Annotated in this window: 54 protein-coding genes (1 of these 54 only partly in view); 30 read left to right on the top strand and 24 right to left on the bottom strand. The window is 73.4% G+C overall.

Annotated features, from left to right (window positions below; all coding sequences use genetic code 11):
* Positions 1–375 carry the 5' portion of an ATP-binding protein gene (locus tag ACF1A5_RS28640; RefSeq protein WP_392195767.1) on the bottom strand. The gene continues 75 nt to the left of window position 1, outside the view, so only the first 375 of its 450 coding nucleotides appear in the window; the start codon lies at positions 373–375; the stop codon falls past the left edge of the window.
* A 272-nt stretch (positions 376–647) separates the two neighbouring features.
* Here ACF1A5_RS28640 and ACF1A5_RS28635 point away from each other — a divergent pair, with 272 nt between their 5' ends.
* Positions 648–869: a 3-deoxy-D-manno-octulosonic acid transferase gene (locus ACF1A5_RS28635; RefSeq protein WP_392195766.1), complete on the top strand. Its 222-nt coding sequence runs from the start codon at positions 648–650 to the stop codon at positions 867–869.
* Positions 870–1,205: 336 nt separating this feature from the next.
* A complete protein-coding gene (locus ACF1A5_RS28630) occupies positions 1,206–1,661 on the top strand; it encodes a cyclic nucleotide-binding domain-containing protein (RefSeq protein ID WP_392195765.1) in 456 nt (151 codons plus the stop codon).
* A gap of 30 nt (positions 1,662–1,691) precedes the next feature.
* Here ACF1A5_RS28630 and ACF1A5_RS28625 read toward each other — a convergent pair whose 3' ends face one another.
* Together ACF1A5_RS28625 and ACF1A5_RS28620 are read right to left on the bottom strand one after the other, a co-directional pair.
* Positions 1,692–3,002 (bottom strand): MFS transporter, encoded by a 1,311-nt coding sequence (locus ACF1A5_RS28625; RefSeq protein WP_392195764.1) that lies wholly within the window; start codon positions 3,000–3,002, stop codon positions 1,692–1,694.
* A gap of 90 nt (positions 3,003–3,092) precedes the next feature.
* Entirely contained in the window at positions 3,093–3,809 is a 717-nt protein-coding gene (locus ACF1A5_RS28620; RefSeq protein WP_392195763.1) for a TetR/AcrR family transcriptional regulator, read from the bottom strand.
* A 167-nt stretch (positions 3,810–3,976) separates the two neighbouring features.
* Here ACF1A5_RS28620 and ACF1A5_RS28615 point away from each other — a divergent pair, with 167 nt between their 5' ends.
* Together ACF1A5_RS28615 and ACF1A5_RS28610 are read left to right on the top strand one after the other, a co-directional pair.
* Positions 3,977–5,194: a saccharopine dehydrogenase family protein gene (locus ACF1A5_RS28615; protein ID WP_392195762.1), complete on the top strand. Its 1,218-nt coding sequence runs from the start codon at positions 3,977–3,979 to the stop codon at positions 5,192–5,194.
* 125 nt (positions 5,195–5,319) lie between these two features.
* Positions 5,320–5,571, top strand: a complete 252-nt coding sequence (locus tag ACF1A5_RS28610; RefSeq protein WP_392195761.1) for a WhiB family transcriptional regulator — start codon at positions 5,320–5,322, stop codon at positions 5,569–5,571.
* Between the two features lie 183 nt (positions 5,572–5,754).
* Here ACF1A5_RS28610 and ACF1A5_RS28605 read toward each other — a convergent pair whose 3' ends face one another.
* Positions 5,755–7,179, bottom strand: a complete 1,425-nt coding sequence (locus tag ACF1A5_RS28605; protein ID WP_392195760.1) for a M1 family metallopeptidase — start codon at positions 7,177–7,179, stop codon at positions 5,755–5,757.
* Positions 7,180–7,357: 178 nt separating this feature from the next.
* On the opposite strand from ACF1A5_RS28605, the gene ACF1A5_RS28600 reads away from it, so the two are divergent.
* Positions 7,358–7,708 carry a DUF488 domain-containing protein gene (locus ACF1A5_RS28600; RefSeq protein WP_392195759.1) on the top strand — a complete coding sequence of 117 codons (351 nt, stop codon included), beginning with the start codon at positions 7,358–7,360 and terminating at the stop codon, positions 7,706–7,708.
* A gap of 142 nt (positions 7,709–7,850) precedes the next feature.
* Here the strand turns inward: ACF1A5_RS28600 and ACF1A5_RS28595 are convergent, their stop codons facing one another.
* Positions 7,851–9,524, bottom strand: coding sequence for an FAD-binding dehydrogenase (locus ACF1A5_RS28595; protein ID WP_392195758.1), 1,674 nt, complete (start codon positions 9,522–9,524; stop codon positions 7,851–7,853).
* A 24-nt stretch (positions 9,525–9,548) separates the two neighbouring features.
* Entirely contained in the window at positions 9,549–10,172 is a 624-nt protein-coding gene (locus ACF1A5_RS28590; protein ID WP_392195757.1) for a TetR/AcrR family transcriptional regulator, read from the bottom strand.
* 154 nt (positions 10,173–10,326) lie between these two features.
* Between ACF1A5_RS28590 and ACF1A5_RS28585 the strand changes: the two genes are divergently transcribed.
* The 3 genes from ACF1A5_RS28585 to ACF1A5_RS28575 all read left to right on the top strand — a co-directional run bounded on the left by ACF1A5_RS28585 (position 10,327) and on the right by ACF1A5_RS28575 (position 13,053).
* Entirely contained in the window at positions 10,327–10,959 is a 633-nt protein-coding gene (locus tag ACF1A5_RS28585; protein ID WP_392195756.1) for an alpha-ketoglutarate-dependent dioxygenase AlkB, read from the top strand.
* Between the two features lie 93 nt (positions 10,960–11,052).
* Positions 11,053–11,808 (top strand): MBL fold metallo-hydrolase, encoded by a 756-nt coding sequence (locus tag ACF1A5_RS28580; RefSeq protein WP_392195755.1) that lies wholly within the window; start codon positions 11,053–11,055, stop codon positions 11,806–11,808.
* A 9-nt stretch (positions 11,809–11,817) separates the two neighbouring features.
* Positions 11,818–13,053 (top strand): DUF4032 domain-containing protein, encoded by a 1,236-nt coding sequence (locus tag ACF1A5_RS28575; protein WP_392195754.1) that lies wholly within the window; start codon positions 11,818–11,820, stop codon positions 13,051–13,053.
* Between the two features lies 1 nt (position 13,054).
* Here ACF1A5_RS28575 and ACF1A5_RS28570 read toward each other — a convergent pair whose 3' ends face one another.
* Positions 13,055–13,927 (bottom strand): universal stress protein, encoded by an 873-nt coding sequence (locus tag ACF1A5_RS28570; RefSeq protein ID WP_392195753.1) that lies wholly within the window; start codon positions 13,925–13,927, stop codon positions 13,055–13,057.
* A 454-nt stretch (positions 13,928–14,381) separates the two neighbouring features.
* The gene (locus tag ACF1A5_RS28565; RefSeq protein ID WP_392195752.1) at positions 14,382–16,175 is read right to left on the bottom strand and encodes a M4 family metallopeptidase; all 1,794 of its coding nucleotides are present in this window, start codon (positions 16,173–16,175) and stop codon (positions 14,382–14,384) included.
* Positions 16,176–16,583: 408 nt separating this feature from the next.
* Between ACF1A5_RS28565 and ACF1A5_RS28560 the strand changes: the two genes are divergently transcribed.
* From ACF1A5_RS28560 to ACF1A5_RS28525, 8 genes are all read left to right on the top strand, one after another.
* Entirely contained in the window at positions 16,584–16,811 is a 228-nt protein-coding gene (locus tag ACF1A5_RS28560; RefSeq protein ID WP_392195751.1) for a hypothetical protein, read from the top strand.
* A 77-nt stretch (positions 16,812–16,888) separates the two neighbouring features.
* Complete coding sequence (locus ACF1A5_RS28555; RefSeq protein WP_392195750.1) at positions 16,889–17,566, top strand: AIM24 family protein; 678 nt, start codon at positions 16,889–16,891, stop codon at positions 17,564–17,566.
* Between the two features lie 169 nt (positions 17,567–17,735).
* Complete coding sequence (locus tag ACF1A5_RS28550) at positions 17,736–18,938, top strand: tetratricopeptide repeat protein (RefSeq protein WP_392195749.1); 1,203 nt, start codon at positions 17,736–17,738, stop codon at positions 18,936–18,938.
* Positions 18,935–19,975, top strand: a complete 1,041-nt coding sequence (locus tag ACF1A5_RS28545) for a polyprenyl synthetase family protein (protein ID WP_392195748.1) — start codon at positions 18,935–18,937, stop codon at positions 19,973–19,975. Before ACF1A5_RS28550 ends, ACF1A5_RS28545 begins: the two co-directional genes overlap by 4 nt.
* A gap of 82 nt (positions 19,976–20,057) precedes the next feature.
* Complete coding sequence (locus tag ACF1A5_RS28540; RefSeq protein ID WP_392195747.1) at positions 20,058–21,017, top strand: threonine/serine dehydratase; 960 nt, start codon at positions 20,058–20,060, stop codon at positions 21,015–21,017.
* A 387-nt stretch (positions 21,018–21,404) separates the two neighbouring features.
* Positions 21,405–23,042, top strand: coding sequence for a serine/threonine protein kinase (locus ACF1A5_RS28535; RefSeq protein WP_392195746.1), 1,638 nt, complete (start codon positions 21,405–21,407; stop codon positions 23,040–23,042).
* A 40-nt stretch (positions 23,043–23,082) separates the two neighbouring features.
* A complete protein-coding gene (locus ACF1A5_RS28530; protein WP_392195745.1) occupies positions 23,083–24,054 on the top strand; it encodes an LLM class F420-dependent oxidoreductase in 972 nt (323 codons plus the stop codon).
* A gap of 97 nt (positions 24,055–24,151) precedes the next feature.
* Positions 24,152–24,577 carry an SsgA family sporulation/cell division regulator gene (locus ACF1A5_RS28525; protein ID WP_392195744.1) on the top strand — a complete coding sequence of 142 codons (426 nt, stop codon included), beginning with the start codon at positions 24,152–24,154 and terminating at the stop codon, positions 24,575–24,577.
* Positions 24,578–24,666: 89 nt separating this feature from the next.
* Here ACF1A5_RS28525 and ACF1A5_RS28520 read toward each other — a convergent pair whose 3' ends face one another.
* A complete protein-coding gene (locus ACF1A5_RS28520) occupies positions 24,667–25,155 on the bottom strand; it encodes a DUF6328 family protein (RefSeq protein ID WP_392195743.1) in 489 nt (162 codons plus the stop codon).
* 151 nt (positions 25,156–25,306) lie between these two features.
* Between ACF1A5_RS28520 and ACF1A5_RS28515 the strand changes: the two genes are divergently transcribed.
* A complete protein-coding gene (locus ACF1A5_RS28515; RefSeq protein ID WP_392195742.1) occupies positions 25,307–25,675 on the top strand; it encodes a hypothetical protein in 369 nt (122 codons plus the stop codon).
* Positions 25,676–25,708: 33 nt separating this feature from the next.
* Here ACF1A5_RS28515 and ACF1A5_RS28510 read toward each other — a convergent pair whose 3' ends face one another.
* Genes ACF1A5_RS28510 through ACF1A5_RS28500 form a run of 3 tightly spaced genes read right to left on the bottom strand, consistent with a single transcriptional unit; the run spans position 25,709 to position 28,801 of the window.
* The gene (locus ACF1A5_RS28510) at positions 25,709–26,686 is read right to left on the bottom strand and encodes an aldo/keto reductase (protein WP_392195741.1); all 978 of its coding nucleotides are present in this window, start codon (positions 26,684–26,686) and stop codon (positions 25,709–25,711) included.
* A gap of 13 nt (positions 26,687–26,699) precedes the next feature.
* Complete coding sequence (locus ACF1A5_RS28505) at positions 26,700–27,302, bottom strand: TetR family transcriptional regulator (protein WP_392195740.1); 603 nt, start codon at positions 27,300–27,302, stop codon at positions 26,700–26,702.
* Between the two features lie 5 nt (positions 27,303–27,307).
* A complete protein-coding gene (locus ACF1A5_RS28500) occupies positions 27,308–28,801 on the bottom strand; it encodes an MDR family MFS transporter (RefSeq protein ID WP_392195739.1) in 1,494 nt (497 codons plus the stop codon).
* Between the two features lie 524 nt (positions 28,802–29,325).
* On the opposite strand from ACF1A5_RS28500, the gene ACF1A5_RS28495 reads away from it, so the two are divergent.
* The 3 genes from ACF1A5_RS28495 to ACF1A5_RS28485 all read left to right on the top strand — a co-directional run bounded on the left by ACF1A5_RS28495 (position 29,326) and on the right by ACF1A5_RS28485 (position 31,155).
* Positions 29,326–29,769, top strand: coding sequence for a tyrosinase cofactor (locus ACF1A5_RS28495; protein WP_392195738.1), 444 nt, complete (start codon positions 29,326–29,328; stop codon positions 29,767–29,769).
* 32 nt (positions 29,770–29,801) lie between these two features.
* Positions 29,802–30,626: a tyrosinase family protein gene (locus ACF1A5_RS28490; protein WP_392195737.1), complete on the top strand. Its 825-nt coding sequence runs from the start codon at positions 29,802–29,804 to the stop codon at positions 30,624–30,626.
* A 76-nt stretch (positions 30,627–30,702) separates the two neighbouring features.
* The gene (locus ACF1A5_RS28485; RefSeq protein WP_392195736.1) at positions 30,703–31,155 is read left to right on the top strand and encodes an SRPBCC family protein; all 453 of its coding nucleotides are present in this window, start codon (positions 30,703–30,705) and stop codon (positions 31,153–31,155) included.
* 25 nt (positions 31,156–31,180) lie between these two features.
* Here the strand turns inward: ACF1A5_RS28485 and ACF1A5_RS28480 are convergent, their stop codons facing one another.
* Both ACF1A5_RS28480 and ACF1A5_RS28475 read right to left on the bottom strand, forming a co-directional pair.
* Complete coding sequence (locus ACF1A5_RS28480) at positions 31,181–31,888, bottom strand: ribonuclease H (protein ID WP_392195735.1); 708 nt, start codon at positions 31,886–31,888, stop codon at positions 31,181–31,183.
* Between the two features lie 31 nt (positions 31,889–31,919).
* The gene (locus tag ACF1A5_RS28475; protein ID WP_392195734.1) at positions 31,920–32,717 is read right to left on the bottom strand and encodes a VOC family protein; all 798 of its coding nucleotides are present in this window, start codon (positions 32,715–32,717) and stop codon (positions 31,920–31,922) included.
* Between the two features lie 291 nt (positions 32,718–33,008).
* Here ACF1A5_RS28475 and ACF1A5_RS28470 point away from each other — a divergent pair, with 291 nt between their 5' ends.
* Positions 33,009–34,016, top strand: a complete 1,008-nt coding sequence (locus ACF1A5_RS28470; RefSeq protein ID WP_392195791.1) for a zinc-binding alcohol dehydrogenase family protein — start codon at positions 33,009–33,011, stop codon at positions 34,014–34,016.
* Between the two features lie 115 nt (positions 34,017–34,131).
* On the opposite strand, the gene ACF1A5_RS28465 is transcribed toward ACF1A5_RS28470, so the two are convergent.
* Positions 34,132–34,587 carry a hypothetical protein gene (locus tag ACF1A5_RS28465; RefSeq protein ID WP_392195733.1) on the bottom strand — a complete coding sequence of 152 codons (456 nt, stop codon included), beginning with the start codon at positions 34,585–34,587 and terminating at the stop codon, positions 34,132–34,134.
* A gap of 355 nt (positions 34,588–34,942) precedes the next feature.
* Entirely contained in the window at positions 34,943–35,500 is a 558-nt protein-coding gene (locus tag ACF1A5_RS28460; RefSeq protein WP_392195732.1) for a hypothetical protein, read from the bottom strand.
* 754 nt (positions 35,501–36,254) lie between these two features.
* On the opposite strand from ACF1A5_RS28460, the gene ACF1A5_RS28455 reads away from it, so the two are divergent.
* The 3 genes from ACF1A5_RS28455 to ACF1A5_RS28445 all read left to right on the top strand — a co-directional run bounded on the left by ACF1A5_RS28455 (position 36,255) and on the right by ACF1A5_RS28445 (position 41,485).
* The gene (locus ACF1A5_RS28455; protein WP_392195731.1) at positions 36,255–40,334 is read left to right on the top strand and encodes an SGNH/GDSL hydrolase family protein; all 4,080 of its coding nucleotides are present in this window, start codon (positions 36,255–36,257) and stop codon (positions 40,332–40,334) included.
* 65 nt (positions 40,335–40,399) lie between these two features.
* Positions 40,400–40,921 (top strand): hypothetical protein, encoded by a 522-nt coding sequence (locus tag ACF1A5_RS28450; RefSeq protein ID WP_392195730.1) that lies wholly within the window; start codon positions 40,400–40,402, stop codon positions 40,919–40,921.
* 72 nt (positions 40,922–40,993) lie between these two features.
* The gene (locus tag ACF1A5_RS28445) at positions 40,994–41,485 is read left to right on the top strand and encodes a DUF6234 family protein (protein WP_392195729.1); all 492 of its coding nucleotides are present in this window, start codon (positions 40,994–40,996) and stop codon (positions 41,483–41,485) included.
* A 41-nt stretch (positions 41,486–41,526) separates the two neighbouring features.
* Here the strand turns inward: ACF1A5_RS28445 and ACF1A5_RS28440 are convergent, their stop codons facing one another.
* Positions 41,527–42,009, bottom strand: coding sequence for a VOC family protein (locus tag ACF1A5_RS28440; protein ID WP_392195728.1), 483 nt, complete (start codon positions 42,007–42,009; stop codon positions 41,527–41,529).
* Between the two features lie 123 nt (positions 42,010–42,132).
* Here ACF1A5_RS28440 and ACF1A5_RS28435 point away from each other — a divergent pair, with 123 nt between their 5' ends.
* The 3 genes from ACF1A5_RS28435 to ACF1A5_RS28425 all read left to right on the top strand — a co-directional run bounded on the left by ACF1A5_RS28435 (position 42,133) and on the right by ACF1A5_RS28425 (position 44,727).
* Positions 42,133–43,335 (top strand): epoxide hydrolase family protein, encoded by a 1,203-nt coding sequence (locus ACF1A5_RS28435; protein WP_392195727.1) that lies wholly within the window; start codon positions 42,133–42,135, stop codon positions 43,333–43,335.
* 149 nt (positions 43,336–43,484) lie between these two features.
* The gene (locus tag ACF1A5_RS28430; protein WP_392195726.1) at positions 43,485–44,123 is read left to right on the top strand and encodes a ClpP family protease; all 639 of its coding nucleotides are present in this window, start codon (positions 43,485–43,487) and stop codon (positions 44,121–44,123) included.
* A gap of 1 nt (position 44,124) precedes the next feature.
* Entirely contained in the window at positions 44,125–44,727 is a 603-nt protein-coding gene (locus ACF1A5_RS28425; protein WP_392195725.1) for a ClpP family protease, read from the top strand.
* A 30-nt stretch (positions 44,728–44,757) separates the two neighbouring features.
* Here ACF1A5_RS28425 and ACF1A5_RS28420 read toward each other — a convergent pair whose 3' ends face one another.
* A complete protein-coding gene (locus tag ACF1A5_RS28420) occupies positions 44,758–45,153 on the bottom strand; it encodes a helix-turn-helix domain-containing protein (protein WP_392195724.1) in 396 nt (131 codons plus the stop codon).
* Between the two features lie 246 nt (positions 45,154–45,399).
* On the opposite strand from ACF1A5_RS28420, the gene ACF1A5_RS28415 reads away from it, so the two are divergent.
* Complete coding sequence (locus ACF1A5_RS28415; RefSeq protein WP_392195723.1) at positions 45,400–46,281, top strand: RNA polymerase sigma factor SigF; 882 nt, start codon at positions 45,400–45,402, stop codon at positions 46,279–46,281.
* A 101-nt stretch (positions 46,282–46,382) separates the two neighbouring features.
* Here the strand turns inward: ACF1A5_RS28415 and ACF1A5_RS28410 are convergent, their stop codons facing one another.
* Together ACF1A5_RS28410 and ACF1A5_RS28405 are read right to left on the bottom strand one after the other, a co-directional pair.
* Positions 46,383–46,835, bottom strand: coding sequence for an ATP-binding protein (locus ACF1A5_RS28410; RefSeq protein ID WP_392195722.1), 453 nt, complete (start codon positions 46,833–46,835; stop codon positions 46,383–46,385).
* 238 nt (positions 46,836–47,073) lie between these two features.
* Positions 47,074–48,327 (bottom strand): DUF6777 domain-containing protein, encoded by a 1,254-nt coding sequence (locus tag ACF1A5_RS28405; protein ID WP_392195721.1) that lies wholly within the window; start codon positions 48,325–48,327, stop codon positions 47,074–47,076.
* A gap of 158 nt (positions 48,328–48,485) precedes the next feature.
* On the opposite strand from ACF1A5_RS28405, the gene ACF1A5_RS28400 reads away from it, so the two are divergent.
* Positions 48,486–49,808 (top strand): streptophobe family protein, encoded by a 1,323-nt coding sequence (locus ACF1A5_RS28400; RefSeq protein ID WP_392195720.1) that lies wholly within the window; start codon positions 48,486–48,488, stop codon positions 49,806–49,808.
* On the opposite strand, the gene ACF1A5_RS28395 is transcribed toward ACF1A5_RS28400, so the two are convergent.
* From ACF1A5_RS28395 to ACF1A5_RS28380, 4 genes are all read right to left on the bottom strand, one after another.
* Positions 49,805–50,794 carry a serine/threonine-protein kinase gene (locus ACF1A5_RS28395; protein WP_392195719.1) on the bottom strand — a complete coding sequence of 330 codons (990 nt, stop codon included), beginning with the start codon at positions 50,792–50,794 and terminating at the stop codon, positions 49,805–49,807. The genes ACF1A5_RS28400 and ACF1A5_RS28395 overlap by 4 nt on opposite strands.
* On the bottom strand, positions 50,794–51,336 hold the full coding sequence (locus ACF1A5_RS28390) for a hypothetical protein (protein WP_392195718.1): 543 nt from the start codon (positions 51,334–51,336) through the stop codon (positions 50,794–50,796). Before ACF1A5_RS28390 ends, ACF1A5_RS28395 begins: the two co-directional genes overlap by 1 nt.
* A gap of 10 nt (positions 51,337–51,346) precedes the next feature.
* On the bottom strand, positions 51,347–53,659 hold the full coding sequence (locus tag ACF1A5_RS28385) for an FHA domain-containing protein (RefSeq protein ID WP_392195717.1): 2,313 nt from the start codon (positions 53,657–53,659) through the stop codon (positions 51,347–51,349).
* Between the two features lie 70 nt (positions 53,660–53,729).
* On the bottom strand, positions 53,730–54,140 hold the full coding sequence (locus tag ACF1A5_RS28380; protein ID WP_392195716.1) for a hypothetical protein: 411 nt from the start codon (positions 54,138–54,140) through the stop codon (positions 53,730–53,732).
* Positions 54,141–54,451: 311 nt separating this feature from the next.
* Between ACF1A5_RS28380 and ACF1A5_RS28375 the strand changes: the two genes are divergently transcribed.
* Entirely contained in the window at positions 54,452–54,835 is a 384-nt protein-coding gene (locus tag ACF1A5_RS28375) for a nuclear transport factor 2 family protein (protein ID WP_392195715.1), read from the top strand.
* The last annotated feature ends 188 nt before the right edge of the window (positions 54,836–55,023 follow it).

Raw genomic sequence — 55,023 nt, 5'->3', positions numbered from 1 at the left:
CCGGCACACGATCGGCCAGCCGCGGCCGTTCAGCCGGTGCCGCCCCCGCGGGTCCACGGGTGGCCGGGTCACCGGAAGGCGGCCGCTGCGGTCGCTCACGCAGACGCGCACCCCGCACCCGTCGACATCGACGCGGAAGTCGGTCACGCCGCCGCCGTGCAGGATCGCGTTGGTGGTGAGCTCAGAGGCGACGAGCTGGGCGTCCGCGAGCGCGTGCGCGTCGCACGGGGCGTGGCCGGTCCGGCAGCAGGCGGCGACGGCGCGTTCCACCTCCCGTCGCGCTTCGGCCGGTTTGCACGGCCCGGGGCCGTGCGGCACGGGCGGCCCCGCGCCCGGAAAGTCGCCGGTGGGTGGGGTCCTGTGCTCCTCGCACATGTCCTCGCTCCCTGACTGGTGAAAGGTAGAAGCCGGACCTGGCCGGAAGGAAGCGGTGCGCGCCCGGGCGCGTGCGGCCTCGAAGGGCCCCCACGCGCGGCGCGGACACCGCGGGTCTCCCTTTCCGGCTCACCTCTCCACGCCCGGCCAAACCTGGGTCCGCCCGGTCCGCGGGACCTCCCGCCGGTTCACGGGACGCCCTGCCGTGGCGGTGGCACGTCATGCCCGTCCGGGAGTCGTCGGGACAGCCTGCGCGGGGTAGGTGCCAGGACATGACCGAAGTCGTGGACTCAGACGAGCTGTTGCGGCGGATCCAGCGCGCCAGGGGCTGTGCGCGGGACGAGGAGCGGAGATGGCGCGCCCGCCAGGTCGATCTCGGGCCGACGGACCCGGAGGCGGCGCAGGAGGCGGCGGTCCGCGTCCTGGCCTACGAGACCGTCCTGCGGGTGCTGGACGAGATCCTCACCCCGGGCCGGCACGACGCGGAGGGCTGAGGGCACCGCCACCCCCAACGAGAGGTTGAAAGTGAAACCGGTCACCTGACCCGCTGCCGGTTACACGAAACCGAGCAAGATGGTTTACGGTTCATACATACGCGGCGACGGGGTCGACCCACCGTCCTCCGTACGCCGCCGCGAACGGCCCTGGCTGGTCTCCCCCGTCCAGCCAGGGCTTTTTCATGCCCTGGCGCGGGTCCCCCGCCCCTGGGCGAGCAGCCCCGGCCCGCGCCGGACCGTCCTCGCCTCCGCCGAGGTGCCCGGGGCGTCGGCAGCGGCTGAAATGGGCGTAGGGAAATGCGCGGAACCATCGCCGGCGAGGAGCCCAGCGTCATGACCAAAGCGATAAAGCTGCTGACCGCCCTCCCCCACGCGCAACGCGAGCGCCTGATGGAGCTGGCGAAGGAGGTCTCCTTCCCCGAGGACACCAGGATCTTCGAGGCGGGCGGCACCGCCGACCGGTTCTGGGTCGTCCGCTCCGGCGCGGTCCACCTGGACCAGCAGGTGACGCCGCTGCGCCGGGTGACGGTCGCGAGCCTCGGCGCGGGCGATCTGCTCGGCTGGTCCTGGCTGTTCCCGCCGTACCAGTGGGACTTCGGCGCCGAGGCCTTCAGCAAGGTGCGCGCCTACGAGTTCGAGGCGCCGCCCGTTCTCGCGCTGTGCGTGGAGGATCCGCTCCTCGGGCTGTCGCTGGTGCGGACCGTCTGCGAAATCCTCGCCCACCGGCTGGAGTTGACCCGGGGCAAACTGCTGGAGCAGTACTCGATCCCCCGGCGCGGCGCGCTGTAGTGCCCGGCCCCGGCGGTCGGGCCGGGCGCGTCAGACGCGGTAGCGGCGCAGGGCTGGCACGGCGGCGGCCAGGCCCAGCATGAGGGCGACGACCAGCAGCCCGCCGCCCGTCACGGCGGCGCGGGGCCCGAAGGCCGATCCGGCGGTGCCGTGCAGCACGTCCGCCAGGCGCGGGCCGCCCGCGACGACGACGGTGAAGACGCCCTGCATCCGGCCGCGCATCTCGTCGGTGGCGGCGGACAGCAGGATCGCGCCGCGGAAGACCATGGAGACCATGTCGGCGACTCCTGCGGCGGCGAGGAAGGCCACGGCGATCCACAGATCACCGCTCAGACCGGCCCCGGCGACGGCCGCTCCCCACGCGGTGACCGCACCGACGACCATCCAGCCGTGCCGGCGCGCCCGGGAGAAGGTGCCCGAGAACAGCCCGCCGGCCACGGCGCCGACGGGGACGGCCGCGAACAGCAGACCGAGCGCCAGGCCCTCGCCGTAGGGGGCGTAGGTCTCGGCGGCGAGCTGCGGGAACAGGGCGCGGGGCATGCCGAAGACCATGGCGATGACGTCCGCGAGGAAGGACAGCAGCAGGACCTTGTGCCGCGCGATGTAGCGGAACCCGGCGGCGATCTCCCGCAGCCCGGCACGACGGGCCCCGCTGCCCGCCGCCGGTGGCAGCGGCGGCAGCCGCAGCACCGCCCAGACCGCGACGCACAGGGCGACGGCGTCGGCGAGGTAGAGCTCGGGCAGCCCGACGACGGGTATGAGCGCGCCGGCGAGCAGCGGCCCTGCCACCAGTCCGGTCTGCGCGACGGTCGAGCCGAGGGCGCCGGCGGCGGGCAGTTCGTGCGCCGGGACCAGCCGGGCGATCGAGGCGTTGCGGGCCGGTGAGTTCAGGCCGAAGAACGCCTGCTGCACGGCGAGCAGCGCCATCAGCGCGCCCACCGAGTCGAATCGGGTCACGGCCTGCAGCCAGAACAGCAGAGAGGTGACGGCGATGCCGCTGTTGGTGACCAGCAGCAACTTGCGGCGGTCCACGGTGTCGGCGACCGCACCGCCCCACAGCGCGAACACGACCATCGGCAGCAGTCCGGCGAGGCTCGCGTACCCCACCCACGCCGACGAGCCGGTGATGTCGTAAATCTGCTTGGGCACGGCCACCGCGGTGAGCTGGCTGCCCACGGCGGTGACGACGGTCGAGGACCACAGTCTGCGGTAGGCGGGGCGGCGCAGCGGGCGCGTGTCCATGGCCCAGCGGCGCCGGTCGCGCCGGACGGGTCCGTCCGGGGCAGGGGCGGCCGCGGCCGGGGCGGCGGTGCTGCTGTCGGGGCTCTCGCTCGTGTCCACCGGGCTTCCTGATTGCTCGTTACATCTTGTTGTCCGCCCTCACTATCGCAGCACCGGCCGGGCTCCGGGCACGGCGCTGCGTGGCCGCACTCAGGCCGGGGCCTCGCGCAGCGCCTCCAGGCGGGCGGCCGCGCTGTCCAGAAGCATCTCCAGGGCCGTCGGGTAGGCGCTGGTGACCATGCGGGTGGCGAGGAGGGGGGCGGCCTCGGCGATGCGCGGGTGGGTGGCGGCGGGCAGCCGGGCGTAGGTGGAGCGCCACATCGCGTCGTCGGCGCGCAGCGCGGCGCTCGGCAGCGCCAGGGAGGCGGCGTCCAGGGCGGCGAAGGCCAGGGTCTGGTCGATGAAGGCGTGGTAGATGCGCACGGTGTCCGGCAGCGGGAAGCCGGCGCCGCGCAGCACCTCCAGGACGGCCTCGTCGGCGGCGAGTTCGTTTGCCCGGCCGGTGACCCGGTTGGTGGTGACCAGGGCGGCCTGCGGGTGGGCGACGTACACCGCGTGGATGCGCAGCCCGACGGCGCGCAGGTCCGCCCGCCACTCCCCCGTCGGTGCCCAGTCCCGCAGGGCCTGTCCGACGAGGGCGTCGCCGATGGCGAGGGTCAGGTCGTCCATGCCGCGGAAGTACCGGTAGAGGGTGCTCGGGTCGCAGTCGAGCGCCAGGCCCAGCCGGCGGGCGGTGAGGCCGGCGCTGCCGTGCTCGCGCAGCAGCCGCAGCGCGGTCTCGACGATCAGCCGCTCGGACAGCACGGTGCCGCCGCGGGTGGGCCTGCGCCGCCGCCGCTTCTCCTCGGGCACCACGGTCTTCGGCATCGTCCGCCTCCTCGGTTCCGGGGCTCCTCGGGCTCCCCGCTTATGCCAACGCCATTGACCTTACGCGACCGGGCCGCGTTGTATCGGCGGCCGAGGGCGCGCCTCGACCTTCCCGGCCGGGGACCGAACGGTGGTCCCCGGCCCGAGACCGAAAGGAAGTTCCCGTCATGCGTGTACTGCTCGTCGGAGCCGGTGGCGTGGGCACCGCGATCACCCGGATCGCGGCCCGGCGTGCCTTCTTCGAGACGATGGTCGTCGCCGACCACGACCCGGCGCGGGCCGAGGCCGCCGTGGCGGCCCTCGGGGACGACGGCCGGTTCGCCGCGGAACGCGTCGACGCGGGCGACGAGGCGGCGGTGGCCGGCCTGCTGGCCCGGCACCGGTGCGACGTACTGCTGAACGCGACCGACCCGCGTTTCGTCATGCCGCTGTTCCGGGCCGCCCGGGCGGCCGGCGCCGGCTATCTCGACATGGCGATGTCCCTGTCCCGGCCGCACCCGGAGCGGCCGTACGAGGAGTGCGGGGTCAGACTCGGCGACGAGCAGTTCGCCGCGGCGGCCGACTGGGAGAAGGCGGGCGCGCTGGCGCTGGTGGGCATGGGGGTGGAACCGGGCCTGTCGGACGTGTTCGCTCGGTACGCGGCCGACGAACTCTTCGACGAGATCGAGGAGATCGGCGTCCGGGACGGCGCGAACCTCACCGTCGACGGACACGACTTCGCCCCGTCCTTCAGCATCTGGACCACCATCGAGGAGTGCCTGAACCCGCCGGTGGTCTACGAGGCCGGGCGCGGCTGGTTCACCACCGAGCCGTTCAGCGAGCCGGAGGTGTTCGACTTCCCCGAGGGCATCGGGGAAGTGGAGTGCGTGAACGTGGAGCACGAGGAGGTGCTGCTCGTGCCGCGCTGGGTCGACGCGCGAAGGGTCACCTTCAAGTACGGCCTCGGCCGGGACTTCGTGGACACCCTGAAGACCCTGCACCGGCTGGGCCTGGACCGCACCGAGCCGGTCACCGTGCCGGGCCCCGGCGGGCCGGTCGCCGTGTCGCCCCGGGACGTGGTCGCCGCCTGCCTGCCCGACCCGGCCACGCTGGGCGACAGGATGCACGGCAAGACCTGCGCGGGCACCTGGGTGCGCGGCACCCGGGACGGCGCGCCGCGCGAGGTGTACCTGTACCACGTGGTCGACAACCAGTGGTCGATGGCGGAGTACGGCTGCCAGGCGGTGGTGTGGCAGACGGCGGTGAACCCCGTCGTGGCCCTCGAACTCCTGGCGGGCGGCGCCTGGTCGGGTACCGGCGTGCTGGGCCCCGAGGCGTTCCCCGCGCTCCCCTTCCTCAACCTGCTGACGGAGTACGGCTCTCCGTGGGGTCTGCGCGAGCAGTGAGCGTGTGGGGATTGTGCGAAGGTCTCGTCGTCACGTACCTGCACTGTTTCACCACGCGTCGTCCGGACACCCGAGGACGAGTACACCCTTGGCACGGACGACTTTCGATCGCAGGTGACGTTTCTATGGACAACTGGCGAGACCACGCCGCGTGCCGCCAGGAGGACCCCGACCTCTTCTTCCCGATCGGCACCACCGGACCGGCGCTGCTGCAGGCGGAGCAGGCAAAGTCGGTCTGCCGGCGCTGCCCCGTGCAGGAGCAGTGTCTGCAGTGGGCGATGGACACCGGGCAGACCATGGGCGTGTGGGGCGGTACGACCGAGAACGAGCGCCGCGCCCTCAAGCGGCGCACCGCCGCCCGGCGGCGTACCGCGTAACGACCCTCCGGCCCGTCTCCCACCCCCGCGACACCGGGGGGCGGGAGACGGGCCGCCGCACCTGCGGCGGATGCGCGGACCGGGTGGATCGGCGGCTCAGCGCCGTGAACCCGACGGACCGGGCACCGCGGGGCCGGCGGGCCGATCGGCGGCTCGACGGCTCGGCGCCGGCGGATCGGCCGCTCAGTCGCCGCGGGGCTTGCCCGGTTGGTACAGCCAGGTGTGGAGCAGTCCGGCCACCTTCCTGCCGGACACCCGCTCGGCCAGCGCGGTGAACTGGGCGGTGGTGCCGTGCCCGTGACGATGCTCGGCGGCCCAGGCGCGCAGGATGCGGAAGAACGCCGGGTCGCCGACGGCCCGGCGCAGTTCGTGCAGGGCCATGGCGCCGCGGGCGTAGACGGGGGTGCCGAAGAGGTGCGCGGGGCCGCCGGGGTCGCCGGGCGGGTGGGCCCACAGCCCGTCGCTCGCCGGGCGGGCGTACAGCGCGTCAAAGGTCCGCTGGGCGCTGTCGCCGCCGTGCTGCTCGCTGTAGAGCCACTCGGCGTAGGTCGCGAAGCCCTCGTTGAGCCAGATGTCCTTCCAGCGGGTGAGGGAGACGGAGTCGCCGAACCACTGGTGGGCGTTCTCGTGGACCAGGGTGGTCAGGTCGGGCGCGCGGTCGTAGACCGGCCGGCTCTGCGTCTCCAGGGCGTATCCGACACCCGGCGCGTGGTCCACGATCGAGCCGGCCGCGCGGAAGGGGTACGGCCCGAACAGCCGGCTCTCCCAGGCGAGGACGGACGGCAGTTTCTTCAGGACGGGTGCGGCGGCGGCCGCCTCGCGCGGGTCGACGGCGTTGTAGACCTCGATGCCGTCGCGGGTGGTGTACCGCTCGACGTCGAACGTACCGATGGTGGCGGTGGCCAGGTACGCGGCCATCGGCTCGCTCTGCCGCCAGCGGAAGGTGGTGCGGCCGTGGGCGGTGTGCCGGCCTCGGTAGACGCCGTTGGCGACCGCCGTGTGTCCTTCGGGCACGGTGAGGGAGAAGTCGTACGACGACTTGTCCTTGGGGTGGCCGTTGGCCGGGAACCAGGTCATGGCGCCCTGCGGCTCACCGGCGACGAAGGCCCCGTCGTCGGTGGGGATCCAGCCGTCCCGGGAGCCGTCGGGATCGGTCACCGGCCCGGGCGCACCGCCGTAGTCGACGGTGATGCGGAAAGTACGGCCGCTGCGCAAGGCGGTGCGCGGGGTGATGACGAGTTCCTGACCGTCGCGGCGGTAGGCCGCCTTGACGTGGTCGACGGTGACGCCGGTGACCTTCAGGCCCTCGAGGTCGAGGTCGAACCGGGTCAGCCGCTGGGTGGCGCGGGCGGTGAGCACGGCCCGGCCGTCGAGGTGCCGGGCGTGCGGGTCGTACCGCAGGGCCAGGTCGTAGTGGGCGACGTGGTAGCCGCCGTTGCCCTCGAGCGGGAAGTAGGGGTCGCCGGCGCCCGCAGAGCCGATCGTGCCGGCCGCGGCGGGGCCGGCGGCGGCCAGCAGCGCCGCGACGGCGACGGGAACGGTCGTGACCACGGCTTCGCGCCGGAGGACGGCGATCCGTCCGGCGGTCCGCTTCCGGGGTGGCGTCACAGGGTCTCCTTGGGGGGTGGCCGGTGATCAAACCCCCTCAGAGTAGGGGCCGTGCGCCGCGTACGCGCCCTCGTTCAGGTCAAGTCACGGACGCGGTCCGCCGGATGGAGCCGGTTGGCGGGGCCACCGACGTATGCTCCGCCCCACGATCCGTCATCACGACGAGGAGGACCCGCCCGTGAGCGTCCGTGTGCGCCGCATCTACGAACCGCCCGAGCCCGACGACGGCGTGCGCGTCCTGGTCGACCGGCTCTGGCCGCGCGGCGTCTCCAAGGCGGACGCGCGCGTCGACGAGTGGCCGAAGGGTCTGACGCCGTCCACCGAGTTGCGCCGCTGGTACCACGAGGGCGAGGCCTCGCACGAGGAGTTCCGGCGCCGGTACGAGGCCGAGCTCGACCGACCCGAGGCCGCAGAACTCCTCGACCATGTACGGGCGTTGACGCGGAAGGGGACGGTGACGCTGCTGACCGCGTCGAAAACTCCCGAGGAGAGCCACGCGTCGGTTCTGGCCGCGCTGCTCGGCGACTGAACCCGCCCGGGAGCTCGTGCGGCACTCCGGAGCGCGTGCGGCACTTCGCCCGCCAGCGCGTGCGGGACGCGTGCCCGGGAGCTCCGCCTGTGCGGGCCCGTCCCCCGGCGGGGCCCTCTCCGGACGCAGCCGTCCCGTGCGCTCAGGCGGTCTGCCGTGCCGCGGCCCGACCCGCCGCGCGGCCCGAGAAGAGGCAGCCGCCGAGGAAGGTGCCCTCCAGCGCGTTGTAGCCGTGTACGCCGCCGCCTCCGAAGCCGGCCACCTCACCGGCCGCGTACAGGCCGTCGACCGGGTGGCCGTCGGTGCCGAGGGCGCGGGAGTCGAGGTCGGTCTGGATGCCGCCGAGGGTCTTGCGGGTGAGGACGTGCAGCCGGACGGCGATCAGCGGCCCAGCCGCCGGGTCGAGGACGCGGTGCGGGGCGGCCACCCGGCCGAGCCGGTCGCCGATGTAGCGGCGGGCGTTGCGGATGCCCTGGATCTGGGCGTCCTTGCTGTAGGGGTTCGCCAACTGCAGGTCGCGGGCCTCCACCTGGCGCCGCACCTCGGCCGCGTCGAGCAGCGGCTTGCCGGTGAGCCCGTTCATCTTCTCCACGAGCTGCTCCAGTGTGTCGGCGACCACGAAGTCCGCGCCGTGCCGCAGGAAGTCCCGCACGGGTCCGGGCGCGCCCTTGCCGAGCAGCCGGTCGCGCAGCACCGCCCGGCGGTCCTTGGCGGTGATGTCGGGGTTCTGCTCGGAGCCCGAGAGCGCGAACTCCTTCTCGACGATCTTCCGGGTGAGGACGAACCAGGAGTGGTCGTGGGCCGCGATGTCCTCGGTGGTGCGCAGATGCCGCAGGGTGCTCAGCGTGTCGTATCCGGGCAGGCACGGGTCGGGCAGCCGGCGGCCGAGGGCGTCGAGCCAGACCGAGGAGGGGCCGGGCAGGATGCGGATGCCGTGGCCGGGCCAGATCGGGTTCCAGTTCTGCAGGCCCTCGGTGTAGTGCCACATGCGGTCGCGGTTGACCAGGCGGACCCCGGCGGCGGCGCTGATGTCGAGCATCCGGCCGTCGACGTAGGCGGGGACGCCGGTGACCATCTCCGACGGCGGGGTACCGAGCCGCTCGGGCCAGTGGCGGCGGACGATGTCGTGGTTGGCGCCTATGCCCCCGGTGGTGACGATCACGGCCTGGGCGGTGAGCTCGAACTCGCCCACGGCGTCCCGATTGGAGGCCACCCCGCGGGGCGAGTCGTCCGCGGCGAGGACGGTCCCGCGCACGCCGCGCGCGGCGCCCTCCTCGACGACCAGCTCGTCGACCCGGTGCCGGTGGTGGAAGGTCAACAGCCCGTCCCGGGCGGCCTGCCGGGCGTGGTCGGCGAACGGCTCCACGACGCCGGTGCCGGTGCCCCAGGCGATGTGGAAGCGCGGTACGGAGTTGCCGTGGCCGTCGGCCCGCAGGTCGCCGCGCTCGGCCCAGCCCACGGTGGGCAGCAGCGTGATGCCGTGCCCCTCCAGCCAGGACCGCTTCTCCCCCGCCGCGAACTCGACGTAGGCGCGGGCCCAGCGCACCGCCCAGGAGTCCTCGTCGTCCAGACGGTCGAACTGCGCGCTCCCCCGCCAGTCGTTCCAGGCCAGGTCGAAGGAGTCCTTGACGCCGAGGCGGCGCTGTTGCGGGGAGTCGACGAGGAACAGCCCGCCGAAGGACCAGTACGCCTGCCCGCCGAGGTTGGCGGCGTTCTCCTGGTCGACGAGGGCGACCCTGCGGCCCCGGCTGGTCAGCTCGTGCGCCGCGACCAGGCCCGCGAGGCCTGCTCCGACGACGATGACGTCCGCGTCCATGGCGACCGTTCCTTCCTCAGTTCCTCATCCGGGGGTGCCGCTGCCGTCGGTGAGCAGGGCGGTGAGCAGCTGCTTGAGCCAGGCGCGGGCGCGCGCGACGTCCTTGTCCAGCAGCAGCTGGGTGGTGACTCCGTCGTACGCGGCGACCACCGCGTGGGCGGCACCGTCGGCGTCACCGAGCACGGCGGGCAGGGCGGTGTGGCCCCGGGCCCGGGTCAGACGCTCCGCGACGGCCCGGCGCAGCCGCGCCCGGTGCTCCAGCAGGGCCCGGGCCACGGCCGGGTGGCGGGCCGCGTGCACCAGGAAGTCGGTCTTGACCAGGAGCCAGTCGAGGTCGAGCAGCAGCACCTCGGTGACCCGGTCGACGGCGGCGGGCACGTCGAGGTCCGGACCGCCGAGCGCGAGCGCCCCCGCCACCTGGTCGGCGATCAGGTCGGCGCGCTCCCGGTACAGGGCGAAGAACAGCTCGTCCAGGCTGGCGAAGTTGGAGTAGAAGGCGCCCCTGCTGTAGCCGGCCGCCTCGCAGACCTCCTCGATCGACACCCGGCCGAAGCCCTTGGCGGCGAACACCTCGAAGGCGGCCTCGAGAAGCTTGGCCCGCGTGCGCACACGGCGCCTGGTGACGCGCCCGGCCGTTCCTTCCAGCACGTCGCCCGCCCCCTTCCGCGTCGCTTCCGTGTCCCGTCCGCGTTCGATACGCGAATGTATCCGATACATCTCTGTATCAAAAGAGTTCGGCGCCGCCCACCGGTGCCGACCCTAGGAAGGGAACACACTTTCGATTGAGGAGTACGCTGGAGCCATGACCGCGCACCACCTCCAGGCCTCCCTCTTCGCCCAGGCCGACGAGCTCCGCCTCGGCCCGCTGACCGGGCTGCGCCGCACCCCGCTCGGTGCGGGCGCCTGGATCGACGTGCTGCCCGGATGGCTCGCCGGGGCCGACGACCTCTTCGAGCAGCTCGCCACCGAGGTGCCGTGGCGCGCGGAGCGCCGGACCATGTACGACCAGGTCGTCGACGTACCGCGGCTGCTCGCCTTCTACGGCACCGGCGACCCGCTGCCGCACCCGGTGCTCGCCGAGGCCCGCGCGGCCCTGTCCGCGCACTACGGCGGCGAGCTGGGCGAGCCCTTCACCACGGCCGGGCTGTGCTACTACCGGGACGGCCGGGACAGCGTCGCCTGGCACGGCGACCGGATCGGGCGGGGCGCGCGGGAGGACACGATGGTGGCGATCCTCTCGGTGGGCGCCCCCCGGGACCTGCTGCTGCGCCCGGCGAAAGGCGGCGGCGGGACCGTCCGGCGCCCGCTGGGGCACGGCGACCTGATCGTCATGGGCGGCTCCTGCCAGCGCACCTGGGAGCACTGCGTGCCCAAGACCACCCGGGCCGCGGGGGGACGGATCAGTGTCCAGTTCCGTCCGTCGGGCGTGCGCTGAGGACGCGCCGTTCGGCCTCCCCGCCTCCCCGGCGCCGGCACGATCTGGTGGGATGTCCCCGTCGGGCGGCCACCACGGGATGCGGGGAGATCGATGCGGGCGGATGTGCGGCATGTCGCGGACGGCACCTACCTGGTGCACGGCAGCAACACCAACTGGGTCATCCTCACCGACGGGGACGCGGCCACGCTGATCGACACCGGCTATCCCGGGGACCGGCGGCAGCTGCTCGACTCGCTGACGGCGGTGGGCAGTTCGCCGGACGCGGTGCAGGCCGTGCTGATCACCCACGCCCACAACGACCATCTGGGCTCGGCCGAGTACCTGCGGGGCACCCACGGCACGCCGGTGCACCTGCACGAGGCCGAAGTGCCGCACGCGCGGCGGGAGTTCCTGCACCAGGTCTCCGTCGGCCGGGTGCTGAGCAACGGCTGGCGCCCCGGGGTGCTGCCGTGGGCGGTGCACTCCCTGCGCGTCGGCGGCACGGCCCACGTCCCGGTGGCCGCACCCGAGGCGTTCCCGGCGGCGGGCCCGCTCGACCTGCCGGGGCGGCCCGTCCCCGTGCACACGCCCGGACACACGCGGGGCCACGTGGTCTTCCATCTGCCGGACGCAGGGGTGGTGGTCTCCGGCGACGCCCTGGTGAGCGGCCATCCCACCTCGCGGATCGCCGGACCGCAGCTGCTGCCCGACATGTTCCACCACGAACGCGCCCGCGCGCTGGCCTCGCTGGACATACTCGAGGACCTCGACGGCGACGTGCTGCTGCCCGGCCACGGACCGGTGCACCGCGGCCCGGTCAGGCAGGCCGTCCGGCGGGCCCGGGAGCGGGCCCTGCCGAGCCGTTAGGGTCGTGCCATGGCCCTGCAGATCAACGCCACCAACCCGGAGCACCCGGCCCTCCTGCTCGAACTGCCGTGGGACGTGCCACTGGAGGAGTGGCCGCAGGAGTACCTCGTACCGCTCCCCCGCGGCATCTCCCGGCACGTGGTGCGCTACGCCCGCGCCGGCGACGAGGTGATCGCCGTCAAGGAGCTCGCCGAACGTCCCGCGCTGCGCGAGTACGGGCTGCTGCGCGACCTGGACCGGCTCGGCATCCCCGCCGTGGACGCGCTGGGCGTCGTCACCGGCCGCACCGACGGCGCGGGCGGCCCGCTGGAGCCGGTGCTGATCACCCGGCACCTGGGCGGCTCGATGCCGTACCGCTCGATGTTCGAGACCACGCTGCGCCCGGCGACCATGCACCGGCTGATGGACGCGCTGGCGGTGCTGCTGGTGCGGCTGCACCTGGTCGGGTTCGCCTGGGGCGACTGCTCGCTGTCCAACACCCTCTTCCGCCGCGACGCCGGCGCGTACGCCGCCTATCTGGTGGACGCGGAGACCGGCGAGCTCCACCCCCGGCTCAGCGTCGGGCAGCGCGAGTACGACCTCGACCTGGCCCGCGTCAACATCAGCGGCGAGCTGCTCGACCTGGAGGCGTCCGGAGCGCTGCACCCCTCCGTGGACCCGGTGGAGTTCGGAACCGAGATCTGCGCCCGCTACGGGCGCCTGTGGGAGGAACTCACCCGCACCTCCGTCTACCCGGCGGGCAAGTACCACTACATCGAGCGCCGGATACGGCGGCTCAACGACCTCGGCTTCGACGTCGCCGAGATGCAGATCCAGTCGTCCTCCAACGGCGACACGGTCACCTTCGTGCCCAAGGTCGTCGACGCCGGTCACCACCAGCGGCAACTGCTGCGGCTGACCGGCCTGGACACCGAGGAGAACCAGGCCCGGCGGCTGCTGAGCGACCTGGAGAGCTGGATGGCCACCCAGGAGGACCACGCGCCGGGCGACGGGACGGCCGCCCGCCCGGAGGTCCTCGCGCACCGCTGGGTGCGCGAGGTGTTCCGCCCCACCGTGCGGGCCGTGCCGCCGGAGCTGCGCGGCGGCATGGACGCTGCCGAGCTGTACCACCAGCTGCTGGAGCACCGCTGGTACCTGTCCGAGCGGGCGCAGCACGACATAGGCCTCGACACCGCGGTCGAGGACTACGTCACCACGGTCCTGCCGAAGGCGCGCGCGACGCTGGAACCGACGACACCGCGCTGAGTCACGGGTGCGGGACGACCGCCACCGGGCACGCTGCGTGGTGCAGCATCGCGTGCGCCACGGAGCCGATCGGCGCTCCCATCGCGGTGCGGTGGGAGCGCCGGCCCACGACCATCAGCTGCGCCCGCTCCGCCGCCGACAGCAGCACCTGGGCCGCGCTGCCCATCTCGACGTACTCGACGACGGGGACGTCGGGGAAGCGTTCCCGCCACGGCCGCACCGCCGCGGCCAGCCCCTTCTTCTCGTACGGCTCCAGTCCCCCGGCCTCGTCGAGGAGCTGGAGGGAGCCGGGGCTGTAGGCGAACACCGGCGGCAGGGTCCAGGCCCGGACGACCCGGACGGTCGCGCCCCGGGCGGCCGCCGTCTCGAAGGCGAACCGCAGCGCGGGGGCGCTGTCCTCCGGCTCGCCGTGCTGGCCCACGACGATCTCCCGGCCGGCGGCCTCCGCGGAGGGGGCGTCGCCCGCGCGCACCAGGACCACGGGCCGCTCCGCCGCGGCGATCACCCGCTGCCCCACGGAGCCGACCAGGAAGCCGACGAAGGCGCCGTGCCCCCGGGACCCGAGCACCAGCATCTCGGCCCCGGCGGCGGCGCCGACCAGCGCGTCGACGGCGCCGTCCTGGAGGACGGCGGTGGTCACGGTCAGCCCCGGCCGGTGGTCGGTGACGGTCCGGGCCGCCTCGTCGACCGCCTCCCGCACCCGCGCCAGCTGGGTGTCATGGTCACCCGCCTCGAACGCCTCGTGCGGCTCGAACCGCCAGGCCCCCACCACCCGCAGCGGCAGCCCGCGGCGCTCGGCCTCCCGGCCGGCCCACGCCAGCGCGGCGAGGCTCTCCTCCGATCCGTCCACCCCTGCCGTGATCGGACGCGTCATCCGGTGTGCCTCCCTGAGTCGCGGTCGAGTCCTGCGGGGTCCAGTCTTCCCCACTCCACCCGCCACGATCTCTCCCCACTCCGCCCGACGGGACTTTCCCCACCACGCCCGACCGGGCTTGCCCGGACCCGGCCTGGCGGGTCCCGGCGAACTGGGCGGACATCCTGCGCCGAACCACGGCCGCCGGCACGGCCCGAGCCGTACCGGCGGCCGGGCCCCGCGACGGCGGACGCGGGAGGCCGGAGCCGCGTGTCATGAGAGGGCCCGCCGCACCCCAGGCGGTCGCCGTCGTCCGCCGGGCGGGCTGATCGCACCGGCGCCGACGGTCTCCCGGTGACGGCGGGGGCCGGACCCAGCCCGGCGGCGCCGCGCCGGCGGTCCGGCCGTGCGGGAGGCGGAAGCGCGGATGCCCCGCTCGGGGCGGGGCATCCGGGTCACCCTCCGCGGGGAGCCGTCAGTGACGGTCCGCCGGGGTGTTGGCGGCGGTGACGTTGACCGCGGCCCAGGCCCGGTCCACCGTCTTGTACTCCGTGCTGCTCGCGCCGTAGAGGTCCTTGGCCGCCTTCAGCGTCGCGACGCGCGCGTCGTGGAAGTCGGTCGTCGAGACCATGTAGCGGGTCAGCGCGCGGTAGAAGATCGCCGTGGACTTGGTCCGGCCGATGCCCTTCACCGTCAGCCCGTGGTAGGTGGGCGAGTTGTAGGTGAAGCCGCCGATCGTCTTGCGGCCGCTGCCCTCGGCGAGCAGGTAGAACGCGTGCGAGGAGACGCCGGATCCGGCGTGCACCTCGGTGTCGTACACCGCGGGCGACCAGTAGTCGATCGTGCCCTCGAGCTTGTCGAGGGAGGGGTGGTCCAGGCGGCGCAGGAACTTCTGGGCCAGACCGAGCTTCTCGCCGAGGAGGTAGTTCGGCGGGTTCTTCGGGCTGTTGGTGAAGAACTCGACGTCGGAGCCGAAGATGTCGGCCAGGGACTCGTTCAGCGAACCGGGCTCGCCGTACTGGTTGCCGTCGGCGTCGACGCGCGTGGGCTCCAGCCGGGCGGTGGCGTCCACCACGCCGTGGGTGAGCTCGTGGCCGGTGACGTCGAGGACGACGAGCGGCTTCTTGAACATCCGGCCGTCGCCGTCGCCGTACAGCATGCAGTCGCACGTCGGGTCCCAGAACGCGTTCGCGATCCGGTTGCCGAAGTGGACCATGGCCTTGGCACCCTTGCCGTTGTTCGCGATGCCCTTGCGGCCGAAGGTCTTCTTGTAGAAGTCCAGCGTCTTGGTGACGCCGTACTGCGCGTCGACGGCCGCGCTGGTGCGGCTGGAGGTGGAGCCGTTGCCCCACTTGTTGGTGGTGCTGGTGAACTTGGTGCCCCGCGAGAAGTTCTCCAGCTGCCGGTTCTTGGCGTCCCGCGTCTCCGTGCCGTAGCGGCTCGGGTCCCGCAGCAGGAAGCTGGTGCGGGCGGTCCGGGTGGTCGTCAGCGAGACCTTGCCCAAAAAGAGGGAGGAGCCGGTGCCCGTGGCGGGCGCCGGGTAGCGGGAGGCCGCGGTGGCGGGGACGGCGCCGAGGGCGGACAGCGGGGCGTCGCCGGTGGCCGGGTTCAGCGTCTCGCCCCGCTCGCGCAGAGTGTCGAGCAGCTTCGGCGACAGGAACTCGTCGCTGTCAGGGGTGTTGCTGCGCACCGAGCCGGTGACGGCGTCGACGACGACCGTCCGGGAGCCGTTGCCCTCGGTGGTGGCGCTGCCGGTCACCCGCACCTGGTAGGCCAGGGCGGACGCGCCGTCGCGGGCGTCCACCACGAGTTCGGCGTCGCCCGCGTCGCCCCGGGCGACGGAGGCGGCCTTGGCCGCCGCCTGCCGCGGCGTCAGCCGGGCCTCGGTGGTGGCGGGTTCGACGGTGTGGCCGGCCGCCCGGGTGACTCCGGTGTATGCCAGCTTCGCGTCGAGGTGGACGACGAGGTCGCCGCCGAGCACGGGCATGTCCTGGTGGGTCCGGACGAACCGGACATGGCGCGCCCCTTCGGGGTCGAGCATCACGTCCTGGGCCCGCAGCCCGTCCCCCCGGGTGACGCCGGTCGCCGAGGCGTGGGCGAAGGCGGCGGCACGGGCGGCCTCCACCACGGAAGCGGCGGAGGTGCCGGCGGACGACACGGCGTGGTCCGTCCCCGTGGTGGGAGTGGCGAGCGCCGTGCCGGCCAGGCCCGTGACGGCCGTCGTCACCGCGACGGCGACCGCCACGCTGCGTATGTGGGGTCTGCGCACTCTTGAGGGTCCTTCGTTCGGGAGAGCGGCCGGGATCACCGGGCGCCCTGGGACATGGCGCATCGGCGCCACGGGGGCTGGTCGGGCCCCGGGGCGAAACCCTGATGGATCAGTCATGTCCATGTAAAGCGCGAATGAAGTATTCCGTGCGCTTCATGGCAATCCTTTGCCAATCCGTCCCACTCAGTGATCAGTGAGCGACCAACTGTGTGTCGTCTGGGGAGATGTGACGGGGTGCGAGAGGGTTGCCCGGCCCGAATGTGATCGATCTCGCACGGGCGCCGCGCGGACGGAGACCGGAGCGGCTGCTGCCCGCCGCGCAACTCGCCCAGACGGAGAAGTGGCCGCCGGCCGGCACCGGTCAGGCGTACGGGCTCGGGCAGCGCCGGTGCGACCTGTCCCTGCGGGGTGTCGGTCTACGGGCCCACCGGCGCCGTGCAGGGCTTCTACACCTGCGCGTTCACCACCGAGGACGGCCGCCGCGGCCTGACCGCCCTCACCAACACCTCCAACAACGGCACGGTGCACCGGACCATGCTGCGCACCCGGGAGTCGGCGCTCTGCGGCAAGCCGGCCACGTCGCGCCGGACGGCCACCCCGCCCGACCCCGCCGTGACGAACGACCTCGCCCGGTGATCCAGGGACTCTCTTCCGGATCTTGCCGGGGACACGGGCCCTGGTCGGAACGCACCGCTCCGGGCCACGATGCCCGGATGAAGGGTGACCTCTTTTCCAGTGAGCACATGGTGCGGCCCACGTCCGCACCCGGGATGACCGTCGAGAACGCGAAGTGCGTCAGGTACACCGTGGACGGCGAGATGCTGGCCCGGCAGGGCTCGATGGTGGCCCACCGCGGCGACCTGCGGTTCGAGCGCAAGGGCCAGGGCGTGGGCGGCATGATCAAGCGGGCCGTCACCGGGGAGGGGCTGCCGTTGATGGCCGTGCGCGGACGGGGCGAGGCCTGGTTCGCGCACGAGGCGCAGAACTGCTTCGTCGTCGAGCTGGGCGGGGGCGACGAGTTCACCGTCAACGGGCGCAACGTCCTGTGCTTCGACGCCTCGTTGTCGTACCAGATCAGAACGGTGAAGGGCTCGGGCATCGCCGGCGGCGGGCTGTTCAACAGCGTCTTCACCGGGCAGGGCGCGCTGGGGCTGGTGTGCGAGGGCAACCCGCTGGTCATTCCGGTGACGCCGGAGCAGCCGGTGTACGTGGACACGGACGCGGTGGTGGGCTGGACCGCCCACCTCCGTACGTCGCTGCACCGGTCGCAGTCCCTCGGTTCGATGCTGCGCGGCGGGTCCGGCGAGGCCGTGCAACTGATGCTGCAGGGCGAGGGGCATGTCGTCGTACGGCCCAGTGAGGTGACGCCGCAGAAGACGCAACAGCACTGAGCGAGCCGGACCCCGTGAGGTGATCTGCGCCCCACAGGCAACCCCGTCGCGCGCACCGGCGTCTTGACCTGCGACAGACCAGCCCCGGCCCCGCGCTCGGTCGCGACCGGGGCCGGTTTCCGACGCACTATACACCACATGTATACACACCGTGTATAGAAGGGTACGCATGTACGGCAAGGCATTCGCCCCGGAGTACCAGGGCGCCCTCACCTCCCTGTCCGTGAACTCCTCGCTCACCGACGTCCTGGCCGCCGGAAGAGAGCGGCTGGCGGCCGCCGAACGGGCCGGGCAGCGGATCGAGGCGGCCCGTTCCGGCCTCGCGGTCGCCGAGGCGCACCGGCGGCTCGGCCAGGTGGGCGAGGCGGACCGCGCCTGGAAGGCGAGTTACCGGGCCGCCAGGGAGGCCGGTGACACGGGCGCGATGGCCTGGGCGCTGTGGAGCGGCGGCACCCTGGCCCGGCAGCGCGGCGCCTTCGCGCTGGCGTGGCGGCTGCTCGGGTACGCGGCCGAACTCGGCGAACGCGGTGGGGACGTGGTGGTCCGCGGCTACTCGCTGGCCGGCCTCGCCGAGACCGGCCGCATCCAGGGAGACTACGAGGCCGTGGGCCGGCTGCACGAGCGGTTGCTGGCCGAGGCCCGCAGGCGCGGCGAGGCCCGGCACACGGTGTGGGCGCTGGAGGGCATCGCGCAGATGCACCGCAACACCGGCTCCTACGACACCGCGTACGCCCTGTTCGAGGAGGCCGCCGGCATAGCCGCGCGCGCCGACGACCGCCGGGGGCACGCCTGGGCGCTGCGTGGCCTCGCCGACCTGCGGTCCGTGCGCGACGGGGACGTGGCGGGGGCGCTCGCGCTGCTGTCGGAGGCGGAGGAGTCGTGCCGGGCGATGAACCTGGCCGGCGCGCTGGCCTACAACCACAAGATGCGGGGCAACGTGCTCTACCGCGCCGGCCGGTACACCGAGGCGCGGGACGTCTACCGGCAGGCGCTCGCGGAGTTCCGCGCCATCGGCGAGCCGCGCGGCGAGGCACTGTCCCGCCTCGGCCTCGCCAAGTCCCTCGCCCGGCTGGGCCGCGACCGCGCCGGGACCGCGGCCGAACTCGCCGACCTGGCGCGCACGATGGACCGCATCGGGCTCCGGCACGCGCGGGAGATGGTGACCCGGGCCCAGGAGGAGTTCGTGGGCGCGGACGCGGCGGCCGCCGCCGCGGTGCCCGCCGGGGCCGCCTCCCCCGCCGACACGACTCCGCCCGCCCGTTCCGCTGCCCCCGCCGGCACCGCCTTGCCCACCGGCACCGCTCCCGCCCTGGGATCCCCTGCCTCCGGCGAGGGCCCCGCCTCCTCCGTCTCCCCCGAGGTCGTGCGATGACCGCCGGCTCCCCCGTCGCGCCCGTGACGGTGGACTTGCCCGAAGTCCTGGACCGGTGCCGGGCGTTGGTGCGGCCCGCCATGGAGGTGGCTGTCGGCGGGCTGCATCCGTGGGTGGGTGAGATGGCCGGCTACGCGCTCGGCTGGTACGAGGTCGGCGGGGCCCCCGCGGCGGCCGCCCCCGGCGGCAAGGGCGTGCGGCAGGCGCTGGCGGTGCTGGGGGCCGAGGCGGCCGGGGCTCCGGGCCGGACCGGGGTGCCCGCGGCGGTCGCGGTCGAACTGGTGCACACCTTCTCGCTGCTGCACGACGACATCATGGACGGCGACGCCACCCGGCGCCGCCGACCGGCCGTGTGGAAGGCCTACGGCACCGGCCCGGCCGTCCTCGCCGGCGACGCCCTGTTCGCACTGGCCGTAGAGACGCTCGCCGCGGCCCCGCACGGTCCCGCGGCCCTGCGCCTGCTGTCGGCGGCACTGGCCGATCTGCTGCGCGGGCAGGCCGACGACCTGCAGTTCGCCACCCGTCCCTGGACGGGCCCGGACCGCGTGCGCCCGGAGGCGTACCGGACGATGGCGGAGCACAAGACGGGCGCGCTGCTGGGCTGCGCGGCCGCGCTGGGCGCCCTGCTCGGCGGGGCGCCGCGGGCGACGGTGGACGCGCTGGACCGGGCCGGCCGGCACCTCGGGACCGCCTTCCAGGTGGTCGACGACATGCTGGGCCTGTGGGGCGATCCCGCCGTCACGGGCAAGCCGGTCCACGCCGATCTGCGCGAGCGCAAGAAGACGTATCCGGTGCTGGCCGCGCTCGACGCCCCGCATCCGGCCGCCCGGCGGCTGGCCGAGCTGCTGGAGTCGGACGGGGATCCCGCCGGGGCGGCCGCGCTGGCCGAGGCGGCCGGCGGCCGGGAGGCGGCCCTGGAGGAGGCCCGCCGGCAGGTCGCCGCGGCCCGGACGGCGCTGGCCGCCGTGCCCCTGCGGGCCGCGCCCGCCGCCGAACTGGACGCGCTGCCCGCCTTCCTGCTCGGCCGCGCCCTCTGAACGTGTTGACCCGCGCCACGTCCCCGGGTCAGGGTCGGGGGCGGCGCGGATCACCGCCCCCGCACCGGAAAGGTGAACTGCCTTGATCGGCATCTCGGAGATCGAAAGCGCGGCCGAGCGGATCGCCGCACACGTGGTCCGCACCCCGACCGTGCCGAGCCCCGGCCTGTCCACGCTGCTCGGTGTCCCGGTGACGGTGAAACTGGAACTGCTCCAGCGCACCGGCTCGTTCAAGGCGCGCGGCGCGACGGCGAAGCTGCTGTCGCTCGGCGACGCGGAGCGGGACGCGGGTGTGGCGGCGGTCAGCGGCGGCAACCACGGCATCGCGGTGGCGGTCATGGCGGCCGCGCTCCAGGTGAAGGCCACGGTCGTCATGCCGCGGTCGGCGCCGGCCCGGTCCATCGGGACCGCGGAGGCGGCCGGCGCCGAGGTGCGGCTGACCGACGACATGGACGGCGCGTTCGCGCTGGTGCCGCGGCTGCGGGACGAGGGCCTCACCCTGGTCCATCCGTTCGACGATCCGGTCGTGGTCGCCGGACAGGGCACCGTGGGACTGGAGCTGGGGCAGGACGCCGGCGACCTCACCGACGTCCTCGTCAGCATCGGTGGCGGCGGCCTGATCTCGGGTGTGGCGGCGGCGCTGCGCGCGCTCCGCCCCGGGGTCCGGATCTGGGGGGTGGAGACCGAGGGCGCCGAGGCGATGTCCGGGGCGCTGCGGGCCGGGGGCCCGCGGCCGGTGGCGCTCTCCTCGCTCGTGACCACGCTCAGCGCCCCGGCGGTGTCGCACCTGACGTACGACCATGTGCGCGCCCTCGTCACCGAGGTGCTCGTGGTTCCGGACCGGGAGGCCGTGCGGGGCTGCCTCGCACTCGCCGAGCACGCCAAGGTGTGGACCGAGCCGGCAGCGGGCTGTCTGCTGCCCGCCGCCCGGCTGGTGCGGGAGCGGGTGGGGCCGGACGCCCGGCTCGGGCTGGTGGTGTGCGGGGGCAACGCGACCCCGGCGGACATCCTGTCCTGGGCCGAGCACTTCGGACTGCGCTGAGCCGCCGTCGCACATGCGGCGTACCGGTGCCGCGGGGGTCGAATTCGGCCGACGATCGAGTTTACCGGTGGTTACCACAGGTGGGCCGGGCCTTATTCGACCGCCGGATTCTCGCGCGGAAATCACGCGGGCGCCCCGCTCGGGCGGAAACGGAAACTACTCCGGCCTCTTCCGGCCGGGTCCGTCGGCCGTCCGAGCAGCGCCCTCGTCCCGCGGTGGCCGGGTCCGGCCTCCCGCGCCCGGCGACGCACGGATTTCGTCGCACACACGGCCGGAACTTCTGAGTAAAAGGCGGGAACTGCCGACTCTTCGCCGATCCTTTGAACGCACCCCGCCGTGGCCGTCGTACCACTGGGAAAGGTGAGAGCCACGGGGTTTCAGCGAGGGATGACCATGGTCGAGGCGCACGTCTCCGGACACGATCTGGTGGCCGGACGGTACCGGCTCCTGGAGGTCGTCCACCGCGAGACGAACCAGGTCTGCTGGTACGGCGAGGACGTCGAGGCGGAGCGCCCCCGCCTGCTGACCCAGACCGGCCTCCCCGCCGGCACCGAGGAGGAGAGCGCCCGCCGGGTCACCGCCCGTGTCACACGCACCGCCGAGACCATGGGGCTGCTGCGGCCGGGCCGGGTCGCCACGGTCGTCGACGCCGTCACGGAGGCCGGCACCCTGTGGACGGTCACCGAGTGGATCGACGGCACGCCCCTGGGCGAACTGCTCGCGGCGGACGGCGCGTTCAACTACGTACGGACGTCCCGGATCGGGCTGGAACTGCTCGACGTGCTGGAGGCCGCGCACGCCGAGGGCATCACGCACGGCGAACTCGGCCCCGGCCAGGTGTTCGTGCGAGAGCGGGGCGGCGTCGTGGTCACCGGGTTCGGCCTCGCGGGCGCCACGCTCGCGCCCCGGGTCACCGCCCCCTCGTACGCCTCGCCGGAGCAGGCCCGCGACGAGCGGATCGGGCCGGCCGCCGATCTGTGGGCGCTGGGCGCGCTGCTCTACACGATGGTCGAAGGGCGCCCGCCGTACCGGGACCGGGGCCGGCCCGAGGTGACGCTGAAGAGCGTGGACCGGCTGCCGCTGCGCGCCCCGGTGCGGGCCGGCCCGCTCACCCAGGTCGTGCAGGGGCTGCTGCGGAAGGACTCACGGGAGCGGCTGACCCGCCCCGTGGTCCGCGCGGCGCTCACCCGCCTGCTCCACGAGGATCCCGCGACGCTCGCGGCGGACGGGGTCCGGCCCCGGCTGCGCGGCGCTTGCGCCGCGGCCCGGGACGCGGGGCGCGTCTGGAGCCGGCGGACCATGGCCGTGGGCACCACGCTCGCGGTGGTGACCGTGGCCGTCGCGGTCCTGGCAGCGACCCACCAGCTCCCCGGCACCGGCACCACCGGATCCGGCACCGGCACCACCGGATCCGGTGCCGGCGCCCGCGCCGCCGACCGCTCCGCCCCGCCCCCAGCCCTCCCCGGCACCGATCGACCGGCCGCCCCGCCGACGGCCTCCGCTCCGACGACGGTGCCGCCCTCCGCGACGGCACCGGGTCCGCCGTCGGGCTTCCGCGTCTACGACGCCCCCGAGGGCTTCTCCGTCGCCCTGCCCACGGGCTGGAAGCGGCTGCGCACCACCCGCGCCTCCGACCTCGCCTACCGCGTCGTCTTCGGCGCGCCCGGGGACGGGGCGACGCAGGGGGAGGGGCGCACGCTGGCGGTGACGTACAGCGAGCGGGTCGGACCGGACCCGGTCGCCGTGTGGCGCGACGACGTCGAGCCCGGTCTGGAGCGGACCTCCGGGTACCGCCGGATCGGCTCGATCCGCGCCACCACGTACCAGGGGTACCGGGCCGCCGACATGGAGTGGCTGTCCGGAACGGGCGCGGACCGGGTGCGCACCTTCGGGCGCGGTTTCCTCCTCGGCGGCCACCGGGGCTTCTCGCTGCGCTGGACCACACCCGCCGAGGACTTCGCGACGACGTCCGCCCGGCAGGCGCTCGCCGTGTTCCTGCGGACCTTCCGGCCCTCCCCGGACTGATCCGCCGTTTTCCGTCCGGGGAGCCGGGGACTCGCAGGACATGGTGCAAATCGGATACACGATGATGACCGAGCAGGCCGGGCCCCGTGAGCTGGTCGACCATGTGGTGCGGGCGGAGGAGGCCGGGTTCGACTTCTCGGTGACCTCGGACCACTACTTCCCGTGGCTGCGCTCGCAGGGGCACTCGCCCTACGCGTGGAGCGTCCTCGGCGCCGCCGCCCAGGCGACCTCGCGCATCCCGCTGATGACCTACGTGACCTGCCCGACCTTCCGCTACCACCCGGCGGTCGTGGCGCAGAAGGCGGCGACGATGCAGCTGCTGTCGCAGGGCCGGTTCCGGCTCGGCCTCGGCTCGGGCGAGAACCTCAACGAGCACGTGGTGGGCGGCGGCTGGCCGGGGGTGGACGTGCGCCACGAGATGCTGGAGGAGGCCGTGGGCATCATCCGCGACCTGTTCGAGGGGGGTCATGTCACCCGTCACGGCACGCACTTCGACGTGGACTCGGCACGGCTGTGGGACCTGCCGGAGGAGCCGCCGCCGCTCGGCATCGCCGTCTCCGGCGAGCAGTCCTGCCGCCTGGCCGGCCGGCTCGCGGACCTGGTCATCGCCACCGAGCCCAAGGCCGGTCTGCTGGAGTCCTTCGACCGGCACGGCGGGGCGGGCAAGCCGCGCGTGGGCCAGCTGCCGGTCTGTTACGACCCCGACCGGGACGCGGCCGTGCGGCGTGCCCACGACCAGTTCCGCTGGTTCGGCAGCGGCTGGAAGGTCAACTCCGAACTCCCCCATCCGGACGCGTTCGAGGCGGCCACCCGGTTCGTCACACCGGACGACGTCGCCGGGTCGATCCCGTGCGGCGACGATCCGGACGCCTTCGTCGAGGCCGTACGCCCCTACGCCGAGGCCGGGTTCACCGAGATCGCGCTCGTCCAGATCGGCGGCGAGTCCCAGGAGGCGTACCTGGACTGGTCGGCCAAGGCGCTGCTGCCCGCGCTGCGCGACGCGCTCGGCTGAGCCGGAAGGAAGAGAATCACCCGGACGCCGGAGCATCTCGCGCGGGAAAGGGGTACTAGACGGCTCTACGTCCCGCAGTCCCCGGAAGGCCCTCCACGTGAACAACCTCGTACACAAGACCCTCGTCGTGCAGTTGCAGGCCGGTGCCGCGGACCGCTTCCCGGTGCTGGCCCACTTCAGCTACGAGGCCGACGACCCGTTCGCGGTGACGGTCGTCTTCAGCCACGACGGCCGGGTGCTCGCCCGGTGGAAGCTGGACCGGGAGATGCTCGGCGAGGGGCTGTCGCGCCCGGTGGGCCTTGGGGACGTGCGCTTCCGCCCGGTGTCCAACGGCCCGTGGCAGGAGCTGTGCATGGAGTTCTACGGCAGCCCCCACCCCGACGGGGGCCGGCACCATGCCGCGGTGTTCGTGTGGGCGCCGGGCGTCGCCGCCTTCCTGCGGGAGACGCGCGAGATCGTGGCGCCGGGCGAGGAGCAGGTCCGCGTGGACGACTTCCTGGCCGAGGTCATTGCCGGGGGCTGAGCGCCCCGGGGCGGCGGTTCCGCCCCGGGGCCCGTCCCCGGCCAGGGGGACGGCCGGCGGCTCACCGTCCCCGGCTCAGCCCCCGCGGCTCACCGTGAGGTGTGGCGCCGGCGGGTCCACAGCGGCAGGGCGTACCAGCACAGCACATACCAGGCCACCACGGCCGCGACCAGCCAGGGCACCCAGCCGTCGTGGGTCGCGACCCGCAGGATCAGAAACAGCGAGCTGGTCATCGTCGCGAGCAGCAGCAGGAGGCCGACGAAGGTGAGCCGGGACGCCCAGCGCACGGCCTCCGGCTTGACCCTGCGTCCCGCGACCAGGCGGTGCAGGGAGACCGGGCCGATGAGGGCGCCGGTCGCGCACGCGCCGAGCACCACGGTGACGATGTAGACGACCTGGTTGGCGTGGCTCAGCGTCTCGTACTTCGGCTGGAACACCACGGTGAGCAGGAAACCGAACAGGATCTGCACCCCGGTCTGGGCGACCCGGACCTCCTGGATGAGCTCGCCCCACTTCCGGTCCGCCCTCTCCTCCTCCGTCTCGTCGCGCCCGCGCCGCTTCTCCGCGCCGTCCGTCACGTCGTCTCCCCTTTCCCGTGACCGTGTGTCGTCCTCACCCCAGATTCCCCAATGGGCGGGAATCCTGCCTGGTCGACCGCCGGTTTGGGTGATCGGCCGACGGTTACCCGGGCGGGACGGACCGGAAGTCGAGGCGAGGAGGTTCCGGCAGATGTCCGGCACACAGCTCACGGTGACGTTCAGCGGCGGCCAGGTCGCCGACGACCAGGCGGTCGTCGAGGCGCTGGAGAGGGACTTCGGGGCGCCGGACGAGCGCCCCACCGACGAGAACGCGACCGTGCGCACGGCGACCTTCTCCGGTGTCACCGCCGGGCAGGCCGCCGGGGGCACGGCGGGGCGGGCGCCCGGCGGCACGGGGGGCGGCGGCCACCTGTCGGCGCCCGTCACCGTGACCCTCCAGGGCACCCCGGGGGCCGTACGGCAGGCGAGCGACCTGCTCGCCCACGCCTTCACGGCCCATGACGAGGGCGCCGCAGCCGGCGACCAGGAACAGGAACGGCAGCTGCGCCTGGAGCCGTGACGGGAACGCCGTCCGCCGGGAAGGCCCGCCGGTCTACCAGCGGGTCTCGACCTGGTCCTTGACGCGCCGGTCGTAGAGGTCCCCGATCGCCGCGAGGGTCGCCTCGGACAGCGGGGGCAGCTTGGCGGCGGCCGCGTTGGCACGCGCCTGCTCCGGCGAGCGCGCGCCGGGGATCACGGTCGTGACGCCCGGCTGCTGGACGATCCAGCGCAGCGCGAGCTGGGCGGGGGTGTACCCCTCGGGGGCGAGTGAGGCGAACTCGGCCGCGGCCTCCACGCCGGTGGCGAAGTCGACACCGGAGAAGGTCTCGCCCTGGTCGAAGGCCTCTCCGTGCCGGTTGAAGGTGCGGTGGTCGTCGGCGGCGAAGACGGTGTCCTTGGTGTACCTGCCCGACAGCAGGCCCGACGCGAGCGGGACCCGGGCGATGACGCCGACGCCCGCCTCCCGCGCGGCCGGGAGCACCTCGCGCAGCGGCTTCATGCGGAACGGGTTCAGGATGATCTGCACGCTCGCCACGTTCGGCCGGGCGATCGCCGTGAGCGCCTCGGCACAGGTCTCCACGCTCACGCCGTACGCGGCGACGCGCTCCTCGTCCACCAGGGTGTCCAGGGCGTCGAACACGGCATCCGTGGAGTACACGGGGGTCGGCGGGCAGTGCAGCTGCACCAGGTCGATGCGGTCCACGCCGAGATTGCGCCGGGAGCGGTCGTTCCAGGCGCGGAAGTTGTCCAGGACGTAGTTCTCCGGGATCTGGTCGACGCGGCGGCCCATCTTGGTCGCGACCAGGACGTGCAGGTCCGGCCGGGAGCTGAGGAACGAGGCGATGGCCGACTCGCTGCGCCCGTCTCCGTAGACGTCTGCGGTGTCGAAGAAGGTCACGCCCGCCTCGGCCGCCGCCTCCAGCACGGCCTCCTTGTCCGCCACGTCGCCCCAGTCGGCGCCCAGTTGCCAGGTGCCCAGGCCGATCACCGACGCGTGCTGGCCCGACCTGCCGAATTCACGTTCTTCCATGCCGGGCAGTCTGTCACCCCCCGGGGCGTCCGGGGGTGAGGTGGATCTGCACCGTGGGCGCGTACCTCTCGACCAGGTCGTCGATCGCGCTGTGGCGCAGCCCCGGCCCACGCGCGATGCCGTACATCACGCCCAGGCCGAGCAGGGCGGCGACGCCGAGTTCGGCGCGCAGGCCCGCGTCGGGGCCGGTGAGGCGCTCGGCGAGGCGCTCGGTCACCTGGGTGCGGAAGTTGGCGCGCAGGACATCGCCGTGCGCGCCGTGCAGGGGCGCGAAGACGATCCGCAGGACGGGGTCGGCGCCCCGCTCGCGCTGGCTCTCCAGGACGTGGCGGACCATGTGCCGGCCCAGGACGTCGAGCGGTGCGTCCAGCAGCGCGGCGGAGTCGTCCTCGAAGGACATGACCCGGGCGAAGAGTGCGTCCTTGGAGCCGAAGTACTTCAGGACCAGGGGCGGGCTGACCCCGGCGCGTTCGGCCACGGCCTTGAGCGTGATGTGGCCGTGCGCCTGGCGGGCCAGGAAGTGGCGGGCCGCCTTGAGGATGGCCGCCTTGGTCGCCTCGGCGTCACGGCGGCCGGGGGCGGGTGGGGCCGCCGGGGTGCCGGGTGGGACGGTCATGGCGCTCACGCTCCCTCCAGGGCCTCGTCGCGGGCGTCCGGGGTGCGCCTGCGGGCCCGGCGGATTCCGCCGGGGGCGCGGTCGCCGGGGATGGACAGGGCGGCGGCGCAGGCGGCCAGGGCGACCGCGCCCGCCATCGCGAACGCCAGCAGATAGCCGTGCAGCGTGGCCACCTGGACACCGCCCACCGGGCTGCTGTGGTGCACGAGCACGGCGGCGACGGCGGCGCTGGAGGTGGCCTGGCCGATGGTGCGCATGAGCACGTTGACGCCGTTGGCGGAGGCGGTCTGCCCGGCGGGGACGGCGCGCAGGATCAGTGTGGGCAGCGCCGAGTAGGCGAGCGTGGTCCCGGTCGCCACCACGGTGGCGCCCAGAATGATCATCCACAGGTCGCGGCTGTCCGCGATGCGCACGGCGTAGCCGCAGGCGATGACCGCGGCTCCCAGAGCGAGGGTGATCCGCGGCCCGCGGGTGGCCGAGATACGGGCCGAGAGGGGCGAGAACAGCAGCATGGTGATGCCGCCGGGCAGCAGGCACAGGCCGGTGGCGACGATCGACAGCCCGAGCCCGTACCCGGTGGCCTTCGGCGCCTGCACCAGTTGCGCGGTCACCAGCGAGTTGGCGTAGAAGGCGAATCCGGTCAGCAGGGCGGCCACATGGGAGAGTCCGACGCGCGGCCGCGACACCAGCCGCAGGTCGACCAGCGGCCGTGCGGCGCGCAGCTGCTGCAGGCACCACAGGACCAGGACGGCGGCGGCGCCGAGGAACAGGCCCACGACCCGAGGGGTGCCCCAGCCCCACTGACCGCCCTGGGACACCCCGAGCAGCAGGCACACCAGGCCGGCGGCCAGCCCCAGCGCGCCGGGCACGTCGAACCGGCCCGGCTCCCGCACGGGCGACTCCCGCACCGCCCACCACACCGCCGTGACGCCCAGGGCGCCGAGGGCGCTGGTGAGCCAGAACATGGTGTGCCAGTCGGCGTACTGCACGACCAGCGCCGCGAGCGGCAGGCCGAGGGCCGCGCCGATGCCGACGGTGGAGCTCATCAGCGCGACCGCGGAGCCCCGCCGCTCGGGCGGCAGTTCGTCGCGCAGGATGCTGATGGACAGCGGGACGACGGCGGCCGCGGCGCCCTGCAGGGCGCGGGCCGCGATGAGCACCCGGATATCGGAGGACAGCGCGCACAGCACCGAGCCCGCGGTCATCAGGGCGAGGGCCGCGGTCAGCACCCGCCGCTTGCCGTACATGTCGCCGGCGCGGCCGAGCACCGGGGTCAGCACGGCGCCGGGCAGCAGGGTGGCGGTCACCGTCCAGGAGACCGCGCCCGGCGAGGCGCCGGTCAGCCGCGGCAGATCCGGCAGCAGCGGTACGACCACCGTCTGCATGACCGCCATGAGGATGCCGCCGAACGCCAGCACCGGGATGGTCAGCCGGTCCCGCGGCCGCGTGCCGCCGGGGTGCCCTCCGGCCGTGGCGGGTATCGGGGCGGGCTGCTGCATCGGCACTCCAGCGGGCGGCGGAAAAGGCTGGTGAATGGCAATTCACCTTACCGGGTGAATTGCCATTCACCTACCCGGCCCGGTGCCACTGCCTGCGCGCAGCCGTGGGTTCCGGGCGGTACTCGGCCCCAGCCACCGCTTCGGCCCGCGCGGCGGACGCGGGCGGCCTTCACGCACACACCCCCGGAGCGTCACCGGAAGTGGTGGATCGGTCTCGCGGGGCGGCAGGCTCCTCCTGGCGCGCTCACACCCCGCGAATCACGTCAGTTTCCGCGTGTGAGCGGCGCCACTGCGGGCGCGGCGCCCGGCGAAAGAACGCGCGGAACTCCCTGAGGAGGAAGAGAAATTCCTCCCGCAGGGCCCCTGCGGGCACCTCCGACAACAAGATCATCTTTGTTCAATTCCGCACTTGTTGTTGGCGATTGTCCGGATCGGAGCCAACCACTTCCCGGCGATTTCCGCCGCTCTCGGGCGGACCGGTAGTCATGCGGAGACCCCACCCGAACACACCCAGGAGGTCCCGTATGCCCGAACTCAGTCGTCGCCGCGCGCTCACCGTCACGGCCGGTCTCGCCGCGGCCGCCGGCGCCGCGGCGGTCAGCGCGTTCCCCGCGTCCGCCGCCGGCCGCCCGCGTCTCGCCGGGCACTCCGGCCACGGCGCGCACGACGCGTTCGGCGCGCACGACGGTCACCACGACGACTCCTTCGAGCCGTTCGACGAGGTCTACCAGGGCCGCCGCATACAGGGCCGGCCGGCGAGCGGGAGCGGCCACGGGGAGGGCCACCACCACGGCACGGGCTACGCCGTGTTCGTCGACGGGGCGGAACTGCACGTGATGCGGAACGCGGACGGCAGCTGGATCAGCGTGGTCTCCCACTACGACCCGGTCCCGAACCCGCGGGCCGCCGCCCGGGCCGCGGTCGACGAACTGCGGGGCGCGCGCCTCGTCCCGTTCCCCGCCAACTGACCACCCCGCACCGCACCCGGAGTACCGCGCACATGACCGTACGGAAGAACCAGGCCACCCTGACCGCCGACGAGAAGCGGCGCTTCGTCGCCGCCGTCCTGGAACTCAAGCGCAGCGGCCGCTACGACACCTTCGTCACCACGCACAACGCCTTCATCATGGGGGACACCGACAACGGCGAGCGGACGGGCCATCGTTCGCCGTCCTTCCTCCCCTGGCACCGCAGATTCCTGCTGGAGTTCGAGCGGGCACTGCAGTCGGTGGACGCCTCGGTCGCGCTGCCGTACTGGGACTGGAGCACCGACCGGACGGCCCGCGCCTCGCTGTGGGCGCCCGACTTCCTCGGCGGCACCGGGCGGAGCCTGGACGGGCGGGTGACGGACGGGCCGTTCGCCGCGTCCGCCGGGAACTGGTCCATCGGCGTACGCGTCGACAGCCGTACGTATCTGCGCCGTTCGCTCGGCACCGGTGTCCGTGAGCTGCCCACCCGGGCGGAGGTCGAGTCGGTGCTCGCGATGGCGACGTACGACACGGCGCCCTGGAACAGCGCCTCGGACGGCTTCCGCAACCACCTGGAGGGCTGGCGCGGCGTCAACCTGCACAACCGGGTGCACGTCTGGGTCGGCGGCCAGATGGCCACCGGGGTCTCCCCCAACGACCCGGTGTTCTGGCTGCACCACGCCTACGTCGACAAGCTGTGGGCCGAGTGGCGGCGCCGGCACCCGGACTCCGGCTACCTGCCGGCCGCCGGCACCCCGGACGTGGTGGACCTGCACGAGCCGATGCGGCCGTGGAACGACGTGACCCCGGCGGACCTTCTCGACCACACCGCGCACTACACGTTCGACACCGACTGATCCAGCCGGTTTGTCCCGCCCGCCGGACGGTACTCGATCCCGGCCCAACCGAAGCACACGAAGGAGGAACGGACCCGTGTCGCAGGTCGAGGAATCCATCGAGGTCGGCGTGCCCGTGCACACCGCGTACAACCAGTGGACGCAGTTCGAGAGCTTCCCCGAGTTCATGAGCGGGGTGGAGCGGATCGAACAGCGCACCGACACACTGACGCACTGGGTGACCAGCGTGAACGGGGTGCACCGGGAGTTCGACGCGGAGATCACCGAGCAGATCCCGGACGAGCGGGTCGCCTGGACGACCGTCGGCGGCGAGACGCGGCAGGCGGGTGTGGTCACCTTCCACCGGCTCGACGACGGTCACACCAAGGTCATGCTGCAGATGCAGTTCCAGCCCGAGGGCGTCGCCGAGACCCTCGGCGACAAGTTGGGGCTGGTCAAGCGGCAGGCCAAGGGCGACCTGGAGCGCTTCAAGACGTTCATCGAGAAGCGGGGCACGGAGAGCGGCGGGTGGCGCGGCGCGGTGATCTGACCCCCCACCCCGCCCGCGGCGTCCGCTATCCGGCGGCCGCCGCGCGGCACTCAGGGTGGCCCCAGCCCTGGTCGTTCTTGGCGATGGGCTCGCCGGCCGCGTAGGAGCGGCCGCACACGCAACGGCCGGGGAACTTCGCCTTGATCGTGCGGGCGGACGAGCCGCCGGCCGCACCCGCCGTCCTGGCCCCGCCGGAGCGGCGGCGCGTCCCCGCGGAGGCCGGGACGGCGGGTGCGGCCGGCGGCTCCGGCGAGCCGAGGTCGCTGCCCGCGGGCTGCTGCACGGTCGCCGCCTGGCTGGCGGCGCGGTCGGCGAAGTCGTTGAGCGGGTCGCCGTCGACCTGGTGGGCGGGGACGTAGCGGAAGTCGACCGAGCGGCCCTCGAGAAGTCCGTCGATCCGTACGACCAGTTCCTGGTTGGCGACCGGCTTGCCGGCGGCCGTCTTCCACCCGTTGCGCTTCCAGCCGGGCAGCCAGGTGGTGACGGCCTTCATCGCGTACTGCGAGTCCATCCGGACCTCGAGCGGTACGTCCGGGTCCGTCGCCGCCAGCAGCCGTTCCAACGCGGTGAGTTCGGCGACGTTGTTGGTGGCGGTGCCGAGCGGTCCGGCCTCCCAGCGGGCCGGGCTCTCGGCGTCGTCCGAGACCACCCACGCCCAGCCGGCCGGACCCGGATTTCCCTTCGAAGCCCCGTCGCACGCGGCCACCACACGTTCACCCATGGCCCCGATCATGCCACGGACGGCCGGGTCCGCCCGCCGCGCTTCAGGAGACGTCCGTGACCTGCGGCATCTCCCCCCGCCTCGTGGTGATGTCGATCACCGAGAAGTTCGCGCCCTGCGGGTCGCCGAGCGCCGCGAACCGGCCGAACGGACTGTCCGTCGGACCGAACCGCAGCAGCCCGCCGAGCCTGGTGGCCCTGGCCACGGCGTCGTCGCAGTCGGCGACGGTGAAGTAGACGTTGATGTACGGCGGAACCTCGGGCGGGAAGTCCTCCGTCATCCGCATCCGGCCGAGCACCGTCTCGCCGCCGACGTCGAACATGCGGAAGTCGACCGCCTCGTCCTCGATCCGCTTGGCCGTGTAACCGAAGACGGCGGTCAGGAAGGCGTCCGCCTTCTCCGGCTCGCGGGTGAAGACCTCGGCCCAGCAGTAGGCACCGGGCACCGCGGTCGCCTCGAAGCCCTCGTGGCGGCCCGCCTGCCACACTCCGAACACCGCGCCGCTGGGCTCCCGGGCCAGGCACATGGTCCCGAAGTCGCCGACCCGCATCGGCTCCAGCAGCACCTCGCCGCCGTTGCCGCGGATGCGGGCGGCGGTGGCGGCCGCGTCCTGCGACGCCAGGTACAGGCACCACTGGGAGTGGCCCTCCTGGCCGGGCATCGGCGGTACGACGGCGGCCACCGCCTTGCCGTCCGCGTAGGCCTGGGTGTAGTTGCCGTACTGGGACGACGCCTCGCCGAAGGTCCAGCCGAGGACCTCGCCGTAGAAGCGCTTGGCGCCCTCCACGTCGCCGAACATCGCGTCGGCCCAGCAGGGGGTCCCCTCGGGTCGTACCGCCATGGCCGCTGCCCCTCTCCCGTTCCGGTGGCTGGTCCGCACCTTCACGCTAGCCACCGCCCGGTCGGCCCGCGCGCCGAACGCACGCCCCTGTTCCACACTGGAGGCCGAGGCGGGGGCACTCGGACACGGACCGGTCGTGGACGGTCCGGCACGGTCGGAGACGGTCCGGCACCGGGCGGCGCGGGCCGGCCCCGGGCGGGACGCCGCGGACGCGGACCGCCACGGACCACCAGGGGCGAACACGGCGACGGCCAGGGCGGCGGGACGGGGTGCGGTATGACGGACGGCATGATGCGGGCGTGGACGACGACCCGACCGCGGCCGGTCGAGGAGGACCCCCTCCGGCTGGTCGAGCGGCCGCTGCCGGTGCCCGGCGACGACGAACTGCTCGTGCACGTGCGCGCGTGCGGGGTGTGCCGCACCGACCTGCACGTCACCGAGGGCGACCTGCCGGTGCGCCGGCCCGGCGTCACCCCGGGGCACGAGGTCGTCGGCGTGGTCGCGGGAACGGGTGAGGCGGTGTCCGGCTTCCGGCCCGGCGACCGGGTGGGCGTGGCCTGGCTGCGCCGCACCGACGGCACCTGCGCCTACTGCGTGCGCGGCGCGGAGAACCTGTGCCCGTCCTCGCGGTACACCGGCTGGGACGCCGACGGCGGCTACGCCGAGTACACGACCGTCCCGGCCGCGTTCGCCTACCGGCTCCCCGGCGGGATGGACGACGTGGCACTCGCGCCGCTGCTGTGCGCGGGCATCATCGGCTACCGCGCGCTGCGCCGGGCGTCCCTGCCGCCGGGCGGCCGGCTCGGCCTGTACGGCTTCGGGGGCAGCGCCCATCTGTGCGCCCAGGTGGCGCTCACCGAGGGGGCCACCGTGCACGTGCTGACCCGGGGCGCCGCCGCGCGGCGCCTCGCCCTCGAACTCGGCGCCGCCTCGGCCGGGGACGCGTACGCGCGGCCGCCGGAGCCCCTGGACAGCGCCATCCTGTTCGCCCCCGCGGGCGACCTGGTCCCCGTCGCACTCCGGGCCCTGGACCGCGGCGGGGTGCTGGCGGTGGCCGGGATCCATCTGAGCGACACCCCGCCGCTGCACTACGAGAGCGAGCTGTTCTACGAGAAGGAGCTGCGCAGCGTCACCTCGAACACGCGCGACGACGGGCGCGACTTCCTGGCGCTGGCCGCCCGGCACGGTGTACGCGCCACCACGCACCCCTATCCGCTCTCCCGGGCTCCGCAGGCGCTGAGGGACCTCAAGGCGGGGCGCTTCGACGGGGCCGCGGTCCTGGTGAACGACTTCTCCTGAGCCGGGGCGGCGGCCGGCGGGCGGCACACGGCGGTCAGCACAGACGGCGGTCGGCGGACGGCAGACAGCGCACGGCAGACACCGGACAGCGCCGGGCTTCCGTCGCCGGATCCCGTCACCCGGCCCCGTCACCGGGCTCGGCGCACCTCAGGTCCGGGACGCGGTGGCGCAGATAGTGGACGAAGCCGGGGCTGAAGTCGTCGCACACGAAGGCGCCGGACCGCAGATAGGGCCGGTGCCTGCGGACGAGGGCGTCGATCGCCCGCTGCCAGTCCGGCTGCTCGCCCACCAGCGCCCGCAGCGTCTGCGCCGTGTTCAGGGCGTGCGCCGCGAACCAGGCGTACCGCGCGTCGACCGTCCGCTCGTCGCCGGGCGAGGCCAGCTCGGGATGGGCCACGGCCAGGTCGAGGTGGTGCTGCAGGATGCCCAGTGCCGCGAGCTGGAGCTGGGCCCGCGCGGCGCTCAGTTGCGCCTGCGCGCTGCGTCGGTAGGTCCACACGGCCAGGATCACCGAGGCCACCGTCGCCGCGGCCAGGACGATGAACGCGATCTGCGTGACGACGACGGCCATCGGCGTCCCCTCCTGTGGAGCGGGCCTGCGGCGGCCCGCCCGGGGACGCCGGCGAGGTGCGGGCGGGCGGACGGGCCGAGCTGCTCGGCCGGACCGGGAGGCCGGACCGGGCGGACGGGCCGAGCTGCTCGGCCGGACCGGAAGGCCGGACCGGAAGGCCGGACCGGAAGGCCGGGCCGACCGTCCGCCGCTACCGGTCCACGGTCACGTCCGTCGCCTGGATCTTGCCCCTCCAGCGTAGGTGCGCGTGCGCGGCGCGGCGAGCCGAGGCCGGCGGTGCCCCTCCCCCCGGCCGGGGAGGGGCACCGCCGGTTTTCCTCCGCGAGGAAGCGTTGTCCGCGCGGGTTACGCAGTGTCAGTCGCAGGGGGTGGCGGAGCGCACGGCGTCGATGATGGCCGGTCCGGAGAGGCTCTCCCACATGATGGCCGTCACCTTGGAGCAGAACACGTAGGAATGGTTGCCCTCGATCTTGAGCGGGCCCGCGTACTGGGTGAAGAGGCCCTGGTCGACCTTGCACAGGCTGGCGTCGGTCCGGTTGGGGCACAGCTTGAGCTTCATCTTCATGCCGCCCGGCATGTTGTTCTCGAAGACGGCGCAGGCCCCGGAGAAGCCCTGGCTGTTGCTCTTGGTGTAGGTGAACAGGGTGCCGTAGCGGCGGGAGTCGGGAAGGCGCTCGGCGTTGTCGAGCTTGTAGCCGGAGCCGCACAGGGTGGCGGTCGCCCGGACGGCGGCAGTCCTGCGGGCGGCCAGGGCCTTCGTCCCGGCGGACGCGCCGGGGGCGAACTGCACGGTGGTGCCGGGCACGCGGGCCCCGTCGGCGGTGGGTGTGGCGGCGACGGCGGCCGGGCTCGCGAAGGCGGTGGCGGTCAGTGCGGCGCCGACGGCGAGGGTGCGTATGAGCGCACGGGACATGGTTGGTTCCCCCTTGCGGTGATACGAAATTCCGCGCAGGCATGTGCAGTTGCACAGCGGCGGACAAGTGGTCAGGGCAACGCTACCCCTCCGCACAACACGGCCCCGACCGATCAAGTGTGCTGTGTGTCACGTGTGTTGACGGTGTGAAGGGAGACACATGGCACGGTCCGTACAGGGCTGATAGGTTCCTGGTGACCACCACAACCGAACATCGGTTCTCAACGCGCGCTTTTCACGGGGGATCGCTGCGCTATGCCCGACAACGTCTTTCCCGCCGCCCCGGCACCCGCCGCACCCGCCACGCCTCGCGTGGCCGTGCCGCGCCGCGCCGCCGCCGGTGACCATTCCACCCGCAGGGCCCTTGCCGTCGTCTTTGCGGGCGGCTTCACGTTCGCACCGCGAGCGACGACGGCAACGCCCGTGCGCCGGCCACGACTCTGACCTTCCGCCGGTCTCGCGGACCGGGCCCCGCAGCACCCGCACGGGGACCCGCGCACCGCGGACCGGGTCCGCCGCGTCCGCGGACACCGGCAGGGGCGGCTCGGCCATCTCCTCCCCTCGCACCGGTTCCGCGTGCCGACACCCCGCTCCTGGCGGTGAGTTCCCTCATGCTCCGCTCCCGCCGCCGGCCCTCACCTCTCCACGCCGGCGGTGGCGTGCGGCCGCGTTCCCGGACACCGGGAACGCCCGACTCTCAGAAAAGAGACACCACTTGATACGCAACGCCGTGCTTCGGCGTGCGCGGATACCGGTGACGGCAGCCCTGACCATGGCTCTGTCCGCCGGTGTCGCCACGACCCAGGCATACGCTGCGGCCGCTCCGCGCTCGGCAGCCTCCGGATGGTCGGCGGCCACCGCCCGCGACCCGGGCGTCAAGCCCGGCGACCAGCCCTACGCCGTGCCCGCGGACCGGCGTTCCGCCGTCCTCGGCAGCACCTACCGGAAGTCGGCCGACCGTGCCTTCACCACCTCCGGCGACGGAGCGGGCTTCCACGTCCTGATCGCGGACGAGAAGGACGGATACGCCTGGAAGACCGCCGCGACGCTGTCGGAACCCGGCTTCGACACCGACGCGTGGATCGGCAACGCCTGCCTGACCGAGTCCGGCAGATACGCGGCCGTCGCCTACGCGCCGCGCACCTTCACCAACCGGCCCGAGCTGATGACGCGCGGGGCGTTCACCGCCGTCGTCGACCTGACCGACGGACACGTCACCAAGCTGCCGTTCCAGGCCACACTGGGCTACTTCTCCCCCGGCTGCGGCACGGGCGAGCGGGCCGTGTTCACCGCGCTGACCGACGACCGGTCGGCGCGGAACCAGACCCGCCTGGTCACGGTCGACGCCCGGACGGGCGAGGCCGGGAGCAAGCAGACGGTCACCGGGCAGGTCACCTCGGCGGTGCCCACCGGGCAGGGCATCGTCGCCGCCGCCGGGAACCACATCGTGACCGTCAAGGGCGGCAGGGTCCGCGCGGTCGCGACGACGAACTCGTGGCCGTTCCAGCTCAAGGCCGACGCCGGCGGCGGCGTCACGTTCATCGACGCGTCCCCCCGGACGCCGAAGGGGAACGGCGCCGTGCGCGGCGGGAACTCGGCCACGGTCTCCCGCGTCAGTGCCGCCCAGATCAGGAAGGCCGACGGCAGGAGCAGGCCGGCCGGGCTGGCCCGGGGGCGGCTCAGCGAGTTCGACCTCACCGCCACCCCCTCGGGCCAGGTCTACGTGACCGGCCGGGCGGCCTCCGCCTCCCCCGCGGCCGCCGGTCTGCTGCGCAATCCCGGCGGGATCGACAAGGACGCCCGGGTCTCCAGCCGGGGCCAGGCCGTCGTCACCTCCCGCTGGGCGGACGGCAGGGCCTCCCGGATCCGTCCGGAGGAGGCCCTGGACGCCCGCACGGTCCGTACGACACTGAGGACGCTGGACACCCGCAGGACGGTCGTCCTGGACGCCCCGCCGGAGTGGGACCACGTCGGCGGGCAGAAGGAGATCGTCCAGGGGACGCAGACGAGTCCGGTCCTGCTCGCCCGGGGCGCCCGGGGCGCCCGGAGCGGGGGCCGGTCCGGGGCGGCGGCGAACGACACGGTGGAGGCCGACCGCTCCTGCGCGGTCCCGCGCAACGATCCCAAGAAGCAGGCGTTCCAGCCCACCCCGCGGCAGATCGAGTGGGCCGTCGACCAGACCATCGTCGGGAAGCTCGACAAGGGAGCCACGCGGCCGGCGAACTGGAAGAACACGGGGATGGCCGCCTACGCGCCGCAGAAACTGTTCCCGCTGACGCCGCTGGCGGGCGGCTCCGGCGCCGACTGGCACGTGCCCGCGCAGGTGATGCTCGGCATCACCGCGCAGGAGTCGAACATGTGGCAGGCCGCCAAGATCGCGGTGCCGGGTGTGACGGCGAACTCGCTGATCGGCAACTTCTACGGCGTCAAGTACGCCGCCAGCGGCCAGCAGCAGGACCCCTGGGCGGTCAACTTCGCCAAGGCGGACTGCGGTTACGGCGTCACCCAGGTCACCGACGGCATGCGGATGCCCGGCAAGGAGAAGGACGGCGAGAAGCCCAAGACGACGGTGCAGCAGGAGGCCGTCGCCCTGGACTACGCCGCGAACATCGCGGCCGGTGTCAACATCCTCATCGGGAAGTGGAACGACACCCGCAAGGACGGCCTGACCGTCAACGACGGCAGTCCCAAGTACATCGAGAACTGGTTCTACGCCCTGTGGGCGTACAACGCCGGGTACTACCCCAAGTCGAAGCCGGTCAGCGGCAAGTGGGGCGTGGGCTGGACGAACAACCCGGCCAATCCGCTGTGGAAGGAGAACCGCACCCCGTTCCTGGAGAACTCCGAGGGCAAGGACGACTACAGCCACGCCGCACACCCGCAGGACTGGCCGTACGAGGAGAAGGTGATCGGCTGGGCCGCACGCCCGATCTCCGCCATGTTCAAGCCGGGCGACATGCAGGCGGGTTACCGGCCGGCCTGGTGGAGCAGTCCCGACGCCCGCACCTCGGCCAAGCCGCCGATCTTCACCTTCTGCGGCCCGCAGAACGACTGCGTGCCGTCGAAGATCGGTGAGGGCGCCTCCAACGACGACGGCAAGGGCCCGTGCGCACTGCCCGGCGACCCGCACAGCGACAACCCGCTGTATCTGAAGTGCTGGTGGAACCAGCCGGTCAGCTGGAAGAACTGCACCACAGAGGCCCGGTGCGGCAACCCCATCCACCGGTTCGACGACACCTATCCCGAGCAGCCCGACGAGAACTCCTACCCGCCGCGCTGCCACACCGGGCTCCCGTCCGGGTCCCTGGTGGTGGACGACCTGCCCAACGGCACCGTTCCGGCGGGAACCTCGGGACGTACCTGCACCGTGAGTTCGAAGGGGTCCTTCCAGTTCACCTTCGCCGGTGAGGGCGAGAAGTACCCGTCCAAGATCGACCTGCACCAGATCGGCGCGGGCAACGACAACCACTTCTGGCTCGGCCACACCCGCTGGCTCGCGACCGCGGACGGCAAGCGGCTGCAGATCTCCGGCAAGTGGACGCTGAACGGCTCCCAGCGCGGCTGGATGCGCGTCTTCGTGCACATGCCGGACCACGGTGCCCACACCCGGCAGGCGGCCTACAAGATCGGCGGCACCGAGTTCCCCACCCCGCCGGTCCGGGTGCAGCCGCAGCGGATCCGCCAGAACAAGTGGGTGGACCTGGGCGTCTTCGACTTCACCGGCACGCCGACGGTGACGCTCGACACCGACACCGACGACGGCACCGGTGACGAGGACATCGCCTGGGACTCGGTGGGCTTCCAGCCGCTGCCGGGCAAGCCGAAGGACTTCGTCGTCGCCATGGGCGACTCCTACTCCTCCGGCGAGGGCGCCTCCGAGGGGAACCGGGACTACTACCCGGAGACCAACTACCTCGACGAGCAGAACCGCCGGACCCGCGACGCCTGCCACCGCTCCACCCAGGCGTGGTCGCGCCAGGCGACGATCCCGGGCCGGGCGAAGTCCATCGGCGCCCTGGCCGACGACTACGGCTCCGCCATGGACTACCACCTGATCGCCTGCTCGGGCGCGCGCACCTACAACGTCGTGCACGCCGGTGAGGTGCAGTCCAACGGCGGTGAGAAGCCGCAGATCGACAAGGGCTACCTGGACAAGAACACCACGCTGGTCACCCTGTCCATCGGCGGCAACGACGCCCGTTTCGCCGACGTCATCCAGAAGTGCCTGGTGGCCGTCAACGGCGGCAACTGCAAGGACAGGACGTTCGGGGAGGACGACGTCGACCAGTCCGTCGGCGGCCGGGACCGCAAGTTCATCGGGCAGCCGCTGGAGAAGGCCGCGGTCGGCATCGTCGACGAGATCGTCCGGCCGGACATCGTCAAGGTCCTGACGGAGATCCACGACCGGGCCCCGAACGCGAAGATCGCGCTCATGGGCTACCCGCCGCTGATCGAGAACCGGGGCGAGTGCCTGAGCATCACGGTCCCCGGTGTCGGCCAGATCGGTCTGTCCGCATCCTCCTCGGACTGGCTCAACAGCGTCGCCGACACGCTGGCGGGCGCGATGCAGCAGGCCGCGGACGACGCCAGGGCCAAGGGGATCCAGGTCTGGTTCTCCAACCCGAAGCAGAACTTCGCCGGCAAGGCCGTCTGCGGCGACCCGGAGTCCGTCCACGGCATCGTCAAGACGCTCGTGGACTCCGACGAACCGAAGACCGACTACCCGTTCCTGCGGGATTACGGCCTGTCGGCCCAGTCGTTCCACCCGAAGATCGGCGGCGCCCGCCTCTACGCCGACTCCCTGGAGCGCACGTTCAACGGCATGGGGCTGTGACCTCTGCCACCCACCAGGGGCCCGGCACCCGCCGGGCCCCTCTCACCGGAAACGGAGAAGCACCCATGAGGAAGCTCCCGCCCGCCGTGGCCACCGGTGGCGCCGCCGCCGTCGCCCTCGTCGCCCTGGCCGCCGCGCCGGCCTCGGCCGCCACCGCGGACTCGCAGTTCGACGTGATCTTCCCCGGCAAGAAGCCGCAGACCACGTACTACGTCCAGAACACCGCCGGCAACTCCGGGAGCATGACCGGGAAGTCCGTGATGCACTGGCAGATCGTCGACGACCAGGTCGTCGACAACTCCAAGCGGTTCACCAGCTTCAAGATCACCACTCGGATCGAGGAGCGCCTGACCAAGTCCAGCGAGGACCACGTCGTGACGTCCCGGACGTGCGACTGGACCAAACTGGTCAACGACAACTACTCGTGGAACCTTCTGGAGGACGCCAACACCTGCGCCGCGCCGCCCACCGTCTACGACGGTGAGGTGTGGTGGTCCACGGACTCGACCATCGTCTACGACATCGAGGGCGACGGCCGGGGACCGATCACCAAGGAGCTCACCGGCTCGCCGCTGATCCACGGCTGAGTCCACACGGGTGCCCGGGTTCTGAGTACGTTCGCTCAGGACCCGGGCCTGTTCTCGGGAGAAGCTCGTTCCATGACCGACCCCGCACCCCAGTGGCCCACGAACCACCCCCGCTTCCACGGGCCGAACGTCCCACCCCCGCACCGGCCCGCGCGCCCCCGGCTGCATCCGGTCGGCGACGTCGCGCTGGCCGTCGGCCTGCTGGTCGTGGACGGCGTCGCGGCGCTCGCCGCCCTCCTGCTCGGAATCGACTTCCACGGATGGAAGCCGTTCGACCCGGGCGCGGACAACTCCGCGGTCGTCCTCCGTCCCGACTGGCTGTACGTGGGCATCGCCGGCGGTGTCGTCCTGCTCACCGCACCGCTGCTGTACCGGCTCCGGGCCCTCGTCACCACCTGTGTGCAGGTGCTGGCCGGGCTGGTCGTGGTGGGTCTCGCGGTGGCCGGGGCGCAGTACGACCAGCACCGTGCCACCGGCTCGGCTCCCTCCGTCCCGTCCGCACCGTCCGCCCCGTACTACCCGGGTGCGGCACAAGCCCCGGGCGCGGCGGCGTACGGCCGTTGACGTCGGCCGGCCCATCCCCCGGGGTGGGCCGGCCGCCGCCGCTACTCGCCCGCGTACGCCCTCCTCAGCGCGGCGATGTCGAGCTTGCCCATCGCGAGCATCGCCCGGGTGGTGCGGGCCGCCTTCTCCTGGTCGGGATCGCCGATCATGTCGATGAGCCCGTCCGGAACGACCTGCCAGGAGACGCCGAACCGGTCCTTGAGCCAGCCGCACGGGCCGGGCTCGCCGCCGTTCTCGGTCAGCTTGTTCCAGTAGTGGTCGACCTCCTCCTGGTTCTCGCAGTGGATCTGGAAGGAGATCGCCTCGCTGAACGTGAACTGCGGGCCGCCGTTCAGCGCGACGAACTTCTGGCCGTTGGCCGTGAAGTCGACGGCGATGACGGTGCCGGCGGGGCCGGGGCCGGCCTCGGTGTAGCGGCCGATCCGGCCGATGCGGGAATCCTTGAAGATCGAGACGTAGTAGTGCGCGGCCTCCTCGGCCTCGCCGTCGAACCAGAGACAGGTGGTGAACCCTTCGGTCGCCATCGAATCCTCCCGGAGCGTGGAAAGCGGTCACCTGTACCGACCGATCCTCGCCCCGGAACTCATCGGCCGGGCGCCGGAACAATTCGAATGGCCCTCCCCCCGTTCCGAACTAGCATCGCGGCCATGATCACGTCATCACCCGCCGACGGCATCCGGCCCTTCCGCATCGCGGTCCCGCAGAGCGATCTGGACGACCTGTACGACCGCCTCGACCGCACCCGATGGCCGGACGAGCTGCCCGGCACCGGGTGGGACCACGGCGTTCCCCTGGACTACCTGCGCGAGCTCGTCCGGTACTGGCGGCATGAGTACGACTGGCGGGCGGCCGAGCAGCGGCTGAACGAGTGGCCGCAGTTCACCACGACCGTCGACGGTGCCCACGTGCACTTCGCCCACATCCGCTCCCCCGAACCGGACGCCACCCCGCTGGTGATCACCCACGGGTGGCCGGGGTCGATCGTGGAGTTCCTCGACGTGGTGGGCCCCCTGACCGACCCGGTCGCGCACGGGGGTGATCCGGCCGACGCCTTCCACGTGGTGCTGCCGGGCATCCCGGGGTTCGGGCTGTCCGGGCCCACCACGCACCGGGGCTGGGAGGCGGGCCGCGTCGCCGACGCCTGGGCCGAGCTGATGCGACGGCTCGGGTACGAGCGGTTCGGCGCCCAGGGCGGGGACTGGGGCGCGGCGATCTCCCGCGAGCTGGGCCGGGCTCACCCGGACCGGGTGATCGGCGTCCACCTCAATCTGCTGCCGGGGGCGCAGCAGACCGAGGCACCGACCGACGAGGAGCTGGCCGCGCTCTCCCCCGGGGAGCGGGAGCGCACGCTCACCTCCTGGCACCGCTGGTCCGCGTGGCAGCGTGAGGGCGCGGCCTACGCGATGCTGCACGCCACCCGGCCGCAGACCCTCGCCTACGCGCTCACCGACTCGCCGGTCGGCCAGCTCGCCTGGATCGTAGAGAAGTTCAGGGAGTGGACGGACTCCGCCGAACTGCCCGAGGAAGCCGTCGACCGGGACCGGATGCTCACCGACGTGATGCTGTACTGGCTGACCGGCACCGCCGGTTCGTCCTCACGGATTTACTACGAGCGGGCGCATTCCTCGGGCCGGGCCGCCGCGCCGGCCGAGCCGTCGACCGCGCCGACCGCGCTCGCCGTCTTCCCCGCCGAGCTGCAGCTGCCGCTGCGGCACCGGGCGGAGCGGACCGAGAACATCGTGCGCTGGACGGAGTTCGACCGTGGCGGCCACTTCGCCGCGATGGAGGAGCCGGACCTGCTCGTCGACGACGTCCGGGCCTTCTTCCGGCAGCTGCGCGCGAAGGACTGAACGACGACCGGGAGAGGCCGCCCCGGGGAGGGCCGCCGCGCCCGCGCTCCGCCCGTGGCGGATCTGCCACGGGCAGAGCCGTCGCATGCGGTGAACTCCTGTGGCCAACAGTGGAGTCGACGGCATCCGCAGCACCACGAGGAGACCCGATGACTCCACTCAGCACGCTCTCGCCCCGCGCCGAGGAGGGCGACACCCCACTCAGCCGCTTCGACGACCATCTCGCCGCGCACCTGCTCGCCCAGCGCATCGTCCTCCTCGGCACTCAGGTCGACGAGGTGTCGGCGAACCGCGTGTGCGCTCAGTTGCTCCTGCTGTCCGCGCAGGACCCGCACGCCGACATCGCCCTGTACATCAACAGCCCGGGCGGCTCCGTCACCGCGGGGCTCGCCGTCTACGACACCATGCGGCTGGTCCCGAACGACGTCTGCACCCTGGCGATGGGCTTCGCCGCCAGCATGGGCCAGTTCCTGCTCACGGCGGGGACGCCGGGCAAGCGGTTCGCGCTGCCCCACGCGCGGGTCATGATGCACCAGCCGTCGGCCGGGATCGGCGGCACCACCGCGGACATCGAGATCCAGGCGGAGAACCTGGAGCACACCAAGCGGACCATCGAGCGGATCACCGCCGGGCACACCGGGCAGAGCGCGGAGACGATCGCGCGGGACGGCGACCGGGACCGCTGGTTCACGGCCGAGCAGGCCAGGGAGTACGGACTGGTGGACCGGGTGGTGCAGTCGCTCGCCGACGTCCGCCCGGCCGCCCCGCGCCGACGGACGGGGCTGTGACATGGGGTCGTACACGGTTCCCTACGTCATCGAGCGGACCGCGCAGGGCGAACGGTCGTACGACGTGTTCAGCCGACTGCTCAACGAGCGGATCGTCTTCCTCGGCACCGAGATCGACGACGGGGTCGCCAACGTCGTGATCGCGCAGCTGCTCCATCTGGAGTCGGCGGCTCCGCAGGCCGAGATCTCCCTCTACCTGAACTCCCCCGGCGGATCGTTCACCTCGCTGATGGCGATCTACGACACGATGACCTTCATCCAGTCGCCGATCTCCACGTTCTGCGTGGGACAGGCCGCCTCCACGGCGGCGGTGCTGCTGGCGGGCGGCGATCCCGGGCGGCGCTTCGTGCTGGAGCACGCGCGGGTGCTGCTCGGGCAGCCCGCCAGCGGCGGCCGGCAGGGCACGGTCTCCGACCTGGCGCTCCAGGCCAAGGAGATGGTCCGGATCCGCTCCCAGGTCGAGGAGGTGCTGTCCCGGCACACGCGCCACGACATCACGACCCTGCGCGCCGACATGGACCGCGACAAGGTGTTCACCGCCCGGGAGGCGGTGGCCTACGGGCTGGCCGACGAGGTGCTGAGCCGGCGCCTGGTCACGGTCTGAGGCGCCGGCTCGTACGGGCGTGGGCTCCGGTCAGGCGGCCAGGCACAGTCCGCCGGAGCGGGAGGCCGAGCGGCCGCGCGCGGGGGCCGCGGTGCGGCTGGTGAGCCGGACCAGTTCGCCCTGCGCGAGCGACAGCAGGTCGCCGAGACCGAGCCCGAGGGCCCGCGCCGCGGCCGCGAGGACCTCCGAGGAGGCCTCCTTGCGGCCGCGCTCGATCTCCGACAGGTAGGGCATGGAGATCCGGGCCGTCTCGGCGACGTCCTTGAGAGTGCGCTGCTGGGCCAGGCGTTCCCGGCGCAGCACGTCGCCGACGAGGTCGCGCCACAGGGGCTCCCTCGCGGGGGCGGGCGGCCGCTCGGCCCCGGCGGGGGCGGCGGGCGGCCGCAGCGGGACGACGCGGGCGTGGTTCGGCGCTTGGGTGGTCACCGTCCCAGACTAGGAGCCGCCGACGCCGGGGGAAGGTGTGCTCCGGGGATCGGCGTTCCGCTCTGGGTGAAGCACCCGTGCCGCGGCGCGCTGCGGAGCGGGATTCGCCGATCGCGCTCCGGGGGCGCATACTTTCCGGATAGCGGGGTACCGGGGGGTCGCGTACCTGGCCGGCGCCGGGACGTCGGTTCGACGCGTACAGGCCGAGGAAAGCAAGCTCGCAGCGAGACTTTCGTGGGAGAGGTAATGGACACCGCCGTGATCCGGTCCGAGGCAGCGGCCGAGGAGGCCGGGACGACCAGGACGGGCGACGGACTGCCGGGTGTCGACGACCCCCGCACGATCGCTCCGCGGGACGCCCGCGAGCTGTCCCGCCACTTCTTCACGCGACTGACGGAGCTCGAAGAGGGCACGCACGAGTACCAGTACGCGCGCAACACCCTCATTGAGATGAACATGTCGCTGGTGCGGTTCGCGGCCGGCCGGTTCCGCAACCGCGGGGACGACATGGAGGACGTCGTCCAGACCGGGATGGTCGGCCTGATCAAGGCGATCGACCGGTTCGAGCTGTCGCGCGAGGTGGAGTTCACCTCGTTCGCGCTGCCGTACATCGTGGGCGAGATCAAGCGCTTCTTCCGGGACACCACCTGGGCCGTGCACGTGCCGCGGCGCCTGCAGGAGCTGCGCGTGGAGCTGGCCAGGGCCCGCGAGGAGCTCTCCAGCCGCCTGGACCGGGACCCCACCGTCGGTGAGCTCGCCACCTTGATGAACCTCTCCGAGAACGAGGTGGTCGAGGCCCAGATCGCCTCCAACGGCTACAACTCCGCGTCGCTGGACGCCGCCCTGACCGGGGACGGCCCCGAGGACGGCGAATCGGTGCTCGCCGACTTCATCGGCGTCGAGGAGGACGGGCTCCGGCTGGTCGAGGACTTCCACTCCCTCGCGCCGCTCCTGGCGAAGCTCGGCGAGCGGGACCGGGAGATCATCCACCTGCGGTTCGTGGAGGAGGCCACCCAGGCGGAGATCGGCGAACGGCTCGGCTGCTCCCAGATGCACGTGTCCCGGCTGATCAAGCGCATCATCACCCAGCTGCGCCAGGGCATGCTGGGCGAGCTCGGCTGCGCCTGACCGACGAGAGCGCCCGGGCGCGACAGTGCCGCCCCCTTCGTGGAAGTGGGGCGGCACCGCTGTGTCGGCGCTTGTTGCCGGGGCTGTGCGGGGCCGACCGGTCAGCGCCGGCCGAGGCCCACCCGGGCGCACACCCGCTTGCCCACCGGCACCCGCTCGACCGTGACGTCCGCCAGGGCGTGCACGATCTCCAGACCGTGCCGGCCCACGCGGTTCGGGTCGCGGGGGAAGCGGCGGGGCAGGACGGCGCTGCTGTCGTACACGGAGACGGTGACCGCGGTGGCGGTGCCTTCGAGCTCCAGGATGTACGGCCCCTTGCTGTGCCGGTCCGCGTTGGTGACCAGCTCGCTCACCACCAGGAGCAGGGCCTCGGAGGAGCGCGGCTCGATCTCGGCGCACCACTCGCTCGCGAGCTGCTCGAGGAAGAGCAGGGCGAAGGACCGCGCCTCGGCTATGCACCCCGGTTCCCCTGTGTAGTGCGCCGCCCGCCGGAGCGGTTCCACGGGAACGTCGAAACCAGTCGGTATCACTGCCCCGTCCAGGTACTCGATCATGCAAGTCTCTCTCGGAAAGCCGGCCTGGCCGGACACTGTCGCATCTGTTCTCGTACCCCGAGCCGCGCGTTTGAGTCCCGGCCGATCGGTACGACCTCCGGCCGGGTCAGCGTACCGGCTCCGACCAGGGGTGATGCGGGACAGCGGGGGCCGTCCGCGCTGCCGGGCGGACGCCGACGGGCCCCTTCGGAGCAGGGCCGCGAGCCGGGCGACGGCCCGGACGAGGGGCTCTTTCGGACTACGGCTGCGAGCCGGACGACGCGGCGGACGGCGGGCCGGAGGCCGGAGGCGGGGAGGACGGGCCGGAGGCCGGAGGCGGGGACGACGGGGAGGACTCCGGCGAGGTGGGCGTGGACGGCTTCGCAGGCGACCGGGGTGGGGCCGAGGAGGACTCCGGCGGCGGCGAGGAGGTCTCCGACGACGGTGTGGCGGGCGAGGAGGACTCCGTGTGCGGCGACGCGGGCGAGGACGGGGCGGTGGAGGTCGCCGGGCAGCCCGGGGAACCCGAGGCACCGGGCGGGCACGGCGACCGGGAGCCGGAAGGCGGCGGAAGCACGGTCGCGGTGGAGAGCGGCCAGGGGTTCGCCGGCGGTGGCGCCGGGCGGTCGTGGCGGCCGGTGTCGCCGGGCGTCCGGGCGAACCAGTCGTGGTGGCGCAGGTCGAAGACGACGAACTTCTTGACGATCTTCGGCGAGGGCGTCACGACGATGACGTTCTGCGGCCGGTACGACGGCCATCTCCCGCCGACGTAGCGGGGTGCGGTCTTCTGGGCGACCGGCGGCGTCAGCGGGTTGCCGCAGGCGCAGCGGACCCGGGGCACGCCGTGATCGTCCACGAGGACGGCCGTGCCCGCCTGAAGGACCGCCTGGTACTCGGTGGCGGTCCCCTCGCGGTAGCCGTGATTGGTGACGCGGGTGTCCATGCGCAGCTGGAGCGGGGTGAGCGAACGCAGCCAGCCGGGGACGTCGCCCGGCCGGACACCGGCGACGGAGGCGAACGCCCTGTTCTTGGCCGGGTCCGCCGTCAGGGCCCTGATCTGCTGCTCCACGTCGCAGCTGGAGACATTGCGGGTGCCGCCGTAGAGGCCGGCCGCGCCGCCCTGGACGCTCCGCACCGCGTTGGCGGGCTGCGACGGCCCGGTCGGTACGGGCGAGGGCGGCGGCGCGGAGTCCTCCTTGGCCGTGGACCCGGTGAAGGGGTCGGGTCCCTTCTCGCCCGCGGACTGCAGGAACACCTCGCCCCGGGCGCTCGAGCCGTCGCCGGAGGTGGTGAGGACGACGGCGAGCACCACGACCGCCACCACGGCGGTGACGAGCAGCGCCATCCGGGGCACCGACGACCACCAGGGCCGGTGGGGCTCCGGCGCACCGGCTCCCCCGCCGCCACCCGTGGGGCGGGACGGCGGCCCGGAGGGCGGCTCGGAGGGCCGGCCCGACAGGGGGCCGGAGGGCGGGCCGGAGGGACGGCCGGAGGCAGGCGGTTCCGCGGTCACGAGGTCTCCCGAGGTCGACACTTCGCGGCGTATGACCTGATCAAGGCCGCTCTTCCCGCAACGTCCCCATTGTGTGCCCCGGTGTGGTGCCGTCCGCAAGCGGACGCGGACGGACCTCCCGGCGGGCGCGCCGCCGCCGGGCTGCTTAGCGTGGCACCGTGAGTCCGCCGAGCCCCTCCGCGCAGCCGGTCGCCCGCCACGGCTGGGCGCAGGCCGCCGCCACGGCGCTGACGGGGCTGCTCTCGATGATCGTGGTCGCCGCGCTGGGTCTGTGGGCGGCCGGTGCCGCGGACCTCCCCGACCTGGCCTTTCCGCGGGTCGTCGCCGCGACCGTGGTGACGGCGGTCGGCGGCAGCGTGGCGCTCACCGGCACGGCGGGCGACCTCGCCCGGACCCATGCCGGGATCACCGTGATGCCGCTGTCGGTCACCCTGGTGGGCGCGCTGGTCGTCGCCGCGGGCTTTCTGCGGCCGCTGCGGCACCGGGCGGTGGCCGGGGCGCGGGAACTGGCCGGGTGGGCCGCCCGGATCGCCGCGGTCTGGCTGGTGCTGCTCGTCGTCCTGGCGCTGGCCGCGCGCCAGACCTTCGCCGTGGACCTGGGCGAGGGGCTGCTCGGCGACATCGGCGACTTCCTGAACGCCTCGCCGCGGGTCGGGTTCGCCGCGCAGGTGCCGTCGACCGCCGTCCTCGGGCTGGTGTGGCTGGCGGGGGTGCTGGTGCTGGCCCTGCTGGTGGCGCGCGGAGCGCCGCTGCCTCCGCGGCTGCTGCGGTTCCAGACGTCGGTGCGCCCCGCGGCGTACGCCATGGTCGTGCTGCTGCTCACCTACGTCGCCGTGGGCGTCGTCGTCGCGCTCGTCACGGCGGTGACCCGGGGGCATCCGGCGCAGTCGCTCGCGGTGATCCTGCTCGGCATGCCGAACCTGGCCTGGCCGGCCCTGACCATCGGGATGGGCGCCACCTGGAACGGCCGGGTGGACGGCCCGTTCGGACTGCCCATGCCGCATCTGCTGGACGAGGTGCTGCGCACCCCGGACGTCTCCGCGCTCAACCTGCGCACGCTGGCCGAGCACGACGGCAGGGTGTGGTGGCTGGTGGTGGCCGACGCGGTGCTGCTGCCGGCGGCCGCGTTCCTGATGGCCTGCCGCTCACCGGTCCGGGTGCGTGTGTGGCGGCACGCCCTGCACATGGCCCTCGCCCTGACCCTGACGGTGCTGATGATCTGCCTCGTCGGCCGGATCTCCGCGCACTACGGGCTCTCCCTGTTCGGCCTCGGCGACCTGGGCGGCGGGCTGTCCGGAGAGCTGCTCCTGAGGCCGCAACTGTGGGGCGCGCTGGGCCTCGCGGTGCTGTGGGGCCTGGCCACCGGTTTCCTCGGCGCGCTGCCGGCCCGGCGGGTGCGCCGGACGGGCGAGGCCGACGACGGTGCGCACGGGCGTGGCGAGGGGAGCGGTGCCGAGCCGGGCGGCGTCGAGGGCCGCTAGCCACCGGCGCCGAACACCGGGTGGGCCCAGGGCGGCGGATCGGGGGGCCTGCCCGGTCCGTCGACCACCGGCAGATCCACCTCGGTCGCCGGGTGCCCCGCCGTCGTGCCGCCCGCGGCGGCGGCGCGCAGGGCGGCGACGAAGGCGCGGCAGGAGTCGTAGCGGTCGTCGGGGCTCTTCGCGAGCGCCCTGGCGAAGACGTCGTCGACGGGTGCGGCGAGGTCGGGGCGCTCCCCGGTCAGCGGCGGCGGTTCGTCGTACTGGTGGGCCCACAGCAGGGCCATGTCGTCGTCCCGCCGGAAGGGCGGATGGCCGGCCAGCATCTCGTAGACCACGCAGGCGAAGCTGTAGACGTCGCAGCGCGCGTCGACCGGGCGCCCGGCGATCTGCTCGGGGGCCACGTAGTCGAGCGTGCCGACGAACTGGCCTACGGTGGTGAAGCCGCTCAGGGACAGGGACTTCTTGGTCAGTCCGAAGTCGGCCAGGTAGGCGTGCTCGGGGTGGTCGCTGTCGGTGCCGCGGGCCACCAGGACGTTCCCGGGCTTCACGTCGCGGTGGACCAGGCCGTGCTCGTGGGCGGCGTCCAGCGCGGAGGCGATCTGCGCGGCGATCCGCGTGGCCGTCGCGAGCGGCAGCGGGCCCTGCGCGTCGAGCAGATGGCGCAGGTCGCTGCCGGGGACGTAGCGCATGGCGATGTAGAGGACGCCGTCCGTCTCGCCCGCCTCGTAGACGGGCACGATGTTCGGGTGGTCGATGGCGGCGGCCGCCCGGGACTCGTGGATGAAGCGCTGCCGGAAGGTGTCGTTGCGGGCGAGTTCGGGGGCCAGCAGCTTGAGCGCGACGGTGCGGTCCAGGTGCAGGTCGCGGGCCCGGAGGACGACGGCCATGCCGCCGCGCCCGATCTCCTGCTCGATGCGGTACCCGGCGAGTTCCTTCCCGAGCAGTTCCGAGGGGCGTCCCGAGAACAGGCCGGTGTCGTGCGGCATCAGGAGTCACCCTCCGCGGGGACCTCGCGGGTGGCCCCGGGGCCGGCCCCGGCGGGGGCCCGCGGCGCCCGGTCGGCCGCGTAGGTGGCCGTCCGGGAGCCGTCCGCGTACACCCACCGCCCCTGCTCGGCGTCGTAGAGCCACATCGACTCGCCGTCGACGACGATCCCGATCCGCAGCCCCCGGGTGCGGTGGCCGAAGGTCTCCCGGTCGATCCCTCCGCCGGCCAGGTCCTCCACGGCGACCCGGTAGCTCGCCAGGGCGTGTTCGGCGCGGGCGAGCAGCGGGCGCGGGTCGCCCGTGCCGAACGGCCCGCCGGGGCGGGGCGGGTCCTGCGGCACGGCGACCAGGCGGCGGCCGTCGACCCAGGCGGACCAGCCGTTGGCGCACACCACGCGTCCCCAGTCGCCGCGGCGCTCCGCGAGTTCCACGGGCAGCAGGGGGTCGAGGGGCACCGTGGGGCGGTCGGGGTCGGGTGCCTCCCAGGCCGGCATTCCGTCCTGGGGGACGACGTGGGTGGGGCGGAAGCCCGGGGTCGTCATCGCGCCGCCCTCACTTCCGCATCACCGCGGGCTCGCGCAGGCGCAGCAGCCGGGACACCAGGTATCCGCAGAGCACCGACAGCACCACCAGCATCCCCATGTTGATCAGCCACATCCCGGGCGTGTGCCGGAACAGCGGGTCGGCGGTCTGGGGGCCCGGCAGGATGCGGGCCAGGCCGATCGTGTCGGCCATCGCGGCGAACGCCCAGCGGGAGGGCACCAGCCAGGACAGCTGCTCCAGCACGGGGACGCCGCGCAGGGTGACCAGGGCGCCGCACAGGACGACCTGGACGATGGCCAGCAGCACCAGCAGCGGCATCGTCACCTCCTCCCTGCGGACCAGGGCGGACACCACGAGGCCGAACATCATCGCCGTGAACGCGAGCAGGGCGACGGCGAGGGTGACCTCCGCCAGCGGCGGCAGGAACACCCCCCGTCCGCCGGGCGCGTTGAGGTCCACGCCGAGCAGGGCCACCAGGGCCAGGACGACCGCCTGGAGCACGGTCACCGTGCCCAGGACCACCACCTTCGACATGAGGTACGCCGATCTGGACAGGCCCACGGCCCGCTCCCGCTGGTAGATCACCCGCTCCTTGACGAGTTCGCGCACGGCGTTGGCGGCGCCCGTCAGCACCGCGCCGACGCACAGGACGAGCAGGGCGGAGGTGGCCTTGTCCGCCACCAGCTCGCCGCCCGCCAGGACGCGGGCCATGGCCCCCATCACGAACGGCAGCGCGATCATGACGATGAGGAAGGTCCGGTCCGCGGCGAGCACGGAGGTGTAGCGGCGGATCAGCGTGCCCAGCTGCGCGCTCCGGCTGCGAGGGCGGGGCGGCGGTGCCGCGACGACGGGCGTGGAGTCCGGGTGCGGCGGCTGGGCGGTCGCGTCGACGACGTACTGCCGGTGGAACCGCGAGGCGCGGTACTCGTCGGCCCAGTCCCGCTCGCGGTCCCGTTCGAAGGCCTCGAACGCCTCCGGCCAGTGGGCGAAGCCGAAGAAGTCGAGGGTCTCCTCGGGCGGCCCGTAGTAGCCGATCCGGCCGCCGGGGGCGAGCACCAGCAGCCGGTCGCAGACGTCGAGGCTGAGCACGCTGTGGGTGACCACGATGACGGTGCGGCCGTCGTCGGCCAGCCCGCGCAGCGTCTGCATGACGGAGCGGTCCATCCCGGGGTCGAGCCCGGACGTCGGCTCGTCGAGGAAGAGCAGGGACGGCTTGGTGAGCAGTTCCAGGGCGACGCTGACCCGTTTGCGCTGGCCGCCGGAGAGGCTGTGCACGGGCTGTCCGGCCCGCTGCTCCAGGCCCAGCTCGCGGATGACCTCCTCGACCCGGGCGCGCCGCTCCTCCGGGGCAGTGTCCTGCGGGAAGCGCAGTTCCGCGGCGTAGGCGAGGGCGTCGCGGACGGTCAGCTGGACGTGCAGGATGTCGTCCTGGGGGACCAGCCCGATGCGCTGGCGCAGCTCGGCGTAGTCGCGGTACAGGTCGCGGCCGTCGTAGAGGACCGTGCCGTGGCCGGCGGGCCGCTGTCCGGTCAGGGCGTTCAGCAGGGTGGTCTTGCCGGAGCCGCTGGGTCCCACGACCGCGAGCAGGCACTTCTCCCCCACCGGGAAGGACACGTGGTCGAGCAGGACCTTGCGGCCCTGGTCGACGGTGACCGTGAGGTCCTGCACGTCGAGCGAGATCTCGCCGGTGTCGACGTACTCCTGCAGCTGGTCGCCGACGAGGCGGAACGCCGAGTGGCCGATGCCGACGACGTCGTCGGGCCCGATCGGCGCCCGTTCGACGAGCTGCCCGTTGAGGAACGTGCCGTTGTGGCTGCCGACGTCGACGATCTCGTACGTGCCGTCCGCCAGGGCCCGCAGTTCGGCGTGCCGGCGGGAGACGACCAGGTCGTCCAGGACGAGGTCGTTGTCCTCGGCGCGGCCGATGCGGACGGTGCGCGCGGGCAGCGGCCGCACCGTGGTGGGCTGCCGGAAGAGCGCGGTGGGTGCGGCCGGGGCCGGGGAACGGCCGACGAGGACGGCGCGCGGTCCGTCGGCGGGGTTGCCGAAGCGGATCACGCTGCCGGGGCCGACGTCCCAGTCGTGGATTCTGCGCCCGTCGGCGTAGGTGCCGTTGGTGCTGTGGTCGTCGTGGAGCGTCCAGTGGCCGTCCTTCGGGCGCAGCACCGCGTGGTGCCAGGAGACCCGGGCGTCGTCGAGGACGACGTCGCTGAGCGGGTCGCGTCCGACGTGGTAGGCGCGGCCCGGGGTCATCACTGTCGAGCCCGTCTCCGTCTCGAGGACGAGCTCGGGCGCAGTCGGCGCGACCGGCCGCTCAGCCATGCCAGAATTCTAACGATGTGCCCCTATACGCGCCGTTCGACGCGGGCGTCGGGCCACCGTGGGAGGTACGTCAGGCCACCGGGAGGTAGAGGGCGGGGACGGTCCGCTGCATCCGCAGGGCGTCCACCGACTCGGCGAGCAGCTCGTACTCGGTGGTGTCGTCGCTGGCGGCGATCCGCACCAGCCGCCCGGCGGCCAACTCGTCGGCGGCCAGTTCCTGTTGGACCAGGTCGGCGCACCAGCCGCGCAGGATGCCGGGGACGTCGGGGACCGACTGCGGGACCGGCACGAGCACGCTGGCGGGGACGTGGCTGGTGTCGGGGCCGGGGTCGAGCCGTTCGGCCATCCAGGAGGCGCGGTCGCGCAGCCACCACAGCGCCAGCGTCAGGGTCGGCGCCCGGTAGGTGCCGAGCGGTACACCGATGCGCCGGCCCCCGCATACGCCGTACCCGGTGACATGGCACAGGAATTCGTCGTGCACTGCTCCTCCCCCGTCGCGTCGTTCGCCTGCCGGCTCTGCCTCGCTCTCTCTGCGGCTCCTGTGCGGTGAAGCGGCCCTGACCTTCGAGTATGTTGACTACTGAAACGCTGTCACCATGACTTTCCGGCCAGTTCCCTGGCATATTCCGCGCGACTCCTGGCCGGAACAGCGCGCCTCCAGCACCCCGGGGCATTACCCGCGCGGTAATCGACCGCCGCGGCACGGCCCGGCATGGTGGTCACATCGGGCCGCCGGTCACGGCAGACCCGGTCCCGACCAGCAGAGACGACCTCGACGGAGGCTGATTCGCCATGTCCGCCCACACCGACCGCCACGAGATCGCCGTCGCCCGCTACTTCGAGGCCTGGAACGCCACCGGCCCGCAGGCGCTGGCCAAGGCGGTCGCCGCCGCCTGGACCCCGGACGGCACGTACACCGACCCCCTCGCCGACGTCGGCGGGCACGAGGGGATCGCCGCCGTGATCGCGGCGGCACAGGAGCAGTTCCCCGGCTTCTCCTTCCGCCTCGCGGGCTCCGTCGACGGCCACCACGACACGGCGCGTTTCTCCTGGGAGCTGGTGAGCGACGCGGACGGCACGGCGCCGGTCGCCGGGTCCGACGTGATCACCCTGGACGGTGAGGGGCGGATCCTGGCCGTGCTCGGGTTCCTGGACCGGGTGCCCGCCGGGGCCTGAAGCGGCGGTGCGGGCCGGGGCAGCCGCCCGGCGGGCGCCGGGGACCGCGCAGACCGGCGGTGGGGGGGGGGGGGCCCCCCCCCCCCCCCCCCCCCCCCCGCCGGGGGGCGGGGTGTGGGGCGGGGCGTTGCGCCGGTCGCGCGGCCGCGGGGAGGAGAAGTTGGCGGTTGGCGCCGCGGCCTGAGCCA

The sequence above is a fragment of the Streptomyces sp. NPDC014864 genome (assembly GCF_043081525.1).
GTDB lineage: Bacteria > Actinomycetota > Actinomycetes > Streptomycetales > Streptomycetaceae > Streptomyces.
This window is presented reverse-complemented; position numbering and strand designations above follow the sequence as displayed.

What these genes read in the sequence shown, in the direction of transcription:
- ACF1A5_RS28610 (WP_392195761.1), top strand. Translation starts at nt 5,320, where the DNA reads ATGGACAACTGGCGAGACCACGCCGCGTGCCGCCAGGAGGACCCCGAC.
- ACF1A5_RS28470 (WP_392195791.1), top strand. Translation starts at nt 33,009, where the DNA reads ATGCGGGCGTGGACGACGACCCGACCGCGGCCGGTCGAGGAGGACCCC.
- ACF1A5_RS28570 (WP_392195753.1), bottom strand. Translation starts at nt 13,927, where the DNA reads ATGACGCGTCCGATCACGGCAGGGGTGGACGGATCGGAGGAGAGCCTC.
- ACF1A5_RS28445 (WP_392195729.1), top strand. Translation starts at nt 40,994, where the DNA reads ATGACCGACCCCGCACCCCAGTGGCCCACGAACCACCCCCGCTTCCAC.
- ACF1A5_RS28580 (WP_392195755.1), top strand. Translation starts at nt 11,053, where the DNA reads ATGCGGGCGGATGTGCGGCATGTCGCGGACGGCACCTACCTGGTGCAC.
- ACF1A5_RS28395 (WP_392195719.1), bottom strand. Translation starts at nt 50,794, where the DNA reads ATGCCGCACGACACCGGCCTGTTCTCGGGACGCCCCTCGGAACTGCTC.
- ACF1A5_RS28550 (WP_392195749.1), top strand. Translation starts at nt 17,736, where the DNA reads ATGTACGGCAAGGCATTCGCCCCGGAGTACCAGGGCGCCCTCACCTCC.
- ACF1A5_RS28555 (WP_392195750.1), top strand. Translation starts at nt 16,889, where the DNA reads ATGAAGGGTGACCTCTTTTCCAGTGAGCACATGGTGCGGCCCACGTCC.
- ACF1A5_RS28510 (WP_392195741.1), bottom strand. Translation starts at nt 26,686, where the DNA reads ATGGAAGAACGTGAATTCGGCAGGTCGGGCCAGCACGCGTCGGTGATC.
- ACF1A5_RS28480 (WP_392195735.1), bottom strand. Translation starts at nt 31,888, where the DNA reads ATGATCGGGGCCATGGGTGAACGTGTGGTGGCCGCGTGCGACGGGGCT.
- ACF1A5_RS28415 (WP_392195723.1), top strand. Translation starts at nt 45,400, where the DNA reads ATGGACACCGCCGTGATCCGGTCCGAGGCAGCGGCCGAGGAGGCCGGG.
- ACF1A5_RS28575 (WP_392195754.1), top strand. Translation starts at nt 11,818, where the DNA reads ATGGCCCTGCAGATCAACGCCACCAACCCGGAGCACCCGGCCCTCCTG.
- ACF1A5_RS28495 (WP_392195738.1), top strand. Translation starts at nt 29,326, where the DNA reads ATGCCCGAACTCAGTCGTCGCCGCGCGCTCACCGTCACGGCCGGTCTC.
- ACF1A5_RS28620 (WP_392195763.1), bottom strand. Translation starts at nt 3,809, where the DNA reads ATGCCGAAGACCGTGGTGCCCGAGGAGAAGCGGCGGCGGCGCAGGCCC.
- ACF1A5_RS28585 (WP_392195756.1), top strand. Translation starts at nt 10,327, where the DNA reads ATGACCGCGCACCACCTCCAGGCCTCCCTCTTCGCCCAGGCCGACGAG.
- ACF1A5_RS28430 (WP_392195726.1), top strand. Translation starts at nt 43,485, where the DNA reads ATGACTCCACTCAGCACGCTCTCGCCCCGCGCCGAGGAGGGCGACACC.
- ACF1A5_RS28505 (WP_392195740.1), bottom strand. Translation starts at nt 27,302, where the DNA reads ATGACCGTCCCACCCGGCACCCCGGCGGCCCCACCCGCCCCCGGCCGC.
- ACF1A5_RS28425 (WP_392195725.1), top strand. Translation starts at nt 44,125, where the DNA reads ATGGGGTCGTACACGGTTCCCTACGTCATCGAGCGGACCGCGCAGGGC.
- ACF1A5_RS28435 (WP_392195727.1), top strand. Translation starts at nt 42,133, where the DNA reads ATGATCACGTCATCACCCGCCGACGGCATCCGGCCCTTCCGCATCGCG.
- ACF1A5_RS28615 (WP_392195762.1), top strand. Translation starts at nt 3,977, where the DNA reads ATGCGTGTACTGCTCGTCGGAGCCGGTGGCGTGGGCACCGCGATCACC.
- ACF1A5_RS28630 (WP_392195765.1), top strand. Translation starts at nt 1,206, where the DNA reads ATGACCAAAGCGATAAAGCTGCTGACCGCCCTCCCCCACGCGCAACGC.
- ACF1A5_RS28375 (WP_392195715.1), top strand. Translation starts at nt 54,452, where the DNA reads ATGTCCGCCCACACCGACCGCCACGAGATCGCCGTCGCCCGCTACTTC.
- ACF1A5_RS28500 (WP_392195739.1), bottom strand. Translation starts at nt 28,801, where the DNA reads ATGCAGCAGCCCGCCCCGATACCCGCCACGGCCGGAGGGCACCCCGGC.
- ACF1A5_RS28460 (WP_392195732.1), bottom strand. Translation starts at nt 35,500, where the DNA reads ATGTCCCGTGCGCTCATACGCACCCTCGCCGTCGGCGCCGCACTGACC.
- ACF1A5_RS28595 (WP_392195758.1), bottom strand. Translation starts at nt 9,524, where the DNA reads ATGGACGCGGACGTCATCGTCGTCGGAGCAGGCCTCGCGGGCCTGGTC.
- ACF1A5_RS28410 (WP_392195722.1), bottom strand. Translation starts at nt 46,835, where the DNA reads ATGATCGAGTACCTGGACGGGGCAGTGATACCGACTGGTTTCGACGTT.
- ACF1A5_RS28475 (WP_392195734.1), bottom strand. Translation starts at nt 32,717, where the DNA reads ATGGCGGTACGACCCGAGGGGACCCCCTGCTGGGCCGACGCGATGTTC.
- ACF1A5_RS28545 (WP_392195748.1), top strand. Translation starts at nt 18,935, where the DNA reads ATGACCGCCGGCTCCCCCGTCGCGCCCGTGACGGTGGACTTGCCCGAA.
- ACF1A5_RS28530 (WP_392195745.1), top strand. Translation starts at nt 23,083, where the DNA reads ATGGTGCAAATCGGATACACGATGATGACCGAGCAGGCCGGGCCCCGT.
- ACF1A5_RS28465 (WP_392195733.1), bottom strand. Translation starts at nt 34,587, where the DNA reads ATGGCCGTCGTCGTCACGCAGATCGCGTTCATCGTCCTGGCCGCGGCG.
- ACF1A5_RS28635 (WP_392195766.1), top strand. Translation starts at nt 648, where the DNA reads ATGACCGAAGTCGTGGACTCAGACGAGCTGTTGCGGCGGATCCAGCGC.
- ACF1A5_RS28390 (WP_392195718.1), bottom strand. Translation starts at nt 51,336, where the DNA reads ATGACGACCCCGGGCTTCCGCCCCACCCACGTCGTCCCCCAGGACGGA.
- ACF1A5_RS28440 (WP_392195728.1), bottom strand. Translation starts at nt 42,009, where the DNA reads ATGGCGACCGAAGGGTTCACCACCTGTCTCTGGTTCGACGGCGAGGCC.
- ACF1A5_RS28385 (WP_392195717.1), bottom strand. Translation starts at nt 53,659, where the DNA reads ATGGCTGAGCGGCCGGTCGCGCCGACTGCGCCCGAGCTCGTCCTCGAG.
- ACF1A5_RS28515 (WP_392195742.1), top strand. Translation starts at nt 25,307, where the DNA reads ATGTCCGGCACACAGCTCACGGTGACGTTCAGCGGCGGCCAGGTCGCC.
- ACF1A5_RS28535 (WP_392195746.1), top strand. Translation starts at nt 21,405, where the DNA reads ATGACCATGGTCGAGGCGCACGTCTCCGGACACGATCTGGTGGCCGGA.
- ACF1A5_RS28490 (WP_392195737.1), top strand. Translation starts at nt 29,802, where the DNA reads ATGACCGTACGGAAGAACCAGGCCACCCTGACCGCCGACGAGAAGCGG.
- ACF1A5_RS28450 (WP_392195730.1), top strand. Translation starts at nt 40,400, where the DNA reads ATGAGGAAGCTCCCGCCCGCCGTGGCCACCGGTGGCGCCGCCGCCGTC.